The sequence below is a fragment of the Streptomyces sp. NPDC001219 genome (assembly GCF_053597915.1).
On record NZ_JBSFJF010000018.1, the window covers coordinates 1 to 54,669 of the forward strand.

A 54,669-nucleotide genomic window follows, 5' to 3' on the forward strand; every position below is an offset into this window, starting at 1 on the left:
ATCCCCCCCGCGGCCGCCCCACAGGGGTACCCCACCGGGGGGGGGCCCGCCGTCGTGGAACCTGTCGGCTAGGTCAGCTCGGTGGTCTTCTTGGCCGTCGCCCACTCCTGCTGGGTGACCAGGTCGGCCCGCACCTCGGCGAGCTGGACGGCCACCGCCGAGGGCGCGGTGCCGCCCCGGCCGCTGCGCGAGGCGAGCGCGCCGGGGACGTTGAGGACGCCGCGGACCTCCGGGGTCAGATGCGGGGAGATCTTCGCGAACTGCTCGTCGGTGAGCTGGTCCAGCTCGATGCCGTGCGCCTCGCACTCCTTGACGCACTCGCCCGCGACCTCGTGCGCCACCCGGAACGGCACACCCTGCCTGACCAGCCACTCCGCGATGTCGGTGGCCAGCGAGAAACCGGCCGGCGCCAGCTCCTCCATGCGCTCGCGGTGGACGGTCAGGGTGGCCATCATCCCGGTGAACGCCGGGAGCAGCACCTCCAGTTGGTCGCAGGAGTCGAAGACCGGCTCCTTGTCCTCCTGGAGGTCGCGGTTGTACGCGAGCGGCAGCGCCTTGAGGGTGGCCAGCAGCCCGGTCAGGTTGCCGATCAGGCGCCCCGACTTGCCCCGCGCCAGTTCGGCGATGTCCGGGTTCTTCTTCTGCGGCATGATCGACGAGCCGGTCGAGAAGGCGTCGTGGAGCGTGACGAAGGAGAACTCCTTCGTGTTCCAGAGGATGACCTCCTCGGCGATCCGGGAGAGGTTCACCCCGATCATCGCCGTGATGAAGGCGAACTCCGCGACGAAGTCACGGGAGGCCGTGCCGTCGATGGAGTTGCCGGCCGAGCCGTGCTCGAAGCCGAGGTCGGCGGCGACCGCCTCCGGGTCGAGGCCGAGCGAGGAGCCGGCCAGCGCGCCCGAGCCGTACGGGGAGACGGCGGTGCGCTCGTCCCACTGCCGCAGCCGCTCCGCGTCCCGGGACAGCGACTGCACATGCGCCAGCACATGGTGGGCGAAGAGCACCGGCTGGGCGTGCTGGAGGTGGGTGCGGCCCGGCATCGCCACGTCCGGGTGGGTCTCGGCGAGGCCCAGCAGCGCCTCCTGGAGGTCGGCGATCAGCCCGCCGATGATCCGGGCGTGGTCGCGCAGGTACATCCGGAAGAGCGTGGCGACCTGGTCGTTACGGGACCGGCCGGCCCGCAGCTTGCCGCCGAGGTCCGGGCCGAGCCGCTCCAGCAGCCCGCGCTCCAGGGCGGTGTGCACGTCCTCGTCGGCGACGGTGCCGGTGAACGAACCGTCGGCGACGTCCGCGGCGAGCTGGTCGAGCCCGGCGAGCATCCGGGTCAGCTCGTCCTCGGTGAGCAGGCCCGCCTTGTGGAGCACCCGGGCGTGCGCACGGGAGCCGGCGATGTCGTACGGGGCCAGCCGCCAGTCGAAGTGGACCGACGCCGACAGCTGGGCCAGCGCCTCTGCCGGACCGTCGGCGAACCGGCCGCCCCAGAGCCGGACGTCACCGCTGTTGCTGCTCACTGCTGCTCCTCAAGGCTGCTGCTGTGGATGTACGGCCGCCTCCCCGCCACAGGTGCGGGGAGGCGGCATCGTAGGAGGTAACGAGAGGGATCAGGCCAGGTCGCGCTTGGCCGCGATCTTGCTCGACATCCCGAAGAGCTCGATGAAGCCCTTGGACAGCGACTGGTCGAAGGTGTCGCCGGTGTCGTACGTGGCGAGGTTGAAGTCGTACAGCGACTGGTCGGACTTCCGGCCGGTGACGACCGCGCGGCCACCGTGCAGGGTCATCCGGATGTCGCCGGACACGGCCTGGTTGGCCTCGTTGATGAAGCCGTCCAGAGCCCGCTTGAGCGGCGAGAACCACAGGCCGTCGTAGACCAGCTCGCCCCAGCGCTGCTCGACCTGCCGCTTGTAGCGGGCCAGTTCACGCTCGACGGTGACGCTCTCCAGCTCCTGGTGCGCGGTGATCAGCGCGATGGCGCCGGGCGCCTCGTAGACCTCACGGGACTTGATGCCGACCAGCCGGTCCTCGACCATGTCGATCCGGCCGATGCCCTGGGCGCCGGCCCGCTCGTTGAGCTGCTGGATGGCCTGCAGGACGGTGACGGGCCTGCCGTCGAGGGCGACCGGGACGCCTTCCTTGAAGGTGATGACGACCTCGTCGGCCTCCCGCTGGACGGCCGGGTTCTCGGTGTACTCGTACACGTCCTCGATCGGCGCGTTCCAGATGTCCTCCAGGAAGCCGGTCTCCACGGCCCGCCCGAAGACGTTCTGGTCGATGGAGTACGGCGACTTCTTGGTGGTCGCGATCGGGAGGTTCTTCTCCTCGCAGAACGCGATCGCCTTGTCCCGGGTCATCGCGTAGTCGCGGACCGGGGCGATGCACTTCAGGTCGGGGGCGAGGGAGGAGATGCCGGCCTCGAAGCGGACCTGGTCGTTGCCCTTGCCGGTGCAGCCGTGGGCGACGGTGGTGGCGCCGTGCTTCTTCGCGGCGGCGACCAGGTGCTTGACGATGGTCGGCCGGGAGAGCGCCGAGACCAGCGGGTAGCGGTCCATGTACAGGGCGTTCGCCTTGATCGCCGGGAGGCAGTACTCGTCGGCGAACTCGTCCTTGGCGTCCGCGACCTCGGCCTCGACCGCACCGCAGTCGAGCGCACGCTTGCGGATGACGTCCAGGTCCTCGCCGCCCTGGCCGACGTCCACGGCAACGGCGATGACCTCGGCGCCCGTCTCCTCGGCGATCCAGCCGATACAGACGGAGGTGTCCAGGCCGCCCGAGTAGGCGAGTACGACGCGCTCGGTCACGGGTTTCTCCTTACGGTGCATACGCTGATGGGTATAAGTATGCACTCCACCGTATGTTTCGTCAACGCGTCGGAGATTATGCAGGTCAGCGGCGCGTCACCGGCGTGGCGCGGAGCCTCAGGAGCCCTCCCGGAGCACCTCGATCAGGACGTTCACATGGCTCACCGACACGTCCTTGGTGGCGGTCAGCAGCGTCAGCGGCCCCTGCGCGGCCCGCTCCCGCAGCCCCTCCAGCGCCGGCCGCACCGCCTCCCGCGCCAGCTCCTCGCGGTACCGCTCGGCGAACTCCGCGAACCGCGGCTCCTCGTGATGGAACCAGCGCCGCAGCTCCGACGACGGCGCCACGTCCTTACACCACTCGGTCAGCCGCGCGTCCGCCTTGGACAGCCCGCGCGGCCACAGCCGGTCGACCAGCACCCGCGCCCCGTCCGACGGCTCCGGCGCCTCATAGACCCGGCGCACCCGGAGGGCGTCCGCAGGGAGATTTTCACCCATACCCCATCGAAACACGACCACGGGAACCCCGCCGGGAGGCCGGGAAGCGCCCCCCGCGGGTCCCGCTTTGGATTCATGGCCCCGGACAGGGTATTTTTCTTCTGCACGCCCCGGCCGGGACTCTTCCGGCCGGTATGAGCACCGGGACGTGGCGCAGCTTGGTAGCGCACTTGACTGGGGGTCAAGGGGTCGCAGGTTCAAATCCTGTCGTCCCGACGGTGCAGTAAGGGCTTCGGCCCAGGTGAAGGGCCCTGTCTCACTTCGGTGAGACAGGGCCCTTGATCGTTCCTACGGTGGCTGTGTCACCTCTGCGCACAGCTCTTCTGGATCACCCAAGCGGCGAACGGTCCGCCGCGCCGGTCCGAGCGGGCCCCGTCGGGCAGGGGGCAGCGCCTGCCCCTATCAAAGGCGACTGGCGAACGAGGTGCCGGTGAAGCAACCTGAGGGAGAGTGACGCAGCCTCAAGGGTTGTCCGTCACGAGGGGGCCATCTCGTTTCCGGTGACTAGGAGAGAACCATGGCCGCTCAGTACCCGCCCGACAAGGACGCCGAGTTCTTTGCCGGTATCACGCAGGTATTTGAGAAGTACCCCGAAGCGGCGGAGCGATACGCACTCGCGAGCCTTGATCTGGAGCACGAGTTGGGAATCGACTTCTCTGAGCAATATGGAGTCCGACGCATCGAAGGGAACACGATCGTCACCGACTTCCACAACCGTGAGACGGACCCTCCGGTGATCCGCGCCCGGCTGTGCGATCTGTGGGAAATGCAGGGCGGCCAAGTGGTGTGCGTGGCTTGGCACGAGGCGGAGGAGTAATCGCGGACGGTCAGCTCTCCCCCGCCGGCGACCCGCTGAGCTTTCAGCCTCTGGGGGTCAAGAGGGGCGCAGGTTCAATCCTGTCGTCCCGGCGGTGCAAAAAATGGACTGAGAGCCCAGGTCAGGGCCTTGTTCCCACTTCGGCAGGAACAAGGCCCTTGATCGTTTTCTGCGGGCCAGTGCCTTACCCGCGAGGATCGGCGTAGTAGTCGGCCAGCATTTCCGAGGGCCAGGCGGGCTCACTTACGTCGCCCTGCGGACCCATTGCGGCGAACCACGGCTTGATGTCCAGGACTGGGGTGCCGTCCACGGCATCCAGCGCTTCCACGTGCAGATCCAGGCCGTCCACCTTGACCAGACGGCACCGCGAGACGCCCAGCCAGTTCATTCGGCGCATATTGCGATGGGCGAAGATGCCGCCCGCCGGCCAGTCGGGGTTGCTGCGGGGGCGCCGGGGCTCCGGGTGCAGATCGGTGGGGTCGGTCAGGTGGAAGCGAAAGACGACCTCGATGTGGGAGAAGTCCTCCAGCCCGATAACGGAGCCCTCGGTGAATTGATCCGGGTCGATACGGATGATGGAGCGGGTGCCGCCCCAGTAGTCGTCCGTGGGCTCGGCGCGTCCGCCCACCACGTGGGCGACGGGGACGACCGTGAACTCTTCTGTCATGGGGCGGAACTCCTCGGGAAGGGGGCCGGAAGTACGGAAGTGGGTGGGCGGGCGGCTCTGCACGGCCGCCCACGGTCACGAAAGCGGCAGGTCCACCAGCATCACCGCGAACACCGGGGAGTCGGGGAAGGGCTGGCGCTCGCCCACCTTCCGGTACCCCCAGGATTCGTACAGGGCCTGGACCTTGGGGTGTGTCACGTCCACCAGCAGCGCCGCGAGATCCGCTCCCTTGGCGTTCATCAATGCCCGGTGCAGCCGCGCGGATGTGCCCGTCTTCCGCCACCGCTCGCGCACCATCAGTTCCGAGAAGTGGAAGGTGCGGCTCTTCTCCGGCGCCGCGTCCAGGTGCTCACGCCACCATTCACGGCCCTCGGCCCCGGGGGCTCCGTAGGCGAAGCCCACCACCTCTTCACCGTCGTACGCGATCACGCAGGAGAACTCGGGGTGTCCGCCCCAGTGGTCGACGAACCAGGGGAACTTCTGCCGGAACTCGTCGTCCGACATCTGATCGGCGTGCACATCGGCGTGCACGTCGAGCAGCGTCTGCCGGATCTCCGGCAGGTCGCCGTGGCCGTAGTGGCGCAGTTCCAGAGCGGATGTCATCAGGTGTGGCTCCATTCCGATCGGTAGCGGTCCTTCCACTCGCGCGCGATGCCTGAGTCCGGCGCGAGGGTGGTCAAGTCGCGGTAGAAGTCGCCTAGGTAGCAACGCATCCGGCCCGGCAGGGGATCGCCGCCCATCAGCACGAACACCTGCTCCGCCGTGGCGCACGCCTGCTCCTCGTCCCGTTGGTGAAGCTGCGCGAGAGCGAGCCGGAGCGTGGCCAGAGCGCGGTTCCGGCGGAACTGCTGTGGGATGGCCGCCAGGGCACGGTGTGACGCCGCCTCGGCCACTGTGGCGTCCCCGAGGTGATCCCGGACAATGGAGGTGATGGCCATCAGCTCGGCCGGGCCGTAGAAGGCCACCCAGGACGGCCGGGGCTCGTCCACGGACGCGTTCGCCAGCGCCTCTTCCGCGCACCCCAGGGACCGCAGGGCACCCCGCCGGTCCCCGACGCTTGAGTGCCCGATCGCCGTGCGCGCGTGGGCCAGGGACGCAAACAGCGGGTCGCGGCGCGTGACGGCTGTCGCCTGCGCAGCCCGGCCCGCATCCACGGCCTGCGCATACTCCCCACGATGGACCGCGAGCATGGCATGCGAGTTCCACACCCGCAGTTCCGCCACGGGGTCGTTCCCCATGCCCGCCAGATACAGCGCCCGATTGAGATGAGCCTGCGCACGGTCGCTCTGACGCGCGTCCACGGCTGACCAAGCTGCCTGCGCGGTGTAGTTCGCAGCCACACTGAAGAGCCGCTGCCGGATGCGCTGGGACGCCGCCCGCTTCTGTAGCTCCAGGGCCTCCGCGGCACCCGACAGGGCGGTCCGCTCCAGCGCCTCGTGCCCGCCTTTGGCGGCGTCCAGGGCGGTGAGGGCGTCCAGGCCGCTGCGGAGGCGGATGACCTCGGAGGTGCCGACGGCGTACGGGCGGGCGGCGACCAGGGGTACGACGGCTGCCGTTGTTCCGGTGGCGGCGGTGAGGAAGTGTCTGCGACGCACGGGATGATCCTCCGTCCTGTGGGGGCCACATCTGCCCGCCGGAGGAGCGAAGCCCAACTCCTCGGCGGTGCATCCGAATACTGCCTCCAAGGCTTCCCGCTGCCGGGGGTGCGGCCAGCAGGTCTTTCCGGTCAGCCAGTGGCGCACGGTGCGGTCGCTGACGGTGCCCGCCCGGCCGAGCGAGCGGAGATAGTCGTTCACCTGCTCGGCCAACTCGGCCTGTGTTAAGCCCGCTTCTCCGAGGGCTTCGGCAAGACTCTCGTTCGCCTTCACGCTGGCACGGTAGCCGGATCGCGAGGGTCGGTGTCCCGGACTGCGCCGAAATTTCCGGTCGGCCGTACCGCATGCGGCGGCAGACTTTCCTCCCGGCACATGACAGTCCGTCGTTGGATGCGTACGAGGGGTCGCGGCCGGAACGGTGCGGCGGCCTCAAGGAAAGAGGCCCACCCTCCCCCGGCTTCGGGGAAAGCGGGCCGTACCTCACAGCCCACCACCGACGAGGTCCCGATGACCATGACCGCATCGCGCGCCACCGGACACCCCGGATACAGCGAAACGCTGCTGCGCAGACCCGAGAGCGTGGCCGTCGCCCGCCGTCTGGTGCGCTGCGCGCTGGCGGCCTGGGGCATGGAGGAACTGGCCGACGACGGAGCCGTGGTGGTCTCCGAGTTGGTGACGAACGCCGTGCAGCACGCACGGAGCGAGGTGATCCGGCTCGTCGTCAGCCGACCCGGCCCGGCAACGGTGCGGATCGGGGTGGTGGACAAGTCGAAGGCGCCCCCAGAGCACCGCTGGTCAGGGAACGAGGACGACAGCGGGCGGGGCCTCGTGCTGGTGGCCGGACTGACGGCCGTCTGGGGCAGCGACCCACTCCCCTGGGGCAAGCGGGTCTGGGGCGAACTGCGCAGGAAGGACAGCCGGTGAACGGCGCGGGGAAGCCCTGGGTGGGTGATCTGGTGCATGACGACGGCGCCGACCGGACCGGGATCGTCAGCGATGTACGCGACGGCGTTTATGTGCTGCGGCCGGACAACGGGCCGGGCCACTGGCTCTGCGACGTCCCCGGCCGGCTGACGGTCGTCGTTCCGCGTGGAGAGCGGCGTGACGGCTGAGGTGGGGTGAGGTGCGAACCCGGCCGCCCGAGGGTGTGAAGGCCCGTACGGGGCGGCCGGGTTCATGGCCGGGTCCGCGGCCCGGTGTCTACGGCACCGGTGGGACAGGGCCCGACAGGTCGCGCCGGTCCGCGAGGTCGCGTCGGTCGGAGAGATCGCGCTGGTCGGAGAGGTCGCGCTGGTGGGGGATCACGATCTCCTCCGGCTTCTGGAGGGCGACGGTGCGGGCCGGGGAGGGGATGCGGATGCCCTCGTCCCGGTAGCGCTGGTGGAGGCGCTTGATGAACTCGTGCTTGATCCGGTACTGGTCGCTGAACTCGCCGACGCCCAGGATCACCGTGAGGCCGATCCGGGAGTCGCCGAAGGTGTGGAAGCGGACGGCGGCCTCGTGGTCGGGGTCGCCGCCGTTGACGTCCTTCATCACGCTGTCGATGACCTCGGTGGTGACCCGCTCGACATGGTCGAGGTCGCTGTCGTAGCCGACGCCCACCTGCACCAGGATCGTCAACTTCTGTTCCGGGCGGGTGAAGTTGGTCATGTTGGTGCCGGCCAGCTGGGTGTTGGGGATGATCACCAGGTTGTTGGAGAGCTCCCGCACCACGGTGTTACGCCAGTTGACGTCGACGACATAGCCCTCCTCGCCGCTGCTGAGCCGGATGTAGTCACCGGGCTGGACAGTCTTCGAGGCGAGGATGTGCACGCCGGCGAAGAGGTTGGCGAGGGTGTCCTGGAGCGCCAGGGCGACGGCGAGGCCACCCACGCCGAGTGCGGTGAGCAGCGGGGCGATGGAGATGCCCAGGGTCTGGAGGACCACCAGGAAGCCCATCGCCAGCACGATGATGCGGGTGATGTTGGCGAAGATGGTGGCCGATCCTGCCACCCCGGACCGGGACTGCGCGAAGGACTTCACCACTCCGGTGATCACCCGGGCCGCGGTGAGCGTGACGACCAGGATGAGCAGCACCGTCAGCGTCCGGCTGACGGTGCGTCCGACCGTCTCCGTCAGCGGCAGCGCAGCGGCTGCCGCCGCCAGACCACCGGTGACCGCCGTCCAGGGCACCACCGCGCGCAGCGCGTCGACGAGGACGTCGTCCCCACTCCACCGGGTCTTGAGGGCGTGTTTGCCCAGCCAGCGCAGGGTCACCCGCAGCAGCAGGGCGGTGATGACGCCGGCGGCCAGCGCGGCGCCGGCCACGATCAGGTCGTGCAGTGTCACAGCGCGGTTCACCGGCCGGCTCCTCCCGCGACCGGGAGGAACGGACGTGCTATGAGCCGGATGTGATGTCTCGTCACCATGCCACCTGCTTGTCTCTAGGGCTGTGAAGGCGCCGGGACATCCGTGGACGTCCCGGCGCGAACTGCCATCCTGCCGTATGCGGTTCGGCGGGGAGAGAGTGGCTCGGGTGGATGCTCCGCACAACCGCCGCCCGGGGGCGGGGCGAGGCGCTCCGGGGGTGACGAGAGGCCCCCGGGGAGCGCGTGCGGAGGGGCTCAGTGCGCCTTCTGCGCCAGGCGCAGGAGGTGGTCGGCGAGGGCCTGGCCGCCTGCCGGGTCGCGGCTGATGAGCATCAGGGTGTCGTCCCCGGCGATGGTGCCGAGGATGTCGTGCAACTCGGCCTGGTCGATGGCCGAGGCCAGGAACTGGGCGGCGCCCGGTGGGGTGCGCAGGACCACGAGGTTGGCGGAGGCCTCGGCGGAGATGAGGAGTTCGCTTGAGAGGCGGCGCATCCGCTCCTCCTTGGCGGACTCGCCCAGCGGCGCCCGCGGTTTGCGGTCGCCGCCCTCGCTGGGCACCGCGTAGATCAGCTCGCCGCCGGTGTTGCGGATCTTCACCGCGCCCAGTTCGTCCAGATCGCGGGAGAGCGTCGCCTGGGTGACGGACAGGCCGTCGTCGGCGAGCAGCTTGGCGAGCTGGCTCTGGGAGCGGACCGGCAGCCGGTTGAGGATGTCCACGATCCGGCGGTGGCGGGCGGTGCGGGTCTGCGGAACGGCCTGGCCGCCGTTCTGCAGCTCGTTGTCCTGCGGCTCGGTCATCGTTGTCGTCAGTCTCCGGCTCGTCGTTCCCCGTCGGCCCCTTGGCGGGCCGTGTTGAGGACGCCGGGCAGCTTCCGGAGGAACTCCTCCGCTTCCTCGTCGGTGAGGATCAGCGGCGGGGCGAGCCGGACGACGTCCGGCGCGACCGCGTTCACCAGGAGGCCCGCGTCCTGAGCCGCCTGCTGCACCTGCGGCGCGAGCGACTCCGTCAAGACGATACCCAGGAGCAGCCCCGCACCGCGGACCTGACCGACCAAGGGGTGCCCCAGGGCCTCGGTCCCGGTGCGCAGCCGCTCGCCGACGCGCTTGACGTTCTCCAGGACGCCGTCCGCCTCGATGGTGTCCAGGACGGCGAGGGCGGCGGCGCAGACGACCGGGTTGCCGCTGAACGTCGAGCCGTGCGCACCGGGCGTGAGCAGCTCGGCGGCCGGGCCGAAGGCCAGCGTCGCGCCGATCGGCAGTCCGCCGCCGAGGCCCTTGGCGAGGGTGATGATGTCCGCCTCGACGCCCTGGGCCTGGGACTCCAGCCAGTTGCCGGTCCGGCCGATGCCGGTCTGGATCTCGTCGAGGACGAGCAGGGTGCCGGTGGCGGCGGTGATCTCGCGGGCGGCCTGGAGGTAGCCGGGCGGCGGGACGATGACGCCGTTCTCGCCCTGGACGGGTTCCAGGATGACGAAGGCGGTGTCGGTGGTGACGGCGGCGCGGAGGGCGTCCACGTCGCCGTACGGGACGTAGTCGACGTCGCCGGGCAGCGGGGCGAACGGGGCCTGCTTGGCGGGCTGGCCGGTGAGCGCCAGGGCGCCCATGGTGCGGCCGTGGAAGCCGCCGGCGGTGGAGACCATGTGGGTGCGCCCGGTCAGCCGGCCGATCTTGAAGGCGGCCTCGTTTGCCTCGGCGCCCGAGTTGGAGAAGTAGACCCGGCCGGGGCGTCCGGTCAGCGCGAGCAGCCGTTCGGCGAGGGCCACGGTGGGCTCGGCGACGAAGAAGTTCGAGACATGGCCGAGGGTGGCGACCTGGTCGGAGACCGCGCGGACCACCGCGGGGTGGGCGTGCCCGAGGGAGTTGACCGCGATGCCGCCGAGGAAGTCGAGGTAGGCGTTGCCGTCGGCGTCCCACACGGTGGCGCCCTCACCGCGGACCAGCGGGACGCGCGGGGTGCCGAAGTTGTGCATCATGGCGCCCTGCCAGCGCCCGGTGAGGCCCGCGTTGGTCGCCGGGCCGTGGGTGTGTGCCGGGCCGCTCATGTCGCCCCCTCGATGGTGTTCGCGTCCGGCACGACCATCGTGCCGATTCCCTCGTCGGTGAAGATCTCCAGCAGGATCGAGTGCGGGACCCGCCCGTCGATGACCCGGGCGGTGTGCACCCCGTTGCGGACGGCGTGCAGACAGCCCCGCATCTTGGGCACCATGCCGCTGGCCAGGTCGGGCAGCAGCTTCTCCAGCTCGGTGGCGGTCAGGCGGGAGATCACCTCGTCGCTGTTCGGCCAGTCCTCGTAGAGGCCCTCGACGTCGGTGAGCACCATCAGCGTCTCGGCGCCGAGTGCGGCGGCCAGGGCGGCCGCGGCGGTGTCGGCGTTGACGTTGAAGATGCCGGAGGCGTCGTCCTCGTCGCTGCTGCGGGCGATGGAGGAGATGACCGGGATACGGCCGTCGTCCAGGAGCGCCTGGACCGCGCCGGGGTCGATGGCGGTGATCTCGCCGACCCGGCCGATGTCCACCCGCTCGCCGTCGATCTGCGCGAAGTGCTTGGTCGCGGCCATCAGATGGGCGTCCTCGCCGGTCATGCCGACGGCGAGCGGGCCGTGCTCGTTGAGCAGTCCGACCAGCTCCCGCTGCACCTGGCCGGCCAGCACCATCCGTACGACGTTCATCGCCTCGGGGGTGGTGACCCGCAGACCGCCCTTGAACTCCGACTCCAGGCCGAGCAGGTCCAGCTGGGCGCTGATCTGCGGGCCGCCGCCGTGGACGACCACGGGGCGCAGTCCGGCGTGCCGCAGGAACACCACGTCCTGGGCGAAGGCGCGCTTGAGTTCCTCGTCGACCATGGCGTTGCCGCCGAACTTGATGACGACGGTCTTGCCGTGGTGGCGGGTCAGCCAGGGCAGCGCCTCGATGAGGGTGCGCGCCTTGGGCAGCGCCGTGTGCTTGCGGGCACTCATGCCCCGGCCTCGCTTTCCTCTGCTTGCCTGCTCATGACGAGTACGCGCTGTTCTCGTGGACGTAGTCGGCGGTCAGGTCGTTGGCCCAGATGACCGCGGACTCGGTGCCGGCGGCGAGGTCGGCGGTGATGCGGACCTCCCGGTAGCGCATGTCGACCAGGTCGCGGTCCTCCCCCACGGAGCCGTTCTTGCAGACCCAGATGCCGTTGATGGCGACGTTCAGCTGGTCGGGATCGAAGACGGCGGAGGTGGTGCCGATGGCGGAGAGCACCCGGCCCCAGTTGGGGTCCTCGCCGTGGATGGCGCACTTGAGGAGGTTGTTACGGGCGATGGAGCGGCCGACCTCGACCGCGTCGTCCTCGCTCGCCGCGCCCACGACCTCGATCCTGATGTCCTTGCTGGCGCCCTCGGCGTCCCCGATCAGCTGCCGGGCGAGGTCGTCGCAGACCGTGCGGACCGCCTCGGCGAAGGCGTCGGCGGCCGGTGTGACGCCGGAGGCGCCGGAGGCGAGCAGCAGCACCGTGTCGTTGGTCGACATACAGCCGTCGGAGTCGATCCGGTCGAAGGTGGTGCGGGTGGCGGCCCGCAGCGCCGTGTCGAGGCCGTCGGACGGCACATCGGCGTCGGTGGTCAGCACGACGAGCATGGTGGCCAGGCCCGGGGCGAGCATGCCGGCGCCCTTGGCCATGCCGCCGACCGTCCAGCCGTCCCGGGTGACGACGGCGGTCTTGTGCACGCTGTCGGTGGTCTTGATGGCGAGGGCGGCCTTCTCGCCGCCGTGCGCGCTCAGTTGGGCGACGGCCTTGTCGACGCCCGGCAGCAGCTTGTCCATCGGCAGCGTGACGCCGATCAGGCCCGTCGAGCACACGGCGATCATGCCCGCGTTGTGCCCGCCGGTCTCGTCGTACCCCGCGATGTTCAGCGAGGCGGCGACCTTCTCCGCGGTGGCGTGGGTGTCCTGGAAGCCCTTCGGGCCCGTACAGGCGTTGGCGCCACCGGAGTTGAGGACGACGGCGGACAGCTCTCCGCTCTTGAGCACCTGCTCCGACCAGAGCACCGGTGCCGCCTTGACGCGGTTGGAGGTGAAGACTCCGGCGGCGGCGCTCCGGGGCCCGTGGTTCACCACGAGGGCGAGGTCCGGGCTGCCGCTCTCCTTGATCCCGGCGGCGATGCCCGCCGCCGTGAATCCCTGTGCTGCCGTCACGCTCACTGCTGGTCCTCCGTCGCTTCTCCGGCCCCGCCGGTCACGCCCTGCTGTCCTGTGCCGGTCGGGGTCACGGCGCGACCCCGGTCGCCGGGAGCCCGGTCCCCTCGGGGAGGCCCAGGGCGATGTTCATGCTCTGTACCGCGCCGCCCGCTGTCCCCTTGGTGAGGTTGTCGAGGGCGACGATCGCGATGATCCGGCCGGCCGCGGCGTCGAGGGTCACCTGCACCTGGGCGGTGTTGGAGCCGTACACCGCGGCGGTCGCCGGCCACTGGCCCTCGGGCAGCAGCCGCAGGAACGGCTCGTCGGCCAGCGCCTTCTCGTACGCGGCGCGCACGGCCGCGGCGTCCACCCCGGGCTTCGCCTTCGCCGAGCAGGTCGCGAGGATGCCGCGCGACATGGGGGCGAGGGTCGGCGTGAAGGAGACGCTGATCCGCTCGCCGGCCACGGCGCTCAGGTTCTGGATCATCTCGGGGGTGTGCCGGTGGCCGCCGCCGACGCCGTACGGGCTCATCGAGCCCATGACCTCGGAGCCCAGCAGATGCGGCTTGAGGGCCTTGCCCGCGCCGGAGGTGCCGGTGGCCGCGACGATCACGGCCTCGGGCTCGGCGAGCCGGTCCGCGTAGGCGGGGAACAGGGCCAGCGAGACCGCGGTGGGGTAGCAGCCCGGGACCGCGATGCGCCGGGTCCCCTGCAGCGCGGCCCGGCCCCCGGGCAGTTCCGGAAGGCCGTACGGCCAGGTGCCCGCGTGGGGCGACCCGTAGAACGCCTCCCAGTCGGTGGCGTCGCTCAGCCGGAAGTCGGCGCCGCAGTCCACGACGAGCACCTCGGGCCCGAGTTCCTCGGCGACCGCGGCGGACTGGCCGTGCGGCAGCGCGAGGAAGACGACATCGTGCCCGGCCAGGACCTCGGCGGAGGTCGCCTGCAGCTCCCGGTCGGCCAGCGGACCCAGATGCGGCTGGAGCGCGCCCAGGCGCTGCCCGGCGTTGGAGTGCCCGGTCAGCGCGCCGATCTCCACCTCCGGGTGCCCCAGAAGCAGGCGCAGCACTTCACCCCCGGCATACCCGCTCGCACCGGCCACTGCTGCTCGTACCGTCATGGACCCTCCTCCTCGATGGCATGACTATACGGAATCTGGCAGGTTTATGCAATGAGGGGTCGGGTGGGGGGTGCGGTTCAGAGGCTGTTTCCACAGGCCCCGGCGGTTGAGGTTTCGGTCCCTTACTGCCTCAGGACGGAGCCAGGACGCAGAACTCGTGGCCCTCGGGGTCGGCCGGGCACGTCCACGGGACGTCGCCCTGGCCCACGTGGGCGGGCCATGCCGGCGATCCCAGGCGCCCGCACTGCAACGACTCCGGACACCCCACACCCGCCGCCCCCCATCAGGAGCGGCGGGCCCGTGTACGCGCCTCAGGCGTGCTGGGGGATCTCGTTCTTGAGGGATGTCCTGATCTGTTGCCGTAGTTCGGGGGTGTCCGTGTGGCCGTGGACGGATACCGCGTGCTCGATGGCGGCGCGGACCACTTCCTCCTCCTCGCCGGTGATGACGAGGGTGCAGTGCATCTCGCTCGGGTGGTCCCGGCAGTCGACCTTCTTCCGCATGGCGCAGCACCTCCTCCCCTCCAGTGTCGGCCGGTGGCCGCCGTCGGCCGTATACGGCGAATCCCGTATGGCGCGCGGGGCGGGCGGGCTGCTGCAGTGGGAGAGGACCAGGAGGTGAGGGCCATGGCGACGTCCGCCGAGGTCTCCCCGGGGGCGGCCCCGGACCAGGACCGGGTGCAGGAGTTCATGGAGCGGGTGATCGCCGACGGCGGGGCCGCGGTGGCCGGGCTCTGTACCTCCCTCGGCGACCGGCTCGGGCTGTACGCCGCCATGGCCGGTGCCGGTCCGCTCACCTCCGCGCAGCTCGCCGCCCGCACCGGGCTGGTCGAGCGCTACGTCCGGGAGTGGCTGGCCGCCCAGGTCGCCGGCGAGTACGTCACCTACGCGCCCGGCACCGACACCTACCTGCTGCCCGCCGAGCACGCCGCGGTCCTGGCGGACCCCCAACTGCCCACGTACGCGGCGGGCTTCTTCACCGCCATGCAGGCGCTCTACGCCACCGAGGACGCCCTAATGGACGCCTTTCGCACCGGCGAGGGCGTCGGCTGGGAGGAGCACGGCCCGGCGCTGTTCGCCGGCACCGCGAAGTTCTTCCGCCCCGGTTACGCGGCCTCCCTGGTCCCGGAGTGGCTGGCCGCCCTGGACGGCGTGCAGGAGAAGCTGGAGCGCGGGGCACGGGTCGCGGACATCGGCTGCGGATACGGCTACTCCACGACGCTGATGGCGCAGGCCTTCCCCCGGTCGCACTTCCACGGCTTCGACTTCCACCGCCCGTCCATCGAGGCGGCCCGCGGCATCGCGGAGGAGGAGGGGCTGGCCGACCGGGTCAGCTTCGAGGTCGCCACCGCCCAGGACTTCCCGGGCGAGGACTTCGACCTGATCACCTTCTTCGACTGTCTGCACGACACCGGCGATCCGGGCGGGGCGCTGCACCACGCCGAGCACGCGCTGGCCGACGGCGGGGTCTGCATGGTCGTCGAGCCGAACGCCTCGGAGCACGCCGAGGAGAACATCCACCCCGTCGGCCGGGCGCTGACCGCCGCCTCGGTCGCCGTCTGCCTGCCGTCCGCGCTGGCCCAGCACGGACCGCAGGCCCTGGGAAACCACGCGGGTGAGGAGGCGATGCGGGAGATCGCCGACGAGGCCGGCCTGCACCACTGGCGACTCGCCGCCGAGAGCCCCGTCAACCGCGTCTATGCCGTCGGGCGCTGAGCCGCCTGACGCGCCCGGCCGGTCTTCCCCCGGCCGGCCGGGTGGGGCCCGTTTGACGGGCCCCCGCCCCCTCGGCACGCTGGACATATGACCGCGGCCGCGGAGGCCGGCCTGCGACGCATTCTCGCCGTCGTGGACCTCCTGATCGATGCCGTCGACGAGGAGACCCTTGTTCCGGCACTGCTTCCGCTGCTGCTCGGCGCGGTCCCCGGCGACAGCATCATCTGGTCTCCCCGGGCCGGCTCCGCCGACCAGCCGCTCACCCTGCCCGCCGGTCTGCTGACCCCGGAGGTACGGGAGGCCTTCGCCCGGGAGTCGGCGGCGGACTCGCTCGTCACCCACACCACCCTCGGCTCGGGCACCCCCATGCGGCGCTCCACGCTCCAGACCCGCGCCGAGTTCCACGCCCTGGCCGCGTACTCCGACGTCTACCGGCCGTTCGGCGCCGAGCAGCAGCTCGCGATGTCGTTCCCCGCGGGTTACGCCGCCGGGCGGCCGCGGAAGGTCTGTGTGGCGATCAGCCGCGACGGCAGCGACTTCTCCGACGACGACGTGGCGGCCGCCGCCCTGCTGCGCACCCGGCTCAGCCGCGTCCTCCACCGGCTCGCCCCGCCGTCGCCGCCGCCCGCGGTCACCCACCGCGAATCGGCCGTACTCGCCCTGCTCGCCCAGGGGCTGACGAACCAGCAGATCGCGCGACGGCTGGCGATCAGCCCGCGCACCGTCGACAAGCACCTGGAGCACGCCTACGCCAAGCTGCGGGTGGGCAGCCGGGTCGAGGCGGCGAACGCCTGGCTGACGCGCGGCCGGACGGCGGTGCCGCTCGGGCCGTAGGGCGTGCCGGGCGGAGCGGGCGGCGAGCGGGGACGCGTCCGGCTCCAGCCGATGAGTTCCGGGCCCCGCCGCGGTCCACCCTTCGGACAGCGATTGCGGGCGCCGCGGCGCCCGCCCGACGGGAGGATGACTCATGACCACCGACACCGCGCGCAGGACGGACGAGGCCCTGATCCAGGAGCTGCTGGCGGACCGGGCGGCCGCGACGAGGGAGCGGGACGCCCGGCGGTTCCTGGCGGCCTGTGCACCGGACCTCGTGGACTTCAGCCTCGCTCCCCCGCTCCAGTACAGGGGGCCCGAGGCACTGGACCAGCAGGCCCTGGATGCCTGGTACGCGACCTGGGAGGGGCCCGTCGAGGTGACGCAGACCCAGCTGGAGCTCACGGTCGGCGAGGACGTCGCGTTCGGCCACAGCATCAACCGGATGCGCGGTACGAAGACCGGCGGCTCCGAGGTGGAGCTGTGGAGCCGGGCCACCGTCGGCCTGCGCAAGACCGACGGCACCTGGAAGATCACCCATACCCATGACTCGGTCCCGTTCCTGATGGACGGGTCGGGGCTGGCCGCCCTGGACCTCAAGCCGTAGGGGGTGCCCGTCCCGGCGAGCCCGCGCCGGTCAGCGGTGCAGGGCGTGCCGCCGGTAGGTGACCAGGTTGTGGCGGACGCGGGTGACCTCGACGGTCAGCTGGCGGTCCAGGCCGATGGGGAAGTGCGCCGTACAGCGCACCGCGTCGTACCGCACGGGCCGCAGGTCGCCGGAGCAGTGCACCGCGTCGGGCCCGTTGCGGAAGGGCAGGGTGAGCTGGCCGCTGATCGTTCTGGCTATCTCGGTGCGCGGCACGGTGTGGGTGCCGCCGTCGACCTCGCTGGTGGCGTCGCGGTCGCGGAGCCGGGCCGCGGTCAGCGCGAGCAGGGCCGCCGCGGCGAGGGCCGTGAGGAGACCGAGGACCAGGGCGCGTCGTGGCGGCGAGGCGCTCACCGCCGTCAGCTCCGGTCGCCGCGGGCGCGCCGGCGGCGGACCAGGGCGCCCCCGCCTGCCGCGGCCAGCAGCGCCACTCCGCCGAGCGCGGTGGCCGCCCGGCCGGAGCCGGCCGCGCCGCCGAGGCCGGTGTCCGCGCCGCCCTGCGGCACGACCTCCTCGCCGTCACCGGAGACGACCATGGTGCCGGTCAGGGTCCTATGGCCGTCGCCGGAGCCCTTGCCGCGCCGTCCGCCGTCGGTGTCGCCGTCCTCCGTGCCGTAGGTCTCGCTCTGTTCCCCGGTGCCGGAACGGTCCGTTTCCAGGGCGCTCTGCCGGGCTCCGGACGCGCCGCCGCAGACGACGGTGACCCGGTACGAGCCGGGTGCGGTGCCCTCCGGCACGACCGCGCTGCCGCCCAGCCGGTCGCTCCGGGAGGACAGCTGCACCGCGGGGATGTCCGCGCCCTCGACGGTGGCCTCCGCGGAGTCGCCCCGGCAGGTGCCGCCGTCGTCGACGGAGAAGGCGCCGCCCGGGGCCACCGGGTCGGGCTCGACGACCACCGCGGGCGTGCCCTCCGCGGCGGGGGCGACGCCGGTGACGGCGTCGGTCACCGTCCCGGAGGCCCCGGTGGCGGCGTCCGCACCGTCGCCGTCACCGAAGAGCAGTACCGACACCGCCAGCGCGCCGGCCGCCAGAGCGTACAGAGGAATGTGGCGTATATGCATAGACACGAGAGAAGCGCCCGGCCCGGCGGTGCGCACCTCGATGAGGTCCGCCGCCCGGGCCCAACTGCGCGGAAGACGCCCGCCTTCCGCGTCTTTGTGCAGGTCAGGCGGGTGCGTACGCCCCGGACGGCGGAACCCTCCGGCTGGGCTTTCCGGGTGGTGCGCCCGGTGGCCCGCTCACGCCTCCAGCAGCAGGTCCCACTTGCCGGGCCGGCCGGTGAGGGTGGTCACCGACAGCGGCTGGACATCGATCCGCCAGTAGGCGTGCGGCGGCGCCTGGAGCACATAGACCAGGGCGGCGCGGACGACGGCGGGTTCGGCGACCGCGAGCAGCCCGGCGGCGTCGTCGGCCGGCCGGGTGTCGAGCCAGCCGCCGATCCGGGTGATGAACTCCAGCAGCGACTCGCCGCCGTGCGGCGCGGAGCGCGGATCGGCCAGCCAGGCCTCCACCCCGCGGGGTTCGGCGGCGGTCACCTCGCCCAGCGTGCGGCCGCGCCAGCGCCCCATGTCGCAGTCGCGCAGCGCCGGCTGGGCGAGCGGGCGCAGGCCCAGGGCCTCACCGGTCTGCCGGCAGCGGGCGGACGGCGAGCAGTAGCGGAGTTCGGCGGCGGCGAGCCGGCACAGGACGGGGGCGGCCCGCTCGGCCTCGTGCCAGCCCGCGGCGTCGAGCGGGCGGTCGTCGTCGAACCGCGTCTCCAGCAGCGTGGAGTTACGGACCGCGGCGAGCAGCTTGAGTCGAACGCTCATCCGGCGATGGTAAGAGCAGCACGGCCCGCGCGGACCCCGTTGATCAGATCCCGACAGGACCCGGATCGCCCAGGCCGAGGGTCATCCACTGCTCCGGGGACACCAGGGAGCGGAAGCCGACCTTCTCGTACACGCCGTGGGCGTCCTTGGTGGCGAGCGTCAGCCGGCTCAGCCCACAGGGCGCCAGACGGTCGGCGATGGCCTCGATCAGGGCGGTGCCCAGTCCCTTCCCGCGGTCGTCGCGGCAGATGTAGACGTCGCAGAGCCAGGCGAAGGTGGCCTGGTCGGTGACCACCCGGGCGTACCCGGCCTGGCGGCCGGAACCGGTGGCGTACAGACCGAAGTTGAGCGAGCCCGCGACGGCGCGGTCATGGAGTTCCCGGGGGCGGTCCACGGCCCAGTAGGCGTCGGTGGCGAGCCAGAAGTGGACCAGGTCGGCGTCCAGGCGGGCCGGGTCCGTGGAGATCTCGTAGCCGTCTAGGGCGTGATCAGTCATGCCGGGAGAGTCCCAGAAGGGCGGGGCCGGCGTCGAACCGGTATACGAGGCGCGGTCCGGGCGAGGGGCGGAGCGCGGCCGGGTGGGACGGGACGGGCGGGACGGGCGGTCCGGGCGGCGGTCCCGGGCGGTCCGGCCCGCGCTCCCCGGGGCTCCGGGCGTCGGTCCCCGGCCGGGCCGTTCCCCGCCCGCCGCCCGTCAGCGCACCGGTACGCCCAACTCCTCGCACGCCGTCCGGAGCCGGCGCACGCCCTCCGTGATCTCTCCGGTGCCGGACGCCGACGCGAAGCTCAGCCGCAGATAGGCCGCCGACGGCTCGGCGGCGAAGTACGGGCGGCCGCCCGCGACAGCGACGCCCGCCCGCAGCGCCGCCCCCGTCAGGGCCGCCTCCTCGGTCCCGTCCGGCAGCCGCAGCCAGAGGTGGAAGCCGCCGGGCGGGATGTACCGCCCGCCCGCGGCGTCCGGCCCGTACGCCGCGGGCGACCCCGGTGCGCGCCCGGCCAGCGCGGGCAGCTCCTGGTGCAGCGCGGCGGTCAGGGCGTTCCTGCGGGCGGTCAACTCCCCCGCGATCAGGCGCAGATGGCGGGGCCAGGCGGGCGATCCGACGAGTTCCAGGGCGGCCTCCTGCAGCGGCCGGGGCACGAAGAAGCTGTCGACGACCTGGATGGCGCGCAGCCGGTCGAGCACCGGCCCGCGGGCCGCCAGGGCACCCACCCGCAGATTGGCCGAGGTGGCCTTGGTCAGCGAGCGGACATGCACGACGGTGCCGTCCCGGTCGTCCGCGATCAGGGTCGGCGGGAGGGTGGGGGCGTCACCGTGGACCAGCAGCCGCGCGAAGTCGTCCTCGATCACGAAGGCGCCCGCCGCCCGCGCCACCCGCAGCACCTCGCGCCGCCGCTCCGCGGCGAGCACCGCACCGGTCGGGTTCTGGAACAGCGGCTGGCAGACGAACAGCCGGGCGCCACTGGCCCGGAAGGCGTCGGCGAGCAGATCCGTACGGACCCCGCCGGTGTCCACCGGCACCGGCACCGGCCGCAGCCCGGAGGCGCGGGCCACGGCCAGCATGCCCGGGTAGGTCGGGGACTCGACCAGCACCGGGGCGCCGGGCGCGGCGAGGGCCCGCAGTGCGGCGGTCAGCGCGCTCTGGCCGCCCGCGGTGACCAGGACGTCGCTGGCGGCGAGCGGGCCGCCGGCCCCGGCGATCTCCCGGGCGAACCAGGCCCGCAGCTCCGGCACGCCTTCGAGCGGCGGCCGCCCCCAGGCGCCCGGCCGGCGTCCGGCGCGGGCCAGCGCTGCGGCCAGGGCGCGTTCCGGCTGCAGATCGGAGTGCAGATAGCCGCCGTTGAGCTCGATGACGCCGGGGCCTGGGACGCCGAGCGTGGCCACCACGCCCGCGGCGTCGACGCTGCGCGGCACCTGGTCGCCGCCCGGCTCCGCGCTCAGCGTGATCTCCTGCCAGGAAGTGTCGACCGGCCGGGGCGCCTCCTCGCGCGGCTCGGCCCGGAAGGCCCCGGCACCGGGGCGGGTGGTCACCAGGCCCTCGGCGGCCAGCTCGGCGAGCGCCCGGGAGACGGTCACCGGACTCACCCGGTGCCGCTCCACCAGGGCACGACTCGATGGCAGCTTCTCTCCGGGAGAGTAGCGATTCAGCTCCGCACGGAGAATCGCGGCCAGTTCCGCCCCACTGCTACGCTCTTGCATGAGAGACAACGATAGCGCTACCGCGACGGCCACGATAGCGGTCCACACCCCGGCCACCGCCGGCCAGGACGCCCCGGCGGCCGCCGCCCCCGCGGCCCGCGGCCGCATGGTCAGCCGGGGCGCCCTGCTCGCCGCCCTCGGCGTGGCCTCCTTCTCGCTCACCTTCCCCGGGACCGCCTGGGCGCTGGAGGGCATGGGCCCCTGGACGGTGGTGATGCTGCGCAGCGTGCTCGCCGCCGTACTGGCCGGCGGCGCGCTCGCCGTCCTGCGGGTGCGTCTCCCCGAGCGGCGGCACTGGGCGGGCCTCGCGGTGGTCGCGGGCGGTGTCGTCCTCGGCTTCCCGCTGCTGACCACCCTCGCCCTCCAGACCTCCACCACCTCGCACGCGGCCGTCGTGGTCGGTCTGCTGCCGCTGACCACGGCCGCCTGCTCGGCCGTACGGACCGGGGTGCGGCCCTCCCGTACGTTCTGGGGCGCCTCGCTGGTCGGCGCCGCCGTCGCCATCGGCTTCGCGGTGCAGCAGAGCGGCGGGGCGCCGGGCCGCGGCGATCTGCTACTCTTCGCGGCGCTGCTGGTGTGCGCGGCCGGCTACACCGAGGGCGGCCGGCTGGCCCGCCACATGCCGGGCTGGCAGGTGATCGGCTGGGCGCTGGTCCTGGCGCTCCCGGTGACGGTGACGGGCGCCGTGGTGGCGCTGTCCACCGAGCCGCTGCGGCTGACCGCGCACGCGGTCGCCGGGCTGCTGTGGCTGGCGGTCGGCTCGCAGTTCCTCGGGCTGGTGGTCTGGTACCGCGGGATGGCCGCCATCGGCATCCACAAGGCGAGCCAGTTGCAGCTGGCCCAGCCGCTGCTGACGCTGGTCTGGTCCGTGCTGCTGCTGGGCGAGCGGCTCCCGCCGGCCGCTCCGGCGGCGGCGCTGGCGGTCCTGGCGTGCATCGTGGTCACCCAACGGGCCCGCGGGTGACCGGCCGGCCGCCGGAAGCGGACGAACCACCACTTACCGGGTGCAGCCCTCACGTACGGACGTAAACTTGCCGCGAAGGCAGTTACCGCCGTCCCGGGCTGCTCCAGGCCCGTGAACCGTTGAAACCGTTGGCCGTTCAACCGTTGGCCGTCACGCTGTCGGCCGAACCGGGCGCACGGCCGCCCCGAAGCGGGGAGGACCCTCATGCACGCAAGCAGGGGCGACCGGCTGGTGGTGCACGGCAGGACCGTCGGGCATCACGACCGGGTTGTCGAGATCATCGAGGTACTGGGCACGAACGGCGACCCGCCCTACCGTGTCCGTTCCGAGGACGGGCACGAGGCGATCATGTCGCCCGGCCCCGACTCCGTCGTCCGGCACGGCAAGACCACCGACGTGGACTCCCGCCGGTAACCGGACCCCGTACGCGGAACGCCCACCACGGCCGCGCGGACGCCCCCTCGCCCGCGCGGACCGCTCCTAGGGGCGTGCCGCGGCGGTGTAGTGGTCGCGTACGACCCGCGCCATCGCACCGGCCCGGTCCCTGGCCACCTCCTTCGCCGAGAAGTAGACATGGCCGCCCACCTGCGGATAGCGGCGGGCGAAGGTGAGGTGGCGGGAGAGTTCGGCCGGGTCCTTCCAGGCGGCGGGCTGGGTGTCACCCGCCTTGTAGAGGGCCTCGCCGATGTAGAGGTCCACATCGGTGCCGTCGACGGTCCGCGCCCACCACGGCACGAGTTCGGCGTAGTCGGCGGGCGTGGAACCGATCGGCCAGTAGACCTGCGGCACGATGTAGTCGAGCCAGCCCTCGCGCACCCAGCGGCGGGTGTCGGCGTACAGGTCGTCGTAGGTCTGCACCCCGGCCTTGGTGCGGGAGCCCTGTGGGTCGGTGCTCTGGTTGCGCCAGACCGCGAACGGGCTGACCCCGAACCGCACCGTGCGCCCGGACTCCTCGTTCCCGTCCCGGAGCTTGCCGGCCATCTCGCTCACCAGCCGGTCGATGTTGCCCCGCCGCCAGGCGGCCCGGTTCGCGAAGCCCTCGCCGTACTCCTCGAACGCCGCGTCGTCGTCGAAGCGCTGCCCGGCGACCGGATACGGATAGAAGTAGTCGTCGAAGTGCACCCCGTCGACGGAGTAGCGCCGCACCGCGTCGAGCATCGCGTCCTGGACGAACGCGCGGACCTCCGGCAGCCCGGGGTTGTAGTAGAGCTTGCCGCCGTACGGCAGGACCCACCCCGGGTGGCGGCGGGCCGGGTGGTCCGGGACGAGCCGGCCCGGGTCGGTGTGGTTGGCGACCCGGTACGGGTTGAACCAGGCGTGCAGTTCGAGATCGCGCCGGTGCGCCTCGCGGACCGCGAAGTCCAGCGGGTCCCAGCCGGGGTCACGGCCCTGCTGCCCGGTCAGGTACTGCGCCCAGGGCTCGAACGACGACGGCCACAGGGCGTCCGCGGTGGGCCGCACCTGGAAGAACACCGTGTTGAGCCGGCGGGCGACGGCGGTGTCGAAGTGGGCGCGCAGTTCCCGCTGTTGCTCGGCGGGCCCGAGCTTCGCGCTGGAGGGCCAGTCGAGGTTGGCGACGGTCGCCAGCCACATCCCGCGCAGCTCGCGCCGCGGCGCCCCGCGCGCGGCCGCCGCCGCCCCCGTGGCCAGCAGTGAGGAGGCCGCGCCCAGCGCGGCCGCGGCGAAGGTCCTGCGAGTGATCCGTCTCATCAAAAGTCCCCAGGTTGTCCGGTTCGTCCCTCCTGAGGGCTCAGAATGCCCGCCCCGGCAGCGCTGGCCCAGCACCGCGCGGAGTAACGTCGGGGTCGAGGCGGGTGCCGGACCCTTACGGCGTACCGCCGGTCCTGAAGATCAGCGAAAGGCACGATGTGACCGACATCCAACGCGTCGGAGTGGTCGGCTGCGGCCAGATGGGCGCAGGCATCGCCGAGGTGTGCGCCCGCGCCGGACTGGACGTCATGGCCGCCGAGACCACCGGCGAGGCTCTGGAACTGGGTCGCACCCGTTTGACCAACTCCCTCGGCAAGGCCGCCGAACGCGGCAAGATCACCGTCGCGGAGCGCGACGCGACGCTCGGCCGCCTCAGCTTCACCACCGACCTCGGGGAGTTCGCCGACCGCGATCTCGTCATCGAGGCCGTGGTGGAGAACGAGCAGGTCAAGACGGAGATCTTTCAGGTCCTCGACCAGGTGATCACCCGTCCGGACGCCATCCTGGCCTCCAACACCTCGTCGATCCCGCTGGTGAAGCTGGCCGTCGCCACCTCCCGCCCCGACCAGGTCATCGGAATCCACTTCTTCAACCCGGCGCCGGTGCAGAAGCTCGTCGAGCTGATCCCGGCACTGACCACCGCCGAGGAGACCATCAAGCGCTCCGAGGCGCTGGTGCAGGACGTGCTGGGCAAGCACGCGATCCGCGCCCAGGACCGCTCGGGCTTCGTCGTGAACGCGCTGCTCATCCCGTACCTGCTCTCCGCGATCCGGATGTTCGAGTCGGGCATCGCCAGCCGCGAGGACATCGACAACGGCATGGAGCTGGGCTGCGCCCACCCGATGGGCCCGCTCAAGCTGAGCGACCTGATCGGCCTGGACACCGTGGCCTCGGTCGCCGAGTCGATGTACCACGAGTACAAGGAGCCGCTCTACGCCGCTCCCCCGCTGCTCGCCCGCATGGTCGACGCGGGGCGGCTGGGCCGGAAGTCCGGGTCGGGGTTCTACGCGTACTAGTGCTTCTGACGATGCCGCCAACTGGCGCTGCTCCAGGGTGTATCCACTCGGAGCAGCGCCAGCAGCAGGCCTGTAGGCGGGTGGACTCTCGCGACGCCCGCCAGCTCCTCGGCCGCACGTGACCGCCTGGTCAATGTGAACTGCGCAGGACGCACCCTGGCGAGCGCCATCGGCCCACAGGAAACCGCCCTGACCTGGGGCTTCGCACCCTTCGAAGCTGTCAGGGCCTTTCCCGCTCACTCAGCGGAAAATCCCTGGAAAGTCCCTGGGACAGAGCTGAAAGTCCCTGAGGAATCCCTGCCGGCGTCGGTTGGCCTAGTGGGCAGCGGTGGTGCGCTGAAGGGGAATCCTCCCCGGAACGGTGGCGCGGCCAAGCAACCTCCACAACGACATCCTGCCCGTCGGGCTGAGCAGTGCATATCGGCTGGCGACGAACCACCTTGTAGACGGTGCGGGTGAGATATACGGCTGGTGCCAGGCCCTCGGTCCGCTGCCCGGCAGCGTCGAGGCCGCCATCGGGGCCGGGGGCGTCGGCCACAGCTTGCTTGGCCTGACCGGGCTTTCATCGGTGCAGAAGCTCACGACGCGAGACCGGAGCCTTGACGATCGGCCAGCCGGCTTGGGCAGCATGAATGCAGTTCAGCCTTGGCAAGGGAACACCTTCTGCGCCGTAGCTTCTCCCGCCATGGCTCTGCAGGCGGCGGGGTCTGTTTGAGTCGGGCGGTGTGGTCGCCAGAGGAGGGCCCCGCCCCCTGAAAGCTGTCCCGTAAGGCGGTCTGGACCTCCAACCACGGCGGCCGACAGCTGGACGGCACGGCCGCGACGGCCCGGGCTCTACGACCGGTCGCCGACACCCTGGCGGGCACAGGCACCGAACTCTACGTCCACGGCGGTATCCGCAACGGGCGGCACGCGCTCACCGCCCTCGCGCTGGGAGCCACGGCGGTATTCGTCGGTCGGCCGACGCTGTGGGCGCTGACCGTCGGTGGAGCCGCTGGGGTACAACGGCTGCTCACCGAGCTCACCGCGGAGCTGGCCCATGCCATGGCCCTGGCGGGCGCACCGGGCATTTCCTCCCTCGCCCGCGACCTTGTCTCCGACTGAGGGCCAACGGCACTTCAGCGTTCGTGAGTTATTTCCGACGGCTTCCTGGACCGCTCAGGGGTCGACCGGGGCCGGCGCATGCGTTCTCGGCGTCCTCTCAGGCCGAGGCCGAGAGGTAACGCCGCCTCAGATGGTCGGGGTGTCGTCAACAATCGGCCTGTGAATTTCAACGACCGGCTTCCACCCCGCGGAGAACTCGATGAAGTCCGCACGGGTGGGGTAGGTGTCGACCGCGCGACGGTCACGCTTGGGGCTGTCGCCCCCCTTGCGCCCCCGGGGAATCTGCTCCTCGAAGATGTCGACCTTCACGTCGGGAACCTCCTTGAGTCCCTGGCGCCAGATCTGCACGACGTCGGCGCCGAAGGCCTGCCGGGCCGCAGCGTAAAGGGCCGTGAGGGCCCCCTTGTCCCCACTAGGGACGAAAAGCGCCAGGTCCAGCACGACACCGGCGGACTGGAGGACCTCGATGGTCACCGGGCCGTTCTCGTCTGCCAAGTAGATTCCGGCTTCATTCTCGTCGTCGGGAAGGCAGGAGACCTCTTCCTGGAATACGGTTCTCGCCGTGACCAAGCCACCCTCGAAATCTTCACCGGACTTGGTCAGAAAAGCAGGGACATAGCAGTCGGGAAGCTTGAGTTCTGCCGTTTCGGCGGAAATGAAGAGCCTGTCTTTCACGCCGAGCTTCGTCACCTCTTCCAGCGAGAGGCGGCGAGCGGCGATCTTCTCCGTGTTCACGATTTCCCTTTCAGGTTGCATTGTCCCTCGAACAAGGACGCTACCACGAAACGCCGAGGTCAACTGCCCAGCAATCTTTGGGTAGATGGCCTCCGATGACCTGCCCGGGAGGATACCGAAGCGAGTGCCACTCGACCGGGAACACGCATCCGCCAGGCAGTGTCCCTCGTCATGCTGTTAGGGATCAACTGGCGGCCGCATCTCGGCGCGTTGGATAGCACGGAGGAACCAAAAGAGAGCTTACGGCGGATATCACCCATATCACCTTCGGGGAGGTGGCGGCGCAGTAAGGCGATCCATTCGTCGCGCATCTCGAAGAGCGCGGCGGAAGCCAACCGGATGGTCCGGCAACGCAACAACGGAGACCCCAACCGGCAACATCTGGATGAAGCGCGAACTGGAAGTCGCGTACGACCGCGCCCGGGAGCCGAACCCATCTCTCAGCCCAGCAATGGGCGTGATCCAGGTACAGCGCGTATTGGGAGGACGTCCACCGCCCGCCCGGGTCCCAAGCCAACTCGGGCACGAGGGCGTTGAGCGCCTTGACGACATGGCGCCGGCCCATCGGGAGCGCGGTGAGTCCGCCGGCGAACTCCGAAGAAAACGCTGTCTTGTGGATGTGGTTGTCGTGTGCCGCGAGGACGATCCGGGTCCCCGGTCGGCGTGGTTAAGGTGCCAGCCTACGGATTCGGCCATGAACCTCGCCTACCGACAGGCCCGCCGTCAGGCGCCGGCCGGACAGCAGGGCATTCATTGCCTGGAACATGTAGTCGGTGTGGCAGGCCGCTTCCACTCGGCGCCGGGCGATGTCGAAGCGGCGTCGAAGCGGCTCTGGCTGCTGCGAGATACGGAGAGCGGTTCGGCGGCGCGCAGCCGCAGCAACAGCCGCGCCAGGACGGCAGTCAGTTCGTTCTACTCGGCGGCCGGAAGGCCGGCCCACGCGGGCCCGGCCGCAGCGCCGGAGCCGCATCCCTTGAGGAACCGGTCGCTCACCTCCAGGACCGTATCGACGAGGCGGAGCGCGTCGGGGTCCACCTCGCGCAAGTAGTCGGCCACCGGCTCCAGGGCGGGCCGTAGCGCCCCGCCGACCTCAGGGGCGTTGATTCCGGCGAACCGCAACGGGTGCTTGCTGGTGCGGTTGTGGTGGCGGAGCCAGTGCATGAGGTCCGCGGCGCCCCACTTGGCGGCGGACTGGCTCACTGTCGCCAGATCGCCGTCGTATCCCTCGCCTTGCAGCCCGCCTCGTGAGCCCTTGCGCAGGCGGGCGGCCCGGCTGTCGGCCTTCTCCGGGATCGTGTGCCGGATGCCCCGTTCGCGCAGTTAGGCGCGACACGGCCCGTTGCTGTAGGCGTTGTCGGCGGCCAGGCTGTCGGGCTTCTTGCGGGGCCCGCCCGGACCGATCCGGGGGACACGGATCTTCTCCAGCAGCTGGCCCGTGGATACCCGGGCGTTCCGACCCGGGCGCCGGCTGCGGACGCGGGGAGTGCCGCCAGGGCGGCGAAAGACTTGGTGTGCGGGGCCGACGGAACCGGGTAATGTCTTTGTCATGTTCTTCCAGACGCCGATTTACGAGTGAGAGCGTGATGGGCCCCTGCTGACGTCCTTCGACGTCGCCGCGCCCGTCCCTCACCGATGAATCCGTAGATCACTTCACATCATTCCGGGAGAACCCGTGAGCAAGAACATCAACAACCCCGTGGGCATGGGCGGCGGCCAGCGCAAGAAGCTGTCCCGCACCGAACGGCAGAACAACGGTCCGCACCGCAACCTCGACCGCCAGGGGGCCGCCGACCAGAAGGCGGAGCTGGTGCGCAAGATGCGCGAGAAGGCAGGCGCAGCTGAGGGCGCCGGGCAGACGGGCGACGACACCGCACAGGACTGACGCACCGCCGCCGCAGCGCGGCACCGCACGGGGCAGTGGCCAGCCCGGGCGATTGCGGTGCGGGACGACGAGGCCAGTATTGGTGTACGCGCCGTCGCCGAGCACGGTCCGGCCCGCGGCGTGCTCGGCCAGGCCGGACTCCCGCCACACACGGCATCGGCCCTGTCGCCCGGCACGGGCCCGGCGGCGGCGATCACCAGCCTCGTGTCCGCATCGATGATGACCTGCACGTTCGCCGAGAACCGGTAGTTGCGGGAGGAAGCACCGACGCTCCGGTCCCGGACCGGGATCAACTTGCCATCCACGATCCGCAGCCGTTCCGCCACGTCAGTGGGACGCCTTGCCGACTCAAGGGCAAGGAGAGGACTCAGCCTCTGGATGACCCGACACGGTCGCCGATGAGCATCCGAACAACGGCGCGAGCTGCCGCATCGTGAGATTCGTGCGGTAGTACACGGCCACCAGAAGCGGCGTCAGCTCCTCGGGTAGCGCCCGGGGGCGAAGAACGACTCGTTGTACGGCTGGTGGGTGAGGGGGTGGAACGCCGCCGAGAAGTCGTCGGCCAGCTCGGTGATCGTGCCACGGCCCTCGACGGCGGTGAGCCAGGACGGGGGGAGGGCGAGGTCGCCGTGGTGGGCGCCGAGGAGGTTGCCGCAGATGGATCCCGTGGAGTCGCTGTCACCGGAGTGGTTGACGGAGAGCAGGAAGGCTGACTCAACGCGCGTGCGCCGGGGTGCCGGGTCGGCGGGGCGGGCGAGGGCACAGTAGACGGCGATGGCCAGGGCCTCCTCGGCGATCCAGCCTCCGCCGAGGGTTTCGACCTTCTCGGGGGTCGCTGTGCCGTCGGCAGCCAGGTCGACCGCCTTGCGGAGGGCGGCCGTCGTCTCCTCGTGGCCGGGATAGCCGGCGAGGAGTTCCATCGAGCGCAGCACGGCGCCTTCGAGGGAGTCGCCGTCCAGTAGGTGTCCGATCATGGCGGCGAAGGCACCGGCCGCGTAGTAGCCGGTGGGATGGCCATGGGTGATCTGGGCGCAGCGGGCGGCGAATTCGAAGGCCCGGCGAACGGGCATGCCGGTGAGGCCGAAGGGAGCCGAGCGCATGACCGTGCCGCAGCCCTTGGAGTCGGGGTTGACCGGCCCCGGCGCTCCGAGTTCGCCGAGCGTGTCGGGGATGTGCTCGTAGCGGAGGCCGGAGACGCAGGCGTTGCCGGGGGCACGGCGGGCGTAGAGCCAGGTCTGCTGGCGCAGCCAGCCGGTGCGGACGAGGGCGAGTTCGGCCGGCGGCGCGGGGTGGTTCTGGGTGTCGAGCCAGCGCAGATAGGCGTTCCGCACGAGGACGGGCCCGGCGGAGCTGAAGCCGTTGCCGGTGGCGGGGCCGTAGCGGGCGTAGGCGCGGATGAGGCCTTCCGCGGTGAAGAGGGTCATCTGGGTGTCATCGGAGACCTGGCCGAGGACGACGCCGCCGACCGGCAGGAAGCCGGTGACCCCGGACGGCCCGTAGCCGTTGCGGATCGAGGCCAGCGGCTGGAACTCGATCGGGTATCCCAGGGCGTCGCCTATCGCCCCGCCCAGAAGACAGCCACGGACACGGGCATGGCGGGCGACGATGTCGCCCCACGACTGACTGTTCAAGCCGGTTCCCTCACTTGATGGTTGTGCTCATGGTCATTGCGTCGATCGGTCGCGTGGTCGGAGCCTTCCGGCTCAGAAGATCCAGGCCAGGCAGAGGCTGAGCGCCGCACCACCGGCGCCGCCCAGGACCAGCCGCTTCATCCAGGCACTCGCGCGGGTTCCGGCGATCAACCGGCCCACGGCCACGGCCTGTCCCCTGCTCGGCAGGATGCCGGTCGCGGCGAACGGGGATCGATACCCCAGCGCGGCGACGATCCAGCCGAGGAAGAACAGCGCGCACCAGCGCCAGATCTCGCCGAAGCCGGTGGCGAGGTAGCCGCTCACGGTCTGCTGGACGGGGATGCGGTCGCCCCGTTCGCGGTCTGCCGTGATGGTCGCCTCGTGATCGACGGTCGTTCCGTCGTCTGCGCGGAGGGTGCCGGCGCACACCGTCTTGTCGCTGTGGTGACGGCTTCCGTGGTCGATCCAGCAGCGCTCGACCGTGAGCGTGCCGTGACGACCGACGAGGCCCGCTGCGTGCGTCGAGTTGTACCGAGAGAAGCCGGCGCAGAGAGCAGCGCCAGAAAGAAGAAGAGGCCGCCGAAGAGACGCCCTTTCACACTCGGCGCGGGCATCGAGACGAACGGATGCGGCGTCCCCAGTCCTGACTCCAGCATGGCGCTACCACCCCCTCCACTCCGGCTGCTCCCGTGATCGCTCACCTTACTCAGACCGTGTCCTATGTGGTGAGGCGGACGTTGGCCTGTGTATGGGGCGGGGTACGTGGAGTTGGATTGTTCCGGACGGTCTGTGGGAGATCGCGAAGCCGTTGATCCCGCCGTCGAAGGTGCGGTCGCAGGGTGGTGGGACCCAGGACACGCCTGATGAAACGGTGTTCGCGGCCATCATCTACGTGCTGGTCAGTGGCTGTTCCTGGCGTGCGTTGCCGCCATGCTTCGGGATATCGAAGTCGACCGCCCACCGCCGGTTTCTGACCTGGTCGCGGGCCGGCGTGTGGGGCCGGCTGCACGAGGCGATCCTGCACCGGCTCGACGATGCCAGCTTGATCGACGTCTCCCGCGTGGTCCTGGACTCCGCCCACGTCAGGGCCAAAAAGGGGGCGAACTCACAGGTCCGAGCCCCGTGGACCGGGGCAAGCCGGGTTCCAGGATGCACATCCTGTCGGACGCGAACGGACTGCCCTTGGTCGTCGGCGTCTCGGCGGGGAACACCCACGACAGCCAAGGGCTGAAGCCGATGGTCGAGGGTCACCAAACGAGACGCGACCCTCACCGCGGCCGCTAACTTCAAACCCGAGCGCCTGCACGCCGACAAGGCGTATGACAGACCCGACCTGCGGACATGGCTGCGTGGTAAGCGGATTGGAGTGCGGATCGCCCGCAAGGGCATCGAGTCCAGCGAACGGTTAGGGCGGCGTAGAGGGGTGATCGAGCGCACCATGTCGTGGCGGTCGGGCTACCGCAGACTCAGCCCCCGCTACGCACGCGACCACCGCAACGACCTGGCCTTTCTCGGACTCGCCGCCGCCATCTGCTGCTACAAGCGATACGTCCGCCTCACCACATAGGACACGGTCTTACGCGAGCACCCCGTTGGAGGCCGGCGAGTCGATCCTCAGCGTGTCGGAGTGGCTTGGGCATGCCTCACCGCAGACCACCTTGAAGCACTACGCCCACGTCATGCCCGAGGCGGGCAAGCGGGGCATTGCCGCCATGGATGAATGGTTCGGTCAAGATCCACAGCCGAAATGTCCCTGAAAAGTCCCTGGACACTCCGCACACCTCACACGGGTCCTGAATTAGCAGGTCAGAGCGGTAGCCACATACACTGACGGCATGTACCACGAGTACGAGGAGCCCCTGTACGCCGCTCCCCCGCTGCTCGCGCGGATGGTCGACGCGTGGCGGCTGGGGCGGAAGTCCGGTTCGGGGTTCTACGCGTACTGAGGGGACGCGACCGCACCGCCAAGTGGCACTGTTCCAGGCCGAGTTCATTCTGGAACAGCGCCGACGTCCGGTCCGCCCCGGGTGGCTCCCGGCCCCCGCCGGACCCCCTTCCGCACGCCCTCGGACGACGGACGCGCGGAAGGTCCCGGACGTCGGCCCTTGCGGGTCATATCCCCAACAAGCCCGTCGCTCCCGCCCCTGAAGCACCGCCCGCCAGTCAACTGCCCGAAAGATGGACCCGATGAGTGGCCACCAGGTCCCCGACCGTTTCGACATCCTCGCCTTCAACCGCGGCCAGCAGGCCTACGCCGTCCTGCGCTGGGCGGGCGAAAGCTACGATTTCACCGTGACCGCCGACGGCCCTTGGGGGCATGTCACCGGCAGAGCGGAGGACTGCTTCGAGGCGCTCACCCGCATCCGCGAGCAGATCGAACCCCAGGGGTGGCTCCTGGGTGTCAACGGCTCGCGTCGCGACACCTGGCCCTCCGGGATGTGCCGTGATACGGGGGGTTTCCTCGTCTGCTGGCTCAGGCCAGGCCTTCGCCCCACCCGCGCCGATCTCATCCAGACATTCCACCCCGCACCCCCCGAGACGCTGGCCACTGTCGCCGAGCAGATCGCCTTCGAAAAGTGGTGGAGCCAGTCGCTGGACGCCCCGCCCAGCCCAGCCCCCGCCGTTCCCCCGGTCACCGAGGCGCTGCGCGCCCAGGCCGCACAGCAGCGCGGCGGCTACGTGTACGCGATCGACCCGCACTTCGACCCCAACGGCGCCGTCCCCCCGCACGGCATCATCGGCGGCTGGTCCGTCGACAGCTCCGGCCGGCTCGTTTCCTTCACGCACAACCCGAACTACCGCAAGTCCGGTCCGGGCTTCCACCCGTAGTGAGCCCCGCTTCTTCCGACGCCCCGCCGGGACCCCCGGCGGGGCGTCGCGTTCCGGGCCCGTCTCCTGCCTCAGGAGGCGGGCCCGGCTGCTTGCGCAGCGGCGCGTCCGGGCTCCCGCCGTGTGCCCACATCCCGCTGTGCACGATCTAGTTGACGATGTATCCCTTTTCCGGTCTCAAGCGTCTCACTTGTGAAAGGACCACCACACTCCCCCCACAACTACATACGGAGGCCCCATGCACAAGGCCCTGCCCCTGGCCGCGGCCCTCGCGGTGTGCGCGCTCGCCGCCGCGCCCGCCCCGGCGGCGACACCCGCCCGGGCGGCGAAGCTCACCACCCAGGGCACCGGGTGGAAGCTCACGACCCGGTTGGGCGTCACCAGCCTCAGCCCCGGCCGTCAGTACACGATCACGTTCGCCACGGCCGCCCTGGAGGCCCGCTACACGCCCTATCTGACGGCCGCGGTGTCGCAGGCGAAAGCGGCCGGTCTGAAGCTCGCCCTCGGCGGCGTCGAACCCGTCAACCCGGCGAAGTGCGGGCCCGTGGGGCACATCCAGTACACCGAGATGTACCGGCCGCTCGGCCGCGCCGGCTACAGCCAGGGGATGCCGTGCCCCTTCCCGTCCCGGGGCGTCGGCACCGGCGGCATCGTCGCCATCGACTCCGAGTACTGGGACGGCACCTGGCCGATGCCCGCGTACAAGCTGCGGAACACCCTGGTGCACGAGCCGTTCCACGCGCTCGGCCTCGACCACCCCAACGTGGACCGCGACAAGGACGGCAAGGCCGCCGACTACGAATGTGTGGCCGCCCCCTCCGGCGAGACCCCGGTCATGTGCTCGCCCAACGGCGGCTACCGGACCGCCACCGGTAGGGGCCGCCTCACCGGCTTCGACCTCAACGGACTCAAGGCCCTCCTGGCCAACGCCCGCGCCCAGGGCATCAAGTAGGCGGGGCCTGGCCCGTGCCGGTCCGCGCGGGCCGTCCGCCCGCCGCTCGGGGGAGAAACCGGCGGGCGGACCCCGGGCCGGCGGGCGCCCGTCCGCCGGCGTCGGCCCCCGTGGCACCTCCGAGTCAACCCCCGCGCGGGCGTGTACGGGAGCGTGTGAAGCGCGTGGGTCGGAGTGCGCGGTTCACACCCCGTGCGAACGGCCGCCGGGCCGTCACCCCGTGTCACTTCGCACGGGGTGTGAACCGCAGACCCGGATCGCCCCGCCGCACACGCTCCCGCCCGTCCCCGCAGCGCAGTTGACTGAGGGCCGTACGCACACCGGAGCCACCGACCGAGGAATTGAGGAGCGGACCGTGACCGCCCACCCCGAACCCGATCTGGTAGCCGCCGACTTAGCCGAGCTGAGACGTCTGCTCGACGTCCGCAGCGCCCGCGTCGACGGCCACCTCGCGCTGCTCGCCCAGCGCTCCGAGCAGTACGAGCGTGACGCGGACGAGGTGCACGCCCGCGTCACGCGGCTGGAGAGTACCCGCTGGCCGCTGCCGTCCCTCGCCGCGCTCACGGGGCTCGCGGCGCTGGGGGTGGCGCTGTGGCAGGCCCTGGGCCGGTGACCGCGGACCACGGTCACCGGCCGGTTCCGGTCAGCCCAGCCGGAGGTGGTGCAGCATCAGCAGCGCGGCGGCCATGTTGGCGGCCGGCACCTCCCCCCGCGCCACCATGTCGGGCACCAGCTTCAGCGGCACCCACTCCCGCCGCTCGGACTCGAAACCGTCCTGGGGCGGGCCGGTGTACGTGCCCTCCTCGGACCAGTAGATGTGATGCCGCGCGTCGGTGAGGCCGTTGGAGGGCTCCACCGTGAGGAGGTGGTGGAGGGGTCCCGGGCGCCACCCGGTCTCCTCCTCCATCTCGCGCGCGGCCGCCGCCGCGGGGTCCTCACCGTCCTCGACGACCCCGGCGGCCAGCTCCCAGCCCCAGGTGTCGGTGATGAAGCGGTGCCGCCACAACAGCAGCACCTCGTGGGCCTCGTTGACCACGGTGGCCGCGGCGACGGGCCGCATCCGGATCAGATAGTGGTCCAGGTGCCGGCCGTCCGGCAGTTCCACATCGGCCAGGTTGACCCGGAACCAGGGATTCGCATAGACGGGCTTCTCGCTGAGATTGTTCCAACGCACGTAACTGCCACCTTCCGCTGTAGGGCCGGCAAGGTGACACGAGCCCGGACAGGGGCGTGTCCGACGCCCTACAGCGGCACGCGCAGCACCTCGTCGATGAGATCGGCAGCCTCGTCCGTCGCGGAGCTCCCGGTCTCCGCCAGATGTTCGCGCACCGCCCGCAGCCGGTCCCGCAGCCGATGCGACTCCATACCCCGAGCCTGCTCGGTCATCTGCGCGGCATTGGCCACGGCCCGGTCCGCATCGCCTTGACGCAGCTCGATATGGGTGAGCATGGCCAGCCGGTGGACCCGGCCGCGGTCGTGTGCGGGGGTGTCCACGGCGGCGTCCGCCTGTTCCCGGGCGGCCCGTAAGTCCCCCAGGCTGAGCAGCGCCTCCGCCACCTGTACGTTCACCAGGCCGGGCTGGACATAGCCCGTCTCCGCCGGTTCGAGACCGGGCCGGATGCGCTCCGCGGCCGCCTCCGCCCGCCGGATGCACGACAGCGCGCCCGCGCCGTCGCCGAGCCGGGCGTAGGCCTTGGCCTGCATCGCGTGGAGGTCCGCGGAGAGCGCCGCGGTGATCTGCGGGCCCGCGGCCCGCAGCGCCGCCTCCGCGAAGGCGACCGCCTGGCGGTGTTCCCGTACGAAGAGGGACTGGTTGACCAGCAGCGCGATGACATACGCGCCGAGGCCGCGGTCCCCGCTGGCCTTGGCCAGCCGCAGCGCCTGATGGAAGTAGCGCTGGGCCAGCCCGAGAGCGTCCGAGTCGTACGCGCAGATGCCGGCGACCGCGACCAGCCCGCCGGTCGCCCGGTGGAGCTGACGCCCCGTCGCATCGCTGTAGCTGCCCCGCAGCAGCGGCGCCGCCTCGGCGTTGAGGAATCCCACGATGCGTGCTCTGGTAGCGATACCACCCGCCTTCCGGTACATCGTCTCGTAGTGCGTCCGCGCGGTGCGCAGCATCTCGATGTCGGCCCTGCCGACCCGGGTCAGCCCGTCGCGCGAGACGTCGGAGTCCTCCGGCGGGTTCTCCCACTCCCATACGGGGATGACCGCCGAGGTGCCGGTGAGCGCCGGTGCGTCGAGGATGTGCGGCCGCTGCTGCTCGTCGGACCGCCACAGCGCGGTGGCCCGCTCGACGAAGCCGGAGAGCGGGGTGTCGTCGGCCCGCCGCGCCCCCGGACCGCTGAAGCCGATGTCGGCGAGCCCGACCGGCCGGTGCAGCCGTTCGCCCAGGATCTCGCAGATCAGGTCGGGCACCTGCCCCCGCGGCCGCTGCCCCTTCAACCACCGGGCCACCGCGGTGTGTTCGTACCGCAGCGCCAGACCGCGGCTCCGGCCGAGCCGGTTGATCCGCGCGGCGAGTCCCGCATGCGAGATGCCGGACTCGTCGAGCATCGCGTCCAGCAGGGTGTTGGGCTCCATACCGGCCTCCCGGTGAGCCGGACCGGTCCACGGACCGCCCGCTCATGGCCTCGTCGACAGGACCACTCCGTCAGTGACCACTCCGTCAGTTGAGCGTAGTGAACGCCCCCTCACACGGGGTGTGAAGGGGCGTGCGGCCACCACGGCGCCGACCGGCCGGTCCCCGCCCGGTGTACGGGCGCCGGGCCCGGCTATTCGGCCCATCCCGCCGCCGCCCCACCCGGCCCCGGACCGGTCGCCTGGGCCGGCACCCGCACCCGGTCGTTGCTCAGCATCAGCAGCGCCACATCGTCCGTCAGCCGGCCGCCCGCGTGCCGGAGCAGTGCCGTCCGCACCCTCCCGACCACCCCCGCCGGCGAGGGCCCGCACGGGGCCACGGCCGCCTCGACACTGCTGCGCAGCTCCTGGGTCAGCGGAAAGAACGCCCCGGCCGCGTCCCGCGCGTCGGCCGCCCCGTCGGTGTGCAGGAACAGCCCCTCACCGGGCCGCAGCCGCCCGCAGCGCACCGCGGACAGCTCCTCCGGCAGCGGGAAGAGCCCCAGCGGCGGCATCGGATCGGCCGGGGCGACCGGCGCGACCGCCCGGCAGCCGATCCGATAGGGCCACGGATGCCCGCAGTTGAGCGCCGTGACGGACCCGTCCCGGGCCACCTCCACCAGCAGCAGCGTCACGAACTCCTCCGCGAGCGGGCTCCCCGCCCCGTCGCCGGACACCGGCCGCTCGGCGTGGGCCCGCTCCCGCAGGTGCCGCGCGTGCGAGCGCTCCATCCGGCGCAGCACCTCACCCAGTTCGGGCTCGTCGTGCGCCACCTCGCGGAAGCTGCCGAGCATCGCCGCGACCGTGCCCATGGCGTCGAGCCCGTGCCCGCGCACATCCCCGATCACCGCCCGGACCCCGTGCCGGGTCCCCACGACCTCGTACAGGTCCCCGCCGACCACGGCCCCCTCGCTCGCGGAGAGATGGTCGGCGGCCAGCAGCACCCCGTCGATCCGGCGCGGTAACGGCCGCAGCAGGACGCGTTGTGCGGCGGCGGCGACCTCCCGGGTCCGCTCCAGCTCGCGGAGCAGCCGCAGCCGCCGCCCGGCCGTCAGATAGCTGGCACCGATCACCGTGAGGATCGCCCCGCAGGTCACCAGGCGGGTGCCCGGCCCCGCCCCGCGGTCCACCCCGCCGATCGGCACCAGGGCGAGCAGCGCGCACAGCCCGCCGAGCAGCACACACTGGCGGCGGCCGGTGCCCGCGCAGGCGATGGCCGGTGCGGCGGCGAGGAGTGGCAGCAGCCGGCCGCTGGTCGGATCGCCCAGCTCCCAGGCCACCACGCCGAGCACCCACAGGCCGGGCAGGACGAAGACGAAGGCGCGCCGGGCACGGACCGCCCCGGCGGGCGCTCCGCCCCTCGCCCGGTGTCGGATCATGCCGATGGTCCTCCCAGGGCCTCTCGTTCGGATCGTGCCGGGCTCGCCCGCCCCCTGACCGCGCCCCGCGGCGTGGTCGCCGGCCGCCGGGGCTCCGCTCGCCGGTCCGGTGCGCTCCGGACGGCAGAACCCGGCCGGTGGACCCCCAGGTCACGAGCGGGTCGGTCCGGGCCGCTGCCGCGGTCACACAGGGCCCCGACGACCCGGCCGATTCTTGCGACGTTCCGTGTCCATGCGACGACGATCCGTACACCATCACCCGATGGAGTGATGGCGTACGGATCTGATCGTCGCCCTGGGGCCCCCGGCCGTCCCTCTCCCCCACGGAACCCGCCCGCCGCACACCGGAAACGGTGAGGGCGCGGACGGTCTGCACCGTCCGCGCCCTCACCCCGCACCACGCCGTCACGGCGGTCGCGGGCCGTGCCCACGCTCAGCCGCGCAGCACCGCTCCGGTCCGCGCCACGGCCGCCTCGACCGCCGCGTCACGGGCCGCCGAGGCCTCCTCGGCGGTCAGCGTCCGGTCGGCGGCGCGGAAGCGCAGCGCGTACGCCAGCGACTTCTTGCCCGCACCGATCTGCTCACCGGTGAAGACGTCGAACAGCCGCAGCGACTCCAGCAGTTCACCCGCGCCGTCGCGCAGCGCGCCCTCGACGTCCGCCGCCGGGACACCGGCGTCGACCACGAGCGCCACGTCCTGCGTCGCGACCGGGAAGGCCGAGATCTTCGGGGCGCGGAGCGGTCCGGTGCCGGCCTGCTCCAGCCGGTCCAGGTCGATCTCCATCGCGCAGGTGCGCTCCGGCAGGGCCAGCGTCTTGTTGACGCGAGGGTGCAGCTCACCGGCGTTGCCGACGAGGATCTCCTCGCCGTCGACGAGGGCGAGCAGCGCCGCACAGCGGCCCGGGTGGAACGGGGCGTGCTGGTCCTGGCGGACGATCAGCTCGACCCCCGCCTCCCGTGCGACCGTACGGCCCGCCTCGATGGCGTCCGCCCAGATCGCCGGGCGGGCGCCGCCCCACCAGCCGTCCTGCTCGCGCCCGCCGGCCAGCACCACGGCGGCGCGCCGCGGCTGCTGCGGCAGCGAGGCGTCCAGCGAGGCGATCTCGTCGTCGGTCGGCCGGCGGTCGACGACCAGCCGGCTGGCCGGCTGCTCGTCCCCGGTCGCCCGGAAGACCGGTCCGGTCTCGAACAGCGCCAGGTCGTGGGTGCCCCGGCCGTAGTTGCGGCGCAGTGCGTTCAGCAGACCCGGGATCAGCGTCGTGCGGAGGTCGGGCTCCTCGTCGGAGAGCGGGTTGACGAGGGTGACGGCCGTGCGGCGCGGGTCGTCCGGCTCGATGCCGAGCTGGTCGAGCACGTGCGAGCCGGTGAACGGGTAGTTCAGGGCCTCGACGTAGCCCGCGCCGGCCAGCGCCCGGCCGACCCGGCGGTGCAGCCGCTGACGCTCGGTCAGCCCGCGGCCGGCCGGCGGCTTCGGGAGGGTGGAGGGCAGGTTCTCGTAGCCCTCCAGCCGGATGACCTCTTCGGCCAGGTCGTTCGGCTCGCTGAGGTCCGGCCGCCAGGACGGCACGGTCACGACCAGCTCGTCCTGGCCGTAGGCGTCGCAGCCGACCTGCTGGAGGCGGCGGACGACGGTCTCCCGGCCGTAGGCGACACCGGCGACCTTGTCCGGGTGGTCGGCGGAGAGGGTGATCGTGCGCGGCCCGCGGGGCGTGACGACCTCGGTGACGCCGTCCCCTGCGGTGCCGCCCGCGAGCAGCACCAGCAGGTCGACGGTGCGCTGCGCCGCGGCGGATGCGGCCTCCGGGTCCACCCCGCGCTCGAAGCGCTTGGCGGCCTCCGAGGACAGCTTGTGCCGGCGGGCCGTACGGGCGATCGAGAGCGCGTCGAAGTGCGCGGCCTCGATCACGACGTCGGTGGTGCCGCGCTGCTCGCCGGTCTCCGGGTCGGTGACCCCGCCCGCGATCTCGGTGTTGGCGCCGCCCATGACACCCGCGAGGCCGATCGGCCCGCGGTTGTCGGTGATGACCAGGTCGGCGGCGTCCAGCACCCGCTTGGTGCCGTCCAGCGTGGTCAGCTTCTCGCCCGCGGTCGCCCGGCGGACGCCGATCGGGCCGTCGACGCTGGTGCGGTCGTAGGCGTGCAGCGGCTGGCCGAGCTCCAGCATCACGTAGTTGGTGATGTCGACGGCCAGCGAGACCGGACGCATCCCGGCCTTCTGGAGGCGGCGCTGCATCCACAGCGGGGTGCGCGCGCCGGGCTCCAGGCCAGTGACCGTACGGGCGGTGAAGCGGTCGCAGCCCAGCGGGTCGGAGACCTGGACGGGGTAGCCGGAGGAGTTCGGCGGCGGCACGTCCAGCAGCGCCGGGTCACGCAGCGGCAGGCCGTACGCGGTGGCGGCCTCGCGGGCCACCCCGCGCATCGACAGGCAGTAGCCGCGGTCCGGGGTGACGGCGATGTCCAGCACCTCGTCGACGAGCTCCAGCAGCTCGATCGCGTCGGTGCCGACCTCGTACTCCGGCGGCAGCACGATGATGCCGTGCGTACCGTCGTCGCCCATGCCCAGCTCGTCGCCGGAGCAGATCATGCCGTGCGACTTCTTGCCGTACGTCTTGCGCGCGGCGATCTTGAAGTCGCCGGGCAGCACGGCGCCGGGGAGGACCACCACGACCTTGTCGCCGACGGCGAAGTTCCGCGCGCCGCAGACGATTTCCTGGGGCTCGCCGGTGCCGTTGGCCTGGCCGACGTCGACCGTGCAGAAGCGGATCGGCTTCTTGAAGCCCTCCAGCTCCTCGATGGTCAGCACCTGGCCCACGACGAGCGGACCCTTGAGGCCCTCGCCGAGGCGCTCGACGGTCTCGACCTCCAGGCCGACGGCGATGAGCTTGGCCTGTACGTCACGGCCGGTCTCCGTCGCCGGCAGGTCGACGTACTCCCGCAGCCAAGAAAGCGGGACCCGCATCAGATCTCCATCCCGAACGGCCGGGTGAACCGGACGTCGCCTTCGAACATGTCACGCATGTCTTCCACGTTGTGCCGGAACATCAGCATCCGGTCGATGCCGAACCCGAAGGCGAAGCCGCTGTACTTCTCGGGGTCGACGCCGCAGGCGATGAGCACCTTGGGGTTGACCATTCCGCAGCCGCCCAGCTCGATCCAGCCCTCGCTGGAGCAGGTGCGGCAGGGACGGTCGGGGTTGCCCACGGACGCGCCACGGCAGACGTAGCAGACCATGTCCATCTCGGCGGACGGCTCGGTGAACGGGAAGTAGTTCGGCCGCAGCCGGGTCTTCATGTCCGGGCCGAAGAGCGCCCGGACCATGTGGTCGAGGGTTCCCTTGAGGTCGGCCATGGTCAGGCCCTCGTCGACGGCCAGCAGCTCGATCTGGTGGAAGACCGGGGAGTGCGTGGCGTCCAGCTCGTCGGTGCGGTAGACCCGCCCCGGGCAGACGACGTAGACCGGCGGCTCGCGGTCGACGAGCGTACGGGCCTGCACCGGCGAGGTGTGGGTACGCAGCACGACGCCGGACTCATCGCCCTCGGTGCCATTGCCCTGCACGAAGAAGGTGTCCTGCATCTGGCGCGCCGGGTGGTCGGGCACGAAGTTCAGGGCGTCGAAGTTGAACCACTCCGCCTCGACCTCGGGGCCCTCGGCGACCTCGTAGCCCATGGCCACGAAGACGTCCGCGACCCGCTCCATGAAGGTGGTCAGCGGGTGCCGGGCGCCGGCCGGGGTGCGGTCGTAGGGCAGCGTGACGTCCACCGCCTCCTCGACCAGCACGCGGGCGTCGCGCTCCGCCTCCAGCTCCTCCTGGCGGACCTTGAGCGCCTGGTTCACCCGGCCACGGGCCTGGCCGACGCGCTTGCCGGCGTCCGCCTTGGCGTGCGGGGGCAGGGCGCCGATCTCCCGGTTGGCGAGGGCGAGCGGCGAGCGGTCGCCGGTGTGCGCGACCTTCACCTCACGCAGCGCCTCCAGATCGCCCGCGGCGGCGATGGCGGCCAGCGCCTCGTCCAGCCGGGCGGCGATCTCTTCCGGTTTCAGGGCTTCGACCTCGACAGGGTCGTACGACTTATTGGGTGCGGACATCTCTTCCCGTGCTTCCGGTGGACTGGCTTGGCTTGGCTCGCGTCGCCTCGGCTGTTCGATCACAAACGTCGATGACGAACGTCGATCACGAACGTGGGATGCCGAGCCCGCGTGTGCCCGCGATGCCTGTGCGCCAAAGGTGCCAAAGGTCAAGTCTAAGGGGGACGGGCCGCGCGGCCGGTCCGCGCCCCCGCGGGGCGCCCTCCCACCCGTCGCCCACCACCGCCCTTTGCACGACGCTTCGCGGCTTCCCCCTAGTTATCAGGCCATGAAGGCCGGCGCCGCGACGGGCAGGCTAAATCGGAACTGCGCGCCGCCGGCCGGGGCGCGGCCGACCGTGATCGTCCCACCGTGGGCCTCGACGATGCCCTTGACGATGTAGAGGCCCAGGCCGGTGCCGCCGCGCTTGCTGCCCCGCCAGAAGCGGGTGAACACACGGCTCATCGATTCCTCCGGGATACCGGGGCCCTCGTCGCTCACGGTGACGCTCGTCCCCTCCGTGCTGGTCGCATCCGTTACCGGTCCGACCTCGATGGTGACGGTTCCCTCGCCGTGGCGCACCGCATTTTCCAGCAGGTTGCCCAGGACCTGGTCCACCTTGTCCGGGTCCGCCCACAGATCGGGCAGCGGTTCCAGCATCCGGATCAGGAAGCGGTCGGGTTGCTGGCCGGCGGTGGTCTGCGCCTGGACGTGCCGGCGCACCGCGGCGCTCATGTCGACCCGCTGCCGGCGCACCTCCAGCCGCCCCGAGTCGATCCGGGAGATGTCCAGCAGCTCGGCGATCAGCCGGGTGACCCGGTTGGCGTCGGCGTCCACCGTCTCCAGCATCAGCCGCTTCTGGTCGTCGGTGAAGCGCTCCCACTTCTGGAGGAGGGTGGCGGTGAAGCCCTTGACGGAGGTCAGCGGCGAGCGCAGCTCATGGGCGACGGTGGCGATCAGCTCGGCATGGCTGAGTTCCGTACGGCGCCGGGCCTCGGTGCCGCGCAGCGCGATCACCAGCCGCTGGACGGGCCCGGTCGGCCGGCTGCGGACATAGCGGGCGGAGACCAGCACCTCGCGGCCGCCGAGGAGCAGATTGCGCTCGGGCTGGCCGCGGCGGATGGCGAGCCCGCCATAGGGGTCGGTGAGCCGCCACCAGCGGCGGCCCTCGATGTCCTGGAGCGGCAGAGCGTGTTCGAGGGCGCGGCCGACGGCGTCCTCGGGGGCGATGTCGGTGATCCTGGCCGCGGCGGCGTTGAAGCAGATCACCCGGCCGGTCTCATCGGCGACGACCAGGCCGTCGGGCAGATCGTCGGGCTCCAGCCCGAGACCGGCCCCCAGGGCGTCCGGTCCCCCGGCCGGAGCGGGCGACGGCACGCGCGGCGGCCCGTCGGGCCGACGGCCGTCAGCGGTGACTGCGGTTCCGGAAGTCCGCGCACTCATCCCCGTAACCCCCTTCCGGGCCCCCGAGCACGCAAGCCTACTAGCTCGCACCGGAAGTGCCCCGAAGATCGGGGGGACACCCCTCAGGCGGGTGACACCGCGCGGCAGCCGCCGGGACCGCGCTGGGCGCGGGCGGAGGCATAGAGGCAGACCGCGGCGGCCGTCGCGAGGTTGAGGCTCTCGGCCCGGCCGTGGATCGGCACCCGCACCACGGCGTCCGCCAGCGCCCGGGTCTCCTCGGGAAGGCCCCAGGCCTCGTTGCCGAAGACCCAGGCGCTGGGCCCGCCCATGGAGCCGGTGTCCAGCTCGGCGTCCAGGTCACGGTCGCCCGCGCCGTCGGCGGCGAGGATGCGCACACCGGCGGACCGCAGTCCGCTCACCACCCGTTCGACCGGGACGCCCACCGCTACCGGGAGGTGGAAGAGCGAACCGACCGAGGCCCGTACGGACTTGGGGTTGTAGAGGTCCACGGAGGCGTCGGTCAGCACGACCGCGTCGGCGCCCGCGGCGTCCGCGCAGCGCAGCACCGTACCGGCGTTGCCGGGGTCCCGGACGTTGGCGAGCACCGCGACCAACTGCGGGCGGGCGGCGAGGATCTCCTCGAACGGCGAGTCGAGGAAGTCACAGACGCCGAGCAGGCCCTGCGGGGTGACCGTCTGGGAGATGTCGGCGACGGTCCGGTCGTCGGCGTGGTGCACCCGCACCCCGGCCGCGCGGGCCGCCTCGACGATGTCGGCGTGCCGCTCGGCGGCCTCGACGGTGGCGAACAGCTCGGTGAGCGTGGGCGTACCGCCCGTGCGGTGCGCGATGGCCTCCCGTACGGCCTGCGGGCCCTCGGCGATGAACCGGCGCTCCTTGCCGCGGAAGGCACGGCGGGCCAGCCGCCGGGCGGCGGTGACGCGCGGGGAACGCGGGGAGATCAGCTCGGGGGTGCCCATGGGCGGCGGCTCGCTTCTGTTGTTCGGCGGTGCGTGGGGGTTCCGGTCCGTCCGCGCGGACGGGGCCGGGTCCGGAAAAGCGGCGGACCCGCAGGCCGGGGCCTGCGGGTCCGTCACTACGTCGTCAGGCTGAAGTTCAGGCAGCCTTCGGGGCGTTGACGTCGCTCGGAAGCGCCTTCTGCGAGGCCTCGACGAGCGCGGCGAACGCGTTGGCGTCGTTGACCGCGAGGTCGGCCAGGATCTTGCGGTCCACCTCGATGTTGGCGGCCTTCAGACCCTGGATGAAGCGGTTGTAGGTCATGCCGTTGGCGCGGGCAGCGGCGTTGATCCGCTGAATCCACAGCTGACGGAAGTCGCCCTTGCGCTTCTTGCGGTCGTTGTAGTTGTAGACGAGGGAGTGGGTGACCTGCTCCTTCGCCTTGCGGTACAGGCGGGAGCGCTGGCCACGGTAGCCGCTGGCCTGCTCGAGGATCGCCCGGCGCTTCTTGTGGGCGTTGACTGCCCGCTTGACGCGTGCCACTTGTTAACTCCTTGTAGCGGGGCCGTGGTTGTCGTCACACGGCCCGAATCGATTGGGTCCCGGTCCGAGTCGCGCGCCCCCTCCAGTGTGTGGGGCGCGTCGGCTCACTTGCCGAGAAGCTTCTTGATCTTCGCGGCGTCGCCCGGGGCCATCTCGGCGTTGCCGGTGAGGCGACGCGTCACGCGGGACGACTTGTGCTCGAGCAGGTGGCGCTTGCCGGCGCGCTCGCGGAGCACCTTGCCGGAGCCGGTGATCTTGAAGCGCTTGCTGGCACCGCTGTGCGTCTTGTTCTTCGGCATGCGCCGTTCTCTCCTCGTCAGGGGCGCTCCCGCAGGCACGAATCCGGCGAGCGGGAGCGTCATGTATATCGATTGCTGTCCGGGGCGGGGTACCCCGGCGTGAACCGGGGCTCACGCCTCGGGGATCACGCCTCGGCGGGCTCCTCGGTGGGCTCCTCCGCGGGAGCTCCACCCTGGCGCTCCGCCTTGCGGGCGGCCTGCGCCTCACGGGCCTCGGCCATCGCCTCGGTCTTCTTCTTGTGCGGACCGAGGACCATGATCATGTTTCGGCCGTCCTGCTTCGGATTCGACTCGATGAAGCCGAGGTCCTCCACGTCGGACGCGAGCCGCTGCAGCAGCCGGAAGCCCAGCTCGGGGCGGGACTGCTCGCGACCACGGAACATGATCGTGATCTTGACCTTGTCACCCTGCTTGAGGAACCGGACGACGTGACCCTTTTTGGTGTCGTAGTCGTGCGGGTCGATCTTCGGCCGGAGCTTCATCTCCTTGATGACCGTGTGCGCCTGGTTCTTGCGCGCCTCACGGGCCTTCATGGCCGACTCGTACTTGAACTTCCCGTAGTCCATGAGCTTGCAGACGGGCGGGCGAGCGTTCGCCGCCACCTCGACCAGGTCGAGGTCGTACTCCTGAGCAAGCTCAAGGGCCTTGGCAAGCGGAACAATCCCGACCTGCTCGCCGCTGGGACCGACAAGTCGCACTTCGGGAACGCGAATCCGGTCGTTGATGCGGGGCTCGGCGCTGATGGATCCTCCTCGGTAGCACCACGCGACGGCCTGGCGGACTGCCGCGTAACGTCTTTTCGGTGTGACCAACCGCGCCGGTACATGCAAAACGCCCCGGACGGGACACAGGCGGGGCTCCACGTGGATCTGGAGCACCGCCGCGAAGTCTCCGCGGGGCGCAGCCGGACCATTGACCCGCCAACCGTGAGGTCGGTCGGGTGGGAGATCGGAGCCTCCACTTGTGGGCCGGTCACATGCGTGTCCGGCCGGTCGGAACACCAGAATACACGAGTCAAGGGGTGGCACCCACTTCTGTGCGGCCACCGGCCTGCTCCGTGACCAGGATGACACTCCCGGACGCGGGGTCCGCAGGCGCTGCCCATAGGCTGGAGCCGACCCCTCAGCAGGAAGAAGCCCGAAGACATGAGTGACCAGACCCCGCAGCAGCCCGGCGCAGCACCTACCGACTTCGACGCCATGACCCGTGACATCGCGGAGGTGCCGGCGGTCGAGGTGATCACCACGGTCGCGGTGCATCTGATGAGTTCGGCGGCGGTCAACCTCGGGCTCGCCGAGGAGGGCGAGGCCCACAAGGACCTCGACGAGGCGCGCAAGCTCATCCAGGCGCTGGCCGGGCTGGTCACCGCCAGCGCCACCGAGATCGGCTCGTACCACGCGGCGCCGCTGCGGGACGGGCTGAAGTCGCTGCAGCTGGCGTTCCGGGAGGCCTCGGTCGTGCCGGACGAGCCGGGCCAGGGCCCCGGGGAGAAGTACACCGGCCCGGTCCACGGCTGAGCCGGGCGGCGGACGCCGCACCCACACGACGACGGGCCCCGGCCGGGGATACGGCCGGGGCCGTCGCCGTGCGGTGCGGGCGCCGCGCTCAGGGCAGGTCTTCGGGCGCGGCCGTGGGCTGCTGGGGCATCGCCTCGTCGGCGACGAGGACCGGCTCGTGCGGCGGGTGGGTGACCTGGTGCACCACCGACGCGAGGGCGGCGCCGATCAGGGGCGCGACGATGAACAGCCACAGCTGGGTGATGGCCGCGCCGCCGGCGAACAGCGCCGGGCCGATGGAGCGCGCCGGGTTCACCGAGGTGCCGTCCAGCGGGACGCCGATGAGGTGGACGGTGGCCAGGGCCAGTCCGATCGCCATGCCGTTGAAGCCGATCACGGCCACCTTGTGGGTGACCGCCAGCCACACGTAGACGAGCAGGAAGGTCATCAGTATCTCGGCGACGAAGGCACCGCCGAGGTTGAGGTGGACCGCCGAGCGGTCGCCCCAGCCGTTCGTGCCGAAGGAGGCGTGGGTCTGCAGGCCGGGGATCTGCTTGGCGACCAGGAAGAGCAGCGCGGCGCCGGCGATGGCGCCGACCACCTGGGCGATCCAGTACTCGGTGGCCGTCCGCAGGGTGATCCGGCGGGACAGCAGCATGCCCAGGGTCACCGCGGGGTTGACGTGGCAGCCCGAGACCGGGCCGAGGGCGTAGGCCAGTGCCACCATGGTGAAGCCGAAGGCCAGGGCGATGCCGAAGGTCCCGATGTACTCGCCCGCCAGCACTGCCGAGCCGACGGCGAAGAACACCAGGAGCAGGGTGCCGAGGAACTCGGACACGACCGTGCGGGTCAGCACCGTCGAGATCTCCGTCTTCTCCATGGGGGCTCTCCTCGCGTGGATCTTGAGCTCTCCTCGCATTGTGCGGCCCTGGAGACGAACCCGCCCGTTGACGGCCGGGGGCCCGGCCGGGGGCTCCGGGCCCCCGGCGTGGGGTGTCAGCGCCGGTAGAGCGGTTCCCCGGCCGTGGCGCCGCCGGGCGGCAGCAGGGCCAGGTCCAGGCCGCGGACCAGCCGGGCGCGCAGCGCCTCGTCGGCGGCCAGGGCGCGGGCCAGCCGCTGGGCCACCTCGGTGGCCGGGGCCCCGGGGGCGAGGCCGAGGGCGAGCGTGCCGTCGGTCTCGGCGGACGGCGTGAGGCGGGCGAGGAGCACGGCGGGCTCGGCGTCGAGCAGGGCGCGCAGGGCGTCGGTGACGGCCGGGTCCGCGAGCGGGTCGGCGGTGGTGCGGCCCTCGGCGAGCGCGCGCAGCGCGGGGCCGGTGAGCTGGTAGGTCACCGGTCCCGCCAGGTCGACGACCACGGTGTCGGCCTGCTCGTGGGAGGCGGCGAGCAGGGCCTGCGGCAGCGGGACCGCGACCGGGCGGGCGTCGGCGCGCCAGCGCTGGAGGGTCTCCGTGGAGGTGAAGGCGGGAAGGGCGCGGCGGCCGTCCGGGGCCTGGAGGGTGGGGACGGCCATGTCGCTGGTCTTCTCCCGGCGCAGGCCGTCGGGTCCGGTCTCGACCTCGCCGAGGACGGCCACCACGGGCACCAGGACGCGTGCGCCGGCCAGCGCCGTCAGCAACTCGGGCTCGGCGCTCCGGTCCCGGCCGTACGCCGCCAGGGCCGCGGCCAGTGCCGGGTCGGCGGAGCCGTCGTCGTCGGCGAAACCGGGGTCGGGAATGTTCTTCTGCACCGCCCGAGCGTATCGGGTGGCCTTCCGGCGGCCCCGGGGGCGGTCAGCGGCCGAGGGAGCGGTTGCGCCAGAGGACGGCGGCGGCCGCGAGGAGGACCAGGCCCGCGGCGCCGGCGGCCCAGGGGAGCCAGGGGGTGGCGGTGTCCTCGGTGTCGTCCGCGGTGGGCCCGGGGCCGAAGTAGCGGTCGGTGTAGGCGGCGGGGGACGGCTTCTGGGGCGTGGGCCGGAGGTCCGCTGCCGCGTCGAGCGCGGCGGCGGGGTCGATCAGGCCCGCGCCGTAGTCGTCGTCCCGGCCGCCCTCGGGGCTGTCCTGCGCGGTGGAGGTGAGCACCCGGCGGATCTGGGCCGGGCTCAGGTCGGGGTGCGCGGAGCGGAGCAGGGCGACGGCGCCGGAGACGAAGGCGGCGGCGGGGCTGGTGCCCCAGCCGGAGAGGTAGTCGTCCTCGGGGTCGGCCATGACGATGTCGAAGCCGGGCGCGCTGACCGTGGCGTACCAGTGGCGGGTGGAGAAGCGGGCGCGGCCGCCCAGGTGGGTGACGGCGGTGGCGGTGATGACGCCCGGGTAGGCGGCGGGGTAGGAGACGTGGTTGCCCTTCTCGCCGCCGTTGCCCGCGGAGGCGACGACGGGGATGCCCTTGCCGAGGGCGTACTGGATGGCGGCGTCCTCGCGGGGTTCGGGGTGGGCGGACTCGCTGTCGTCGCCCAGCGACATGTTGATCACGTCGGCGCCGTGGTCGGCGGCCCAGCGGATGCCGTCGGCGAGTGCGCCGGCCTTCTCCGTGCGGGCCCGGCCGCGCTGTGGGTCGTCGTCCTCCAGGATCACCCGGACCGGCAGGATCTTCGCCTCCGGGGCGAGTCCGAGCACCCCGTCCCCCCGGCCCCTGCCGTGGCCGTGTCCCGCGATGATGCTGGCCATGCCGGTGCCGTGCCGGGCCCAGGCGCCGTCGCCGGGGCCGGCCCCGAAGCCCACCAGGTCCCGCTCCGGTTCCACCTGTCCTTCCAGGTCGGGGTGGTTGGCGTCCACCCCGGTGTCCAGGACCGCGACGGTGACGCCCTCGCCCTTGGTGGTGCGCCAGGCCCGCTCGGCGTGCACGGCGTCGAGGGCCCACTCCTGGTCGCGGAGGGCGTCGGCCCGTGCCGGGACGGCGGGCAGGACGGCGAGCGCCGCGGAGGCCAGGGCGAGCGCGGTGGCGCGCAGCACGGGGTACGTCATGACGGTGCCTCCGTGGTCTGCGTGGTGCTGCCGGACGCCTTGCGGAAGTCCGTCCCGATGCGGTCCGCCAGGCCCTTGGCGTCGTGTCCCAGGCCGGATTCGGCGGGGGCGGTGGTGACGCCGGGCCGGACCGCGGCCTCGGCGGGCTGCGGGTCGGTGACGGCACGGCCGTCGGCGAATCCGGAGACCGCGAAGACCACGACCGGGATGTCGGTGAGGATGCGTACGGTCCAACTGGCGCGCTGGGCGCGGCCGAAGTCCTCGGCGACGGTGCCCTTGGCGGCGTACGACAGTGGCAGCAGGTCGGTGCGGGTGCCCAGACTCCCGGTGCTGAAGCGGGTGTTGAGGGCCATCATCCCCGGCTGGTCGGTCCGGGTGGTCTGTGCCCCGACCGTGATGACGCTGCTGCGGGTGGCATCGGCGTAGGTGGCGCGCAGCAGCCGTTCGCAGCCGGCCCGGAGCAGCGCCGCGGCGAGCTTCGGGTCGTAGGCGGCACGGCAGCCGCTGTCCGGGGCGACGGCGATCCGGGTCCAGGTCCGGTCGGCGCCGCCGGGGCCGACGCCCAGGCCGTTGACGGTGCGCGGGAAGAGCCGGTCGACGGGGGTGTTGTGCCAGACGTCGCGGCCCTTGGCGAAGGTGGCCGCCGCGGTGGGCGGGGCGGCGTCGGCCTCGTCGGTGAGCCAGCTCCCGGCCGCGGCACCGCCGACCAGGCCGATGCCGAGGACCAGGCAGGCCGCGGCACCGAGCAGCCGGGGGGCGGGGCGGCGGACGGCCGGGGGCCGGGGGCCCGTCGGCGCGCCCGGCGCAACTCCGCGGTGCGGAGGGGTGGTCGCGGGCCAGGGCGCGGGGCTTCCCGGCGCCGCGGGGGCGCCCGGCGCGGCGCCGGTGGCGCGGTCGTCGCTCCACAGGTTCTGGCTGTGGGCGAGGTGGAAGGCGGCGGTGTCGCGGAAGGTGACGGGGCGGCCGGCGGGCGGCGGCGGGGTGGGGGCGGCCGCTCCGGCGGGGGCCGGGGGTCCGGGCACGCGGTCCGGGCGAGGCGGCTGCGCACCGGCGGGCGGGGGCACACGGGGCACACGGGGCGCGGCGGGCGGGGGCGCGGGGGCCGCCGCGGCGGGCGGCGGGGCCGTGGGGCGCGGCGGGACGCGGCGCGTTGCGGCGGGCGTCCCGGGGGCCGGTACCGAGGGATCGGCCGGTACCCGGCGCAGCACGGCGGTCCGCGGGTCCCCCTCCGGCTCCGGCGTCCCGGCCGGAACGGGCCGCCGGGGCGGCTGCGGGGGTATCGGTGGAATGTGCCGGGCATCGGCGAATTCGGCGTCGGTGCTCACCCGTGCTCCCCCTTGCACCGCTTGCCCCCGGCCCGATCCGCAATCGGGGCACGGTGGTTCGTATCCGGACAACACGCCGCTGACCTGCTGGTTGCGGTGTCGGGCCACTCTAAGGGCTGGTGTGGCCGGTGCTCCAACCCCTGTCCGCTCTGTCGCAATCTCTCCCCTACCCAGTGGTAGTGGGGTCTGGCAGGCTGCGCCCATGTCCCCGTACACATCCGACGCGGATGCCGACAAAGCGCTCTATGACCGGGCCACCGCCTCCCTCGACGCGCCGCTGGCCGTCGTGGACCTGCGGGCCTTCGACGCCAACGCGGCCGATCTGGTGCGCCGTTCCAGGGGCAAGCCGATCCGGGTGGCGAGCAAGTCGGTGCGCTGCCGGGCGCTGCTGGAGCGGGTGCTGGCCATGGACGGCTTCGCCGGGATCATGAGCTTCACGCTCGCCGAGTCGCTGTGGCTGGCGCGCTCGGGCTTCCCGGACGTGCTGCTGGCGTATCCGTCGGCGGACCGGGCGGGCTTCGCCGAGCTGACCGCCGCTGCGGAACTCGCGGCGGCGGTGACGGTGATGATCGACGACCCGGCGCAGCTGGATCTGGTCGACGCGGCCCGGCCGGCCGGCGGGGCGGGCGAGGAGATCCGGGTGTGCCTGGAACTCGACACGTCCTACCGTCCGTTGGCCGGGAGAGTGCGGGTCGGTGCCCGCCGTTCCCCGCTGCGCTCCCCCGGCCAGCTGGCCGCGCTGGCCCGGTCGGTGGTGCGCCGCCCGGGGTTCCGGCTGGTGGGGCTGATGGCGTACGAGGGGCATGTGGCGGGTGTCGGTGACGAGGTCGCGGGCAAGCCGGTGTTCTCGCGGGCGATCCGGGTGATGCAGGCGGCGGCGCGCCGGGAGCTGGCACAGCGGCGCTGGGCGGCGGTCCGCGCGGTGCGGGAGGTGGCGCCGCGGCTGGAGTTCGTCAACGGCGGCGGGACCGGCAGTGTGCAGCACACCGCGGCGGAGGCGGCGGTCACCGAGGTCGCGGCCGGGTCGGGGCTGTACGTGCCGCGGCTGTTCGACAACTTCCGTTCGTTCAGCGGGCGTCCGGCGGCGCTGTTCGCCCAGCCGGTGGTGCGCCGGCCGGGCCCCGGGGTGGTGACGGTGCTGGGCGGCGGCTATCCCGCGTCGGGCGTGGCGGGGCCGGACCGGCTGCCGGTGCCGTATCTGCCGGCCGGGCTGCGCTACGACCCGCAGGAGGGCCCCGGCGAGGTGCAGACGCCGCTGCTGGGGCCGGCCGCCGACGGGCTGCGGATCGGCGACAAGGTGTGGTTCCGGCACGCGAAGGCCGGTGAGCTGTGCGAGCGGTTCGGCGAGCTGCGGCTGATCGACGGGGACCGGGTGGTGGACACGGTGCCGACGTACCGCGGGGAGGGGCACACCTTCCTGTGAGGGCGTGCCCCTCCTTGGCGCCGCCGGCCCGCGTCAGCCGTGGACGCGGTCCTGCTGGTCGGGCACGACGGTGCCGTCGGGGCGCTGGACCGGCCCGAGGGTGCCGTCCGGCTGGGTGTAGCCGGTGGTGGCGCAGGGGTACGGGTCGGCCTGGCGCTTCTTCGGCTCGATGAACATCGGGTTGACGAGCCAGCGGTGGTCGCTGTTGTCGTAGGCCCGGCACATGAACTCGGCCTTGTTGCGGTTGATCGCCAGATGGGCGCCGGTAGCGTCGCCGACGAAGGTCACGTCCGTCTCGGCGTCGCCGGCCGCGAAGGCGGGGCGGTGTGCCCGGTCCTGCTGTTCCCAGGCCTCGGCGCCCTTGACGCCGTAGATCTCCTGGTTGATCCAGCAGCGCTTGCCGTCCATGTACGTCAGGACCTCGCCGTGGGTGTCCTTGACGTCGCCGCAGCCCTGGACGCCGGTGGTGAGCCGGCCGTCGCGGACGAGGTTGCGGATGCCGATGGTGTGCTCGCGGTCGATGCCGACGCCGGGCGCCCAGGCCCGGACCAGCGGTTCGGCCGACGCGGAGACGATGTAGACGTCGAAACCGGCCTTCTTGAGGGTGCCGATGAGGTCGCGCTGCTGGGTGTAGTAGCGGACGTACCCCTCCATCGTGTGCGTGCCGACCTTCTGTTCCGTACCGATCGGCGCGGCGAGGTTCTCGGCGCGGGCGGCGCGGGCGAAGGCGGTCAGTCGCGACGGGCTGTGGCCGGCGAACAGCTGGGTGATCCAGACGTATTCGGGGACCGTGCGGCGGTGGTTCCAGGTGCCGGTGAACGCCTTCTTGCCGGTGGAGGTCTTGGCGTCCTGGTAGATGTCGAGGATCTCGTCGGTGCAGCCGGTGTCCGTCGACGTCGGCAGCGGCCGGCCGGCCGGTATGGCGGTGCCGCATGCCTTGGTCAGCGCGCGGGCGGCGTCCGCGGTCATCCACTTGTTGGTGGCTTGCCAGTTCGCGGGGCGCAGCACCTTGTCGTGGCGGAGCATCCAGGCCAGCGTGGCGTCGGAGATGTCGTTCTTGACGACGGTGTTGTCCCAGTCGAAGGTCGCGACCGGCTTCGCGCCGCCGTGGCCGGAGCAGCTGCCGCGCTCGTCGATCATCTTCTGCAGCTTGGCCCGGTTGTCGCCGTACCAGCCCTTGGACACATGGAGGGTCGGGCAGTGACTGGGGGACGGCCCGGCGGTGGCGGTCTGGGCCGCCACCACACCGCCGCCCACGACCGCGAGGGCGGCACCCGCTGCCAGCCAACGACGCTTGTTGAGCATGGAGCACTCCTGTCGAACGAAGAACCGAAGGCGGACGCTAGCGCATGGCGGCCGGCGTCGTGCGACGTCCGGCCGCCATGGTGCCGACGCGGAGGTGAACTCCAGCGGGATTCGGGTGAAATCCCGTGGGGCTACAGCGGGGTCACATACGCGCCCGCGATACCGCCGTCCACCAGGAACTCGGCGGCGTTGACGAACGAGGAGTCGTCGCTGGCGAGGAAGGCGACCGCGGAGGCGATCTCCTCGGGCTCGGCGAACCGGCCGACGGGGACGTGCACCAGGCGGCGCGCGGCACGCTCGGGGTCCTTGGCGAACAGCTCCTTCAGCAGCGGGGTGTTCACCGGCCCCGGGCACAGGGCGTTGACCCGGATGCCCTCGCGGGCGAACTGCACGCCCAGTTCGCGGGACATCGACAGCACGCCGCCCTTGGAGGCGGTGTAGCTGATCTGGGAGGTGGCGGCGCCCATCACGGCCACGAAGGACGCGGTGTTGATGATGGAGCCGCGGCCCTGGCGCTGCATGTAGGGCAGGGCGTGCTTGCAGCAGAGGTAGACCGAGGTCAGGTTGACCTCCTGGACGCGCTTCCAGGCGTCCAGGCCGGTGGTGAGGATCGAGTCGTCGTCGGGCGGCGAGATACCGGCGTTGTTGAAGGCGATGTCGACCGAGCCGTAGGTGTCGAAGGCGGTCTTGTAGAGCGCCTCGACCTGCTCGGAGTCGGTCACGTCGACCTGGACGTAGGTGCCGCCGACCTCTTCGGCCGCGGCCTTGCCCGCCACCTCGTCGATGTCGGCACAGACGACGTTGGCGCCTTCGGAGGACAGTCGGCGGGCGGTGGCCAGGCCGATGCCGCTGCCGGCTCCGGTGATCACGGCGGTACGGCCGACGAGGCGGCGGCACACTGCGGTCTGGTCGGTCACTTGCTCTCCTCTGTGCTGATGAAGATG

The 54,669-nt window shown here is 72.0% G+C and carries 56 protein-coding genes, 1 tRNA gene and 4 pseudogenes (1 of these 61 only partly in view); 19 read left to right on the top strand and 42 right to left on the bottom strand.

Annotated features, from left to right (window positions below; all coding sequences use genetic code 11):
• Window positions 1-68: 68 nt before the first annotated feature.
• The 3 genes from argH to ACWC9R_RS14185 all read right to left on the bottom strand — a co-directional run bounded on the left by argH (window position 69) and on the right by ACWC9R_RS14185 (window position 3,290).
• The gene (gene argH / locus ACWC9R_RS14175; protein WP_450731507.1) at window positions 69-1,511 is read right to left on the bottom strand and encodes an argininosuccinate lyase; all 1,443 of its coding nucleotides are present in this window, start codon (window positions 1,509-1,511) and stop codon (window positions 69-71) included.
• Between the two features lie 90 nt (window positions 1,512-1,601).
• Window positions 1,602-2,795 (bottom strand): argininosuccinate synthase, encoded by a 1,194-nt coding sequence (locus ACWC9R_RS14180; protein ID WP_450731509.1) that lies wholly within the window; start codon window positions 2,793-2,795, stop codon window positions 1,602-1,604.
• A 117-nt stretch (window positions 2,796-2,912) separates the two neighbouring features.
• Window positions 2,913-3,290, bottom strand: coding sequence for a DUF488 domain-containing protein (locus ACWC9R_RS14185; protein WP_450731511.1), 378 nt, complete (start codon window positions 3,288-3,290; stop codon window positions 2,913-2,915).
• Window positions 3,291-3,432: 142 nt separating this feature from the next.
• On the opposite strand from ACWC9R_RS14185, the gene ACWC9R_RS14190 reads away from it, so the two are divergent.
• Window positions 3,433-3,506 (top strand) — tRNA-Pro (locus tag ACWC9R_RS14190).
• Window positions 3,507-3,807: 301 nt separating this feature from the next.
• A complete protein-coding gene (locus ACWC9R_RS14195; RefSeq protein ID WP_450731513.1) occupies window positions 3,808-4,107 on the top strand; it encodes a hypothetical protein in 300 nt (99 codons plus the stop codon).
• Window positions 4,108-4,291: 184 nt separating this feature from the next.
• Here the strand turns inward: ACWC9R_RS14195 and ACWC9R_RS14200 are convergent, their stop codons facing one another.
• From ACWC9R_RS14200 to ACWC9R_RS14210, 3 genes are all read right to left on the bottom strand, one after another.
• The gene (locus ACWC9R_RS14200; RefSeq protein WP_450731515.1) at window positions 4,292-4,774 is read right to left on the bottom strand and encodes an SAM-dependent methyltransferase; all 483 of its coding nucleotides are present in this window, start codon (window positions 4,772-4,774) and stop codon (window positions 4,292-4,294) included.
• A 75-nt stretch (window positions 4,775-4,849) separates the two neighbouring features.
• Window positions 4,850-5,377 carry an N-acetyltransferase family protein gene (locus tag ACWC9R_RS14205; RefSeq protein ID WP_450731517.1) on the bottom strand — a complete coding sequence of 176 codons (528 nt, stop codon included), beginning with the start codon at window positions 5,375-5,377 and terminating at the stop codon, window positions 4,850-4,852.
• Window positions 5,377-6,642, bottom strand: a complete 1,266-nt coding sequence (locus ACWC9R_RS14210; RefSeq protein ID WP_450731519.1) for a helix-turn-helix transcriptional regulator — start codon at window positions 6,640-6,642, stop codon at window positions 5,377-5,379. Before ACWC9R_RS14210 ends, ACWC9R_RS14205 begins: the two co-directional genes overlap by 1 nt.
• Before the next feature lie 234 nt (window positions 6,643-6,876).
• On the opposite strand from ACWC9R_RS14210, the gene ACWC9R_RS14215 reads away from it, so the two are divergent.
• Complete coding sequence (locus tag ACWC9R_RS14215) at window positions 6,877-7,293, top strand: ATP-binding protein (RefSeq protein WP_450731521.1); 417 nt, start codon at window positions 6,877-6,879, stop codon at window positions 7,291-7,293.
• Window positions 7,290-7,481, top strand: a complete 192-nt coding sequence (locus ACWC9R_RS14220; protein ID WP_388198443.1) for a hypothetical protein — start codon at window positions 7,290-7,292, stop codon at window positions 7,479-7,481. Before ACWC9R_RS14215 ends, ACWC9R_RS14220 begins: the two co-directional genes overlap by 4 nt.
• Before the next feature lie 88 nt (window positions 7,482-7,569).
• Here the strand turns inward: ACWC9R_RS14220 and ACWC9R_RS14225 are convergent, their stop codons facing one another.
• From ACWC9R_RS14225 to ACWC9R_RS14260, 8 genes and pseudogenes are all read right to left on the bottom strand, one after another.
• Window positions 7,570-8,709 (bottom strand): mechanosensitive ion channel family protein, encoded by a 1,140-nt coding sequence (locus ACWC9R_RS14225; RefSeq protein WP_450731523.1) that lies wholly within the window; start codon window positions 8,707-8,709, stop codon window positions 7,570-7,572.
• 263 nt (window positions 8,710-8,972) lie between these two features.
• The gene (locus tag ACWC9R_RS14230) at window positions 8,973-9,515 is read right to left on the bottom strand and encodes an arginine repressor (protein ID WP_362613044.1); all 543 of its coding nucleotides are present in this window, start codon (window positions 9,513-9,515) and stop codon (window positions 8,973-8,975) included.
• Between the two features lie 8 nt (window positions 9,516-9,523).
• The gene (locus tag ACWC9R_RS14235; protein ID WP_450731525.1) at window positions 9,524-10,759 is read right to left on the bottom strand and encodes an acetylornithine transaminase; all 1,236 of its coding nucleotides are present in this window, start codon (window positions 10,757-10,759) and stop codon (window positions 9,524-9,526) included.
• The gene (gene argB, locus ACWC9R_RS14240; protein ID WP_450731527.1) at window positions 10,756-11,673 is read right to left on the bottom strand and encodes an acetylglutamate kinase; all 918 of its coding nucleotides are present in this window, start codon (window positions 11,671-11,673) and stop codon (window positions 10,756-10,758) included. The genes ACWC9R_RS14235 and argB overlap by 4 nt, the downstream gene beginning before the upstream one ends.
• A gap of 31 nt (window positions 11,674-11,704) precedes the next feature.
• On the bottom strand, window positions 11,705-12,883 hold the full coding sequence (argJ, locus tag ACWC9R_RS14245; RefSeq protein WP_450731529.1) for a bifunctional glutamate N-acetyltransferase/amino-acid acetyltransferase ArgJ: 1,179 nt from the start codon (window positions 12,881-12,883) through the stop codon (window positions 11,705-11,707).
• 64 nt (window positions 12,884-12,947) lie between these two features.
• Complete coding sequence (gene argC / locus ACWC9R_RS14250) at window positions 12,948-13,976, bottom strand: N-acetyl-gamma-glutamyl-phosphate reductase (RefSeq protein ID WP_450731531.1); 1,029 nt, start codon at window positions 13,974-13,976, stop codon at window positions 12,948-12,950.
• A gap of 130 nt (window positions 13,977-14,106) precedes the next feature.
• Window positions 14,107-14,184 (bottom strand): annotated as a pseudogene (locus ACWC9R_RS14255) (VOC family protein); the annotation flags it as partial.
• A gap of 103 nt (window positions 14,185-14,287) precedes the next feature.
• Window positions 14,288-14,479: a DUF1059 domain-containing protein gene (locus tag ACWC9R_RS14260; protein ID WP_450731533.1), complete on the bottom strand. Its 192-nt coding sequence runs from the start codon at window positions 14,477-14,479 to the stop codon at window positions 14,288-14,290.
• A 123-nt stretch (window positions 14,480-14,602) separates the two neighbouring features.
• Here ACWC9R_RS14260 and ACWC9R_RS14265 point away from each other — a divergent pair, with 123 nt between their 5' ends.
• The 3 genes from ACWC9R_RS14265 (at window position 14,603) to ACWC9R_RS14275 (ending at window position 17,111) form a co-directional block, all read left to right on the top strand.
• Window positions 14,603-15,691, top strand: coding sequence for a class I SAM-dependent methyltransferase (locus ACWC9R_RS14265; RefSeq protein WP_450731535.1), 1,089 nt, complete (start codon window positions 14,603-14,605; stop codon window positions 15,689-15,691).
• 87 nt (window positions 15,692-15,778) lie between these two features.
• Window positions 15,779-16,525, top strand: a complete 747-nt coding sequence (locus tag ACWC9R_RS14270) for a response regulator transcription factor (protein ID WP_450731537.1) — start codon at window positions 15,779-15,781, stop codon at window positions 16,523-16,525.
• Between the two features lie 133 nt (window positions 16,526-16,658).
• Window positions 16,659-17,111 carry a YybH family protein gene (locus ACWC9R_RS14275; RefSeq protein WP_450731539.1) on the top strand — a complete coding sequence of 151 codons (453 nt, stop codon included), beginning with the start codon at window positions 16,659-16,661 and terminating at the stop codon, window positions 17,109-17,111.
• A gap of 30 nt (window positions 17,112-17,141) precedes the next feature.
• Here ACWC9R_RS14275 and ACWC9R_RS14280 read toward each other — a convergent pair whose 3' ends face one another.
• From ACWC9R_RS14280 to ACWC9R_RS14300, 5 genes are all read right to left on the bottom strand, one after another.
• The gene (locus ACWC9R_RS14280; protein ID WP_450731541.1) at window positions 17,142-17,504 is read right to left on the bottom strand and encodes a DUF4333 domain-containing protein; all 363 of its coding nucleotides are present in this window, start codon (window positions 17,502-17,504) and stop codon (window positions 17,142-17,144) included.
• 5 nt (window positions 17,505-17,509) lie between these two features.
• Window positions 17,510-18,211, bottom strand: coding sequence for a hypothetical protein (locus ACWC9R_RS14285; RefSeq protein WP_450731543.1), 702 nt, complete (start codon window positions 18,209-18,211; stop codon window positions 17,510-17,512).
• A gap of 177 nt (window positions 18,212-18,388) precedes the next feature.
• A complete protein-coding gene (locus tag ACWC9R_RS14290) occupies window positions 18,389-18,958 on the bottom strand; it encodes a histidine phosphatase family protein (protein ID WP_450731545.1) in 570 nt (189 codons plus the stop codon).
• 43 nt (window positions 18,959-19,001) lie between these two features.
• Entirely contained in the window at window positions 19,002-19,454 is a 453-nt protein-coding gene (locus ACWC9R_RS14295; protein ID WP_450731547.1) for a GNAT family N-acetyltransferase, read from the bottom strand.
• A 198-nt stretch (window positions 19,455-19,652) separates the two neighbouring features.
• Window positions 19,653-21,155 (bottom strand): aminotransferase-like domain-containing protein, encoded by a 1,503-nt coding sequence (locus tag ACWC9R_RS14300; RefSeq protein WP_450731549.1) that lies wholly within the window; start codon window positions 21,153-21,155, stop codon window positions 19,653-19,655.
• Here ACWC9R_RS14300 and ACWC9R_RS14305 point away from each other — a divergent pair.
• Window positions 21,154-22,119, top strand: coding sequence for a DMT family transporter (locus tag ACWC9R_RS14305; RefSeq protein WP_450731551.1), 966 nt, complete (start codon window positions 21,154-21,156; stop codon window positions 22,117-22,119). The genes ACWC9R_RS14300 and ACWC9R_RS14305 overlap by 2 nt on opposite strands.
• A gap of 204 nt (window positions 22,120-22,323) precedes the next feature.
• On the top strand, window positions 22,324-22,533 hold the full coding sequence (locus ACWC9R_RS14310; RefSeq protein ID WP_362613077.1) for a DUF1918 domain-containing protein: 210 nt from the start codon (window positions 22,324-22,326) through the stop codon (window positions 22,531-22,533).
• 66 nt (window positions 22,534-22,599) lie between these two features.
• Here ACWC9R_RS14310 and ACWC9R_RS14315 read toward each other — a convergent pair whose 3' ends face one another.
• On the bottom strand, window positions 22,600-23,829 hold the full coding sequence (locus ACWC9R_RS14315) for a glycoside hydrolase family 10 protein (RefSeq protein WP_450731554.1): 1,230 nt from the start codon (window positions 23,827-23,829) through the stop codon (window positions 22,600-22,602).
• Between the two features lie 158 nt (window positions 23,830-23,987).
• Here ACWC9R_RS14315 and ACWC9R_RS14320 point away from each other — a divergent pair, with 158 nt between their 5' ends.
• Together ACWC9R_RS14320 and ACWC9R_RS14325 are read left to right on the top strand one after the other, a co-directional pair.
• Entirely contained in the window at window positions 23,988-24,845 is an 858-nt protein-coding gene (locus tag ACWC9R_RS14320) for a 3-hydroxybutyryl-CoA dehydrogenase (protein WP_450731556.1), read from the top strand.
• A gap of 759 nt (window positions 24,846-25,604) precedes the next feature.
• The gene (locus ACWC9R_RS14325) at window positions 25,605-25,949 is read left to right on the top strand and encodes an alpha-hydroxy-acid oxidizing protein (RefSeq protein WP_450731691.1); all 345 of its coding nucleotides are present in this window, start codon (window positions 25,605-25,607) and stop codon (window positions 25,947-25,949) included.
• Between the two features lie 126 nt (window positions 25,950-26,075).
• Here the strand turns inward: ACWC9R_RS14325 and ACWC9R_RS14330 are convergent, their stop codons facing one another.
• Window positions 26,076-26,684, bottom strand: a complete 609-nt coding sequence (locus ACWC9R_RS14330) for a hypothetical protein (RefSeq protein WP_450731558.1) — start codon at window positions 26,682-26,684, stop codon at window positions 26,076-26,078.
• Between the two features lie 912 nt (window positions 26,685-27,596).
• Window positions 27,597-27,884, bottom strand: coding sequence for an erythromycin esterase family protein (locus ACWC9R_RS14335; RefSeq protein WP_450731560.1), 288 nt, complete (start codon window positions 27,882-27,884; stop codon window positions 27,597-27,599).
• Between the two features lie 472 nt (window positions 27,885-28,356).
• Between ACWC9R_RS14335 and ACWC9R_RS14340 the strand changes: the two genes are divergently transcribed.
• A complete protein-coding gene (locus ACWC9R_RS14340) occupies window positions 28,357-28,566 on the top strand; it encodes a DUF6243 family protein (protein ID WP_450731562.1) in 210 nt (69 codons plus the stop codon).
• A gap of 33 nt (window positions 28,567-28,599) precedes the next feature.
• On the opposite strand, the pseudogene ACWC9R_RS14345 reads toward ACWC9R_RS14340, so the two are convergent.
• From ACWC9R_RS14345 to ACWC9R_RS14355, 3 genes and pseudogenes are all read right to left on the bottom strand, one after another.
• Window positions 28,600-29,067 (bottom strand): annotated as a pseudogene (locus ACWC9R_RS14345) (transposase family protein); the annotation flags it as partial.
• Window positions 29,040-30,197, bottom strand: a complete 1,158-nt coding sequence (locus ACWC9R_RS14350) for an ADP-ribosylglycohydrolase family protein (RefSeq protein WP_450731564.1) — start codon at window positions 30,195-30,197, stop codon at window positions 29,040-29,042. The pseudogene ACWC9R_RS14345 and the gene ACWC9R_RS14350, both read right to left, overlap by 28 nt.
• 72 nt (window positions 30,198-30,269) lie before the next feature.
• Window positions 30,270-30,626: a hypothetical protein gene (locus tag ACWC9R_RS14355; RefSeq protein ID WP_450731566.1), complete on the bottom strand. Its 357-nt coding sequence runs from the start codon at window positions 30,624-30,626 to the stop codon at window positions 30,270-30,272.
• Between the two features lie 319 nt (window positions 30,627-30,945).
• Here ACWC9R_RS14355 and ACWC9R_RS14360 point away from each other — a divergent pair.
• The 5 genes and pseudogenes from ACWC9R_RS14360 to ACWC9R_RS14380 all read left to right on the top strand — a co-directional run bounded on the left by ACWC9R_RS14360 (window position 30,946) and on the right by ACWC9R_RS14380 (window position 34,591).
• Window positions 30,946-31,764, top strand: a pseudogene (locus ACWC9R_RS14360) (IS5 family transposase).
• Window positions 31,765-32,011: 247 nt separating this feature from the next.
• Window positions 32,012-32,143, top strand: a pseudogene (locus ACWC9R_RS14365) (3-hydroxyacyl-CoA dehydrogenase family protein); the annotation flags it as partial.
• Between the two features lie 241 nt (window positions 32,144-32,384).
• On the top strand, window positions 32,385-33,026 hold the full coding sequence (locus tag ACWC9R_RS14370) for a hypothetical protein (protein WP_450731568.1): 642 nt from the start codon (window positions 32,385-32,387) through the stop codon (window positions 33,024-33,026).
• Between the two features lie 238 nt (window positions 33,027-33,264).
• Complete coding sequence (locus ACWC9R_RS14375; RefSeq protein ID WP_450731570.1) at window positions 33,265-33,978, top strand: hypothetical protein; 714 nt, start codon at window positions 33,265-33,267, stop codon at window positions 33,976-33,978.
• A 355-nt stretch (window positions 33,979-34,333) separates the two neighbouring features.
• A complete protein-coding gene (locus tag ACWC9R_RS14380) occupies window positions 34,334-34,591 on the top strand; it encodes a hypothetical protein (protein WP_362614837.1) in 258 nt (85 codons plus the stop codon).
• Window positions 34,592-34,621: 30 nt separating this feature from the next.
• Here ACWC9R_RS14380 and ACWC9R_RS14385 read toward each other — a convergent pair whose 3' ends face one another.
• The 10 genes from ACWC9R_RS14385 to infC form a co-directional block, all read right to left on the bottom strand.
• Window positions 34,622-35,152 (bottom strand): NUDIX domain-containing protein, encoded by a 531-nt coding sequence (locus ACWC9R_RS14385; RefSeq protein ID WP_450731572.1) that lies wholly within the window; start codon window positions 35,150-35,152, stop codon window positions 34,622-34,624.
• Between the two features lie 68 nt (window positions 35,153-35,220).
• A complete protein-coding gene (locus ACWC9R_RS14390) occupies window positions 35,221-36,558 on the bottom strand; it encodes a transcriptional regulator (RefSeq protein WP_450731574.1) in 1,338 nt (445 codons plus the stop codon).
• A gap of 191 nt (window positions 36,559-36,749) precedes the next feature.
• Window positions 36,750-37,973 (bottom strand): PP2C family protein-serine/threonine phosphatase, encoded by a 1,224-nt coding sequence (locus tag ACWC9R_RS14395; RefSeq protein WP_450731576.1) that lies wholly within the window; start codon window positions 37,971-37,973, stop codon window positions 36,750-36,752.
• Between the two features lie 433 nt (window positions 37,974-38,406).
• The gene (pheT, locus tag ACWC9R_RS14400) at window positions 38,407-40,932 is read right to left on the bottom strand and encodes a phenylalanine--tRNA ligase subunit beta (protein WP_450731578.1); all 2,526 of its coding nucleotides are present in this window, start codon (window positions 40,930-40,932) and stop codon (window positions 38,407-38,409) included.
• A complete protein-coding gene (gene pheS / locus ACWC9R_RS14405) occupies window positions 40,932-42,056 on the bottom strand; it encodes a phenylalanine--tRNA ligase subunit alpha (RefSeq protein WP_450731580.1) in 1,125 nt (374 codons plus the stop codon). Before pheS ends, pheT begins: the two co-directional genes overlap by 1 nt.
• 261 nt (window positions 42,057-42,317) lie before the next feature.
• A complete protein-coding gene (locus ACWC9R_RS14410; protein WP_450731582.1) occupies window positions 42,318-43,478 on the bottom strand; it encodes an ATP-binding protein in 1,161 nt (386 codons plus the stop codon).
• Window positions 43,479-43,561: 83 nt separating this feature from the next.
• The gene (locus ACWC9R_RS14415) at window positions 43,562-44,416 is read right to left on the bottom strand and encodes a TrmH family RNA methyltransferase (RefSeq protein WP_450731584.1); all 855 of its coding nucleotides are present in this window, start codon (window positions 44,414-44,416) and stop codon (window positions 43,562-43,564) included.
• Between the two features lie 136 nt (window positions 44,417-44,552).
• Window positions 44,553-44,936 (bottom strand): 50S ribosomal protein L20, encoded by a 384-nt coding sequence (gene rplT, locus ACWC9R_RS14420; protein ID WP_018087732.1) that lies wholly within the window; start codon window positions 44,934-44,936, stop codon window positions 44,553-44,555.
• Between the two features lie 104 nt (window positions 44,937-45,040).
• Window positions 45,041-45,235, bottom strand: coding sequence for a 50S ribosomal protein L35 (gene rpmI / locus ACWC9R_RS14425; RefSeq protein ID WP_006607578.1), 195 nt, complete (start codon window positions 45,233-45,235; stop codon window positions 45,041-45,043).
• 125 nt (window positions 45,236-45,360) lie between these two features.
• Entirely contained in the window at window positions 45,361-46,047 is a 687-nt protein-coding gene (infC, locus tag ACWC9R_RS14430; protein ID WP_450731693.1) for a translation initiation factor IF-3, read from the bottom strand.
• A 333-nt stretch (window positions 46,048-46,380) separates the two neighbouring features.
• On the opposite strand from infC, the gene ACWC9R_RS14435 reads away from it, so the two are divergent.
• Window positions 46,381-46,752 carry a DUF1844 domain-containing protein gene (locus ACWC9R_RS14435; protein WP_362608051.1) on the top strand — a complete coding sequence of 124 codons (372 nt, stop codon included), beginning with the start codon at window positions 46,381-46,383 and terminating at the stop codon, window positions 46,750-46,752.
• 88 nt (window positions 46,753-46,840) lie between these two features.
• Here ACWC9R_RS14435 and ACWC9R_RS14440 read toward each other — a convergent pair whose 3' ends face one another.
• From ACWC9R_RS14440 to ACWC9R_RS14455, 4 genes are all read right to left on the bottom strand, one after another.
• The gene (locus ACWC9R_RS14440) at window positions 46,841-47,611 is read right to left on the bottom strand and encodes an MIP family channel protein (RefSeq protein WP_450731587.1); all 771 of its coding nucleotides are present in this window, start codon (window positions 47,609-47,611) and stop codon (window positions 46,841-46,843) included.
• 116 nt (window positions 47,612-47,727) lie between these two features.
• A complete protein-coding gene (locus tag ACWC9R_RS14445) occupies window positions 47,728-48,459 on the bottom strand; it encodes an SseB family protein (protein ID WP_450731589.1) in 732 nt (243 codons plus the stop codon).
• Window positions 48,460-48,502: 43 nt separating this feature from the next.
• Window positions 48,503-49,672: a type VII secretion-associated serine protease mycosin gene (gene mycP, locus ACWC9R_RS14450; RefSeq protein ID WP_450731591.1), complete on the bottom strand. Its 1,170-nt coding sequence runs from the start codon at window positions 49,670-49,672 to the stop codon at window positions 48,503-48,505.
• Complete coding sequence (locus ACWC9R_RS14455) at window positions 49,669-50,694, bottom strand: hypothetical protein (protein WP_450731593.1); 1,026 nt, start codon at window positions 50,692-50,694, stop codon at window positions 49,669-49,671. The genes mycP and ACWC9R_RS14455 overlap by 4 nt, the downstream gene beginning before the upstream one ends.
• 505 nt (window positions 50,695-51,199) lie before the next feature.
• On the opposite strand from ACWC9R_RS14455, the gene ACWC9R_RS14460 reads away from it, so the two are divergent.
• On the top strand, window positions 51,200-52,420 hold the full coding sequence (locus ACWC9R_RS14460) for an amino acid deaminase/aldolase (protein ID WP_450731595.1): 1,221 nt from the start codon (window positions 51,200-51,202) through the stop codon (window positions 52,418-52,420).
• 33 nt (window positions 52,421-52,453) lie between these two features.
• On the opposite strand, the gene ACWC9R_RS14465 is transcribed toward ACWC9R_RS14460, so the two are convergent.
• The 3 genes from ACWC9R_RS14465 to ACWC9R_RS14475 all read right to left on the bottom strand — a co-directional run.
• Complete coding sequence (locus ACWC9R_RS14465; protein WP_450731597.1) at window positions 52,454-53,725, bottom strand: haloacid dehalogenase-like hydrolase; 1,272 nt, start codon at window positions 53,723-53,725, stop codon at window positions 52,454-52,456.
• A 131-nt stretch (window positions 53,726-53,856) separates the two neighbouring features.
• On the bottom strand, window positions 53,857-54,642 hold the full coding sequence (locus ACWC9R_RS14470; RefSeq protein WP_018087741.1) for a 3-oxoacyl-ACP reductase: 786 nt from the start codon (window positions 54,640-54,642) through the stop codon (window positions 53,857-53,859).
• On the bottom strand, window positions 54,639-54,669 hold the final stretch of the coding sequence (locus ACWC9R_RS14475) for an aldehyde dehydrogenase family protein (protein ID WP_450731599.1). Its footprint extends 1,340 nt past the window's final position; only the last 31 of its 1,371 coding nucleotides appear in the window; its start codon lies off the right edge, out of view; it ends in the stop codon at window positions 54,639-54,641. Before ACWC9R_RS14475 ends, ACWC9R_RS14470 begins: the two co-directional genes overlap by 4 nt.

What these genes read in the sequence shown, in the direction of transcription:
- ACWC9R_RS14185 (WP_450731511.1), bottom strand. Translation starts at nt 3,290, where the DNA reads ATGGGTGAAAATCTCCCTGCGGACGCCCTCCGGGTGCGCCGGGTCTAT.
- ACWC9R_RS14195 (WP_450731513.1), top strand. Translation starts at nt 3,808, where the DNA reads ATGGCCGCTCAGTACCCGCCCGACAAGGACGCCGAGTTCTTTGCCGGT.
- ACWC9R_RS14200 (WP_450731515.1), bottom strand. Translation starts at nt 4,774, where the DNA reads ATGACAGAAGAGTTCACGGTCGTCCCCGTCGCCCACGTGGTGGGCGGA.
- ACWC9R_RS14205 (WP_450731517.1), bottom strand. Translation starts at nt 5,377, where the DNA reads ATGACATCCGCTCTGGAACTGCGCCACTACGGCCACGGCGACCTGCCG.
- ACWC9R_RS14215 (WP_450731521.1), top strand. Translation starts at nt 6,877, where the DNA reads ATGACCATGACCGCATCGCGCGCCACCGGACACCCCGGATACAGCGAA.
- ACWC9R_RS14230 (WP_362613044.1), bottom strand. Translation starts at nt 9,515, where the DNA reads ATGACCGAGCCGCAGGACAACGAGCTGCAGAACGGCGGCCAGGCCGTT.
- ACWC9R_RS14235 (WP_450731525.1), bottom strand. Translation starts at nt 10,759, where the DNA reads ATGAGCGGCCCGGCACACACCCACGGCCCGGCGACCAACGCGGGCCTC.
- argB (WP_450731527.1), bottom strand. Translation starts at nt 11,673, where the DNA reads ATGAGTGCCCGCAAGCACACGGCGCTGCCCAAGGCGCGCACCCTCATC.
- argC (WP_450731531.1), bottom strand. Translation starts at nt 13,976, where the DNA reads ATGACGGTACGAGCAGCAGTGGCCGGTGCGAGCGGGTATGCCGGGGGT.
- ACWC9R_RS14260 (WP_450731533.1), bottom strand. Translation starts at nt 14,479, where the DNA reads ATGCGGAAGAAGGTCGACTGCCGGGACCACCCGAGCGAGATGCACTGC.
- ACWC9R_RS14265 (WP_450731535.1), top strand. Translation starts at nt 14,603, where the DNA reads ATGGCGACGTCCGCCGAGGTCTCCCCGGGGGCGGCCCCGGACCAGGAC.
- ACWC9R_RS14270 (WP_450731537.1), top strand. Translation starts at nt 15,779, where the DNA reads ATGACCGCGGCCGCGGAGGCCGGCCTGCGACGCATTCTCGCCGTCGTG.
- ACWC9R_RS14275 (WP_450731539.1), top strand. Translation starts at nt 16,659, where the DNA reads ATGACCACCGACACCGCGCGCAGGACGGACGAGGCCCTGATCCAGGAG.
- ACWC9R_RS14285 (WP_450731543.1), bottom strand. Translation starts at nt 18,211, where the DNA reads ATGCATATACGCCACATTCCTCTGTACGCTCTGGCGGCCGGCGCGCTG.
- ACWC9R_RS14290 (WP_450731545.1), bottom strand. Translation starts at nt 18,958, where the DNA reads ATGAGCGTTCGACTCAAGCTGCTCGCCGCGGTCCGTAACTCCACGCTG.
- ACWC9R_RS14295 (WP_450731547.1), bottom strand. Translation starts at nt 19,454, where the DNA reads ATGACTGATCACGCCCTAGACGGCTACGAGATCTCCACGGACCCGGCC.
- ACWC9R_RS14305 (WP_450731551.1), top strand. Translation starts at nt 21,154, where the DNA reads ATGAGAGACAACGATAGCGCTACCGCGACGGCCACGATAGCGGTCCAC.
- ACWC9R_RS14300 (WP_450731549.1), bottom strand. Translation starts at nt 21,155, where the DNA reads ATGCAAGAGCGTAGCAGTGGGGCGGAACTGGCCGCGATTCTCCGTGCG.
- ACWC9R_RS14310 (WP_362613077.1), top strand. Translation starts at nt 22,324, where the DNA reads ATGCACGCAAGCAGGGGCGACCGGCTGGTGGTGCACGGCAGGACCGTC.
- ACWC9R_RS14315 (WP_450731554.1), bottom strand. Translation starts at nt 23,829, where the DNA reads ATGAGACGGATCACTCGCAGGACCTTCGCCGCGGCCGCGCTGGGCGCG.
- ACWC9R_RS14370 (WP_450731568.1), top strand. Translation starts at nt 32,385, where the DNA reads ATGAGTGGCCACCAGGTCCCCGACCGTTTCGACATCCTCGCCTTCAAC.
- ACWC9R_RS14375 (WP_450731570.1), top strand. Translation starts at nt 33,265, where the DNA reads ATGCACAAGGCCCTGCCCCTGGCCGCGGCCCTCGCGGTGTGCGCGCTC.
- ACWC9R_RS14390 (WP_450731574.1), bottom strand. Translation starts at nt 36,558, where the DNA reads ATGGAGCCCAACACCCTGCTGGACGCGATGCTCGACGAGTCCGGCATC.
- ACWC9R_RS14395 (WP_450731576.1), bottom strand. Translation starts at nt 37,973, where the DNA reads ATGATCCGACACCGGGCGAGGGGCGGAGCGCCCGCCGGGGCGGTCCGT.
- pheT (WP_450731578.1), bottom strand. Translation starts at nt 40,932, where the DNA reads ATGCGGGTCCCGCTTTCTTGGCTGCGGGAGTACGTCGACCTGCCGGCG.
- pheS (WP_450731580.1), bottom strand. Translation starts at nt 42,056, where the DNA reads ATGTCCGCACCCAATAAGTCGTACGACCCTGTCGAGGTCGAAGCCCTG.
- ACWC9R_RS14410 (WP_450731582.1), bottom strand. Translation starts at nt 43,478, where the DNA reads ATGAGTGCGCGGACTTCCGGAACCGCAGTCACCGCTGACGGCCGTCGG.
- ACWC9R_RS14415 (WP_450731584.1), bottom strand. Translation starts at nt 44,416, where the DNA reads ATGGGCACCCCCGAGCTGATCTCCCCGCGTTCCCCGCGCGTCACCGCC.
- rpmI (WP_006607578.1), bottom strand. Translation starts at nt 45,235, where the DNA reads ATGCCGAAGAACAAGACGCACAGCGGTGCCAGCAAGCGCTTCAAGATC.
- ACWC9R_RS14435 (WP_362608051.1), top strand. Translation starts at nt 46,381, where the DNA reads ATGAGTGACCAGACCCCGCAGCAGCCCGGCGCAGCACCTACCGACTTC.
- ACWC9R_RS14440 (WP_450731587.1), bottom strand. Translation starts at nt 47,611, where the DNA reads ATGGAGAAGACGGAGATCTCGACGGTGCTGACCCGCACGGTCGTGTCC.
- mycP (WP_450731591.1), bottom strand. Translation starts at nt 49,672, where the DNA reads ATGACGTACCCCGTGCTGCGCGCCACCGCGCTCGCCCTGGCCTCCGCG.
- ACWC9R_RS14460 (WP_450731595.1), top strand. Translation starts at nt 51,200, where the DNA reads ATGTCCCCGTACACATCCGACGCGGATGCCGACAAAGCGCTCTATGAC.
- ACWC9R_RS14465 (WP_450731597.1), bottom strand. Translation starts at nt 53,725, where the DNA reads ATGCTCAACAAGCGTCGTTGGCTGGCAGCGGGTGCCGCCCTCGCGGTC.